Source organism: Variovorax sp. P4_B11, from assembly GCF_056402355.1.
This window is the reverse complement of the sequence record NZ_JBFUHO010000048.1, coordinates 1-55,324: the sequence shown is the minus strand read 5'-3', so window position 1 is coordinate 55,324 and position 55,324 is coordinate 1. Positions and strand designations below refer to the sequence as shown.

General features: G+C 67.6%; 50 protein-coding genes, 2 tRNA genes and 1 pseudogene. 36 read left to right on the top strand and 17 right to left on the bottom strand.

Annotated features, from left to right (window positions below):
* Positions 1–231: 231 nt before the first annotated feature.
* Both AC1DYD_RS30650 and ompR read right to left on the bottom strand, forming a co-directional pair.
* The gene (locus tag AC1DYD_RS30650) at positions 232–1,668 is read right to left on the bottom strand and encodes an ATP-binding protein (protein ID WP_478176518.1); all 1,437 of its coding nucleotides are present in this window, start codon (positions 1,666–1,668) and stop codon (positions 232–234) included.
* A 71-nt stretch (positions 1,669–1,739) separates the two neighbouring features.
* The gene (ompR, locus tag AC1DYD_RS30645; RefSeq protein ID WP_028250078.1) at positions 1,740–2,471 is read right to left on the bottom strand and encodes an osmolarity response regulator transcription factor OmpR; all 732 of its coding nucleotides are present in this window, start codon (positions 2,469–2,471) and stop codon (positions 1,740–1,742) included.
* 144 nt (positions 2,472–2,615) lie between these two features.
* Between ompR and AC1DYD_RS30640 the strand changes: the two genes are divergently transcribed.
* Together AC1DYD_RS30640 and AC1DYD_RS30635 are read left to right on the top strand one after the other, a co-directional pair.
* Positions 2,616–2,945 (top strand): hypothetical protein, encoded by a 330-nt coding sequence (locus AC1DYD_RS30640; protein WP_478176514.1) that lies wholly within the window; start codon positions 2,616–2,618, stop codon positions 2,943–2,945.
* Positions 2,946–3,010: 65 nt separating this feature from the next.
* Complete coding sequence (locus AC1DYD_RS30635) at positions 3,011–3,700, top strand: SIMPL domain-containing protein (protein WP_478176517.1); 690 nt, start codon at positions 3,011–3,013, stop codon at positions 3,698–3,700.
* 52 nt (positions 3,701–3,752) lie between these two features.
* Here AC1DYD_RS30635 and AC1DYD_RS30630 read toward each other — a convergent pair whose 3' ends face one another.
* Positions 3,753–4,523 carry a 3-hydroxybutyrate dehydrogenase gene (locus AC1DYD_RS30630; RefSeq protein ID WP_478176513.1) on the bottom strand — a complete coding sequence of 257 codons (771 nt, stop codon included), beginning with the start codon at positions 4,521–4,523 and terminating at the stop codon, positions 3,753–3,755.
* A 249-nt stretch (positions 4,524–4,772) separates the two neighbouring features.
* Between AC1DYD_RS30630 and AC1DYD_RS30625 the strand changes: the two genes are divergently transcribed.
* Both AC1DYD_RS30625 and AC1DYD_RS30620 read left to right on the top strand, forming a co-directional pair.
* Positions 4,773–6,917: a RelA/SpoT family protein gene (locus AC1DYD_RS30625; RefSeq protein WP_478176516.1), complete on the top strand. Its 2,145-nt coding sequence runs from the start codon at positions 4,773–4,775 to the stop codon at positions 6,915–6,917.
* Between the two features lie 48 nt (positions 6,918–6,965).
* Positions 6,966–7,042, top strand: a tRNA-Val gene (locus AC1DYD_RS30620).
* A gap of 167 nt (positions 7,043–7,209) precedes the next feature.
* Here AC1DYD_RS30620 and gdhA read toward each other — a convergent pair.
* Positions 7,210–8,553 carry an NADP-specific glutamate dehydrogenase gene (gdhA, locus tag AC1DYD_RS30615; protein ID WP_478176512.1) on the bottom strand — a complete coding sequence of 448 codons (1,344 nt, stop codon included), beginning with the start codon at positions 8,551–8,553 and terminating at the stop codon, positions 7,210–7,212.
* Between the two features lie 217 nt (positions 8,554–8,770).
* On the opposite strand from gdhA, the gene AC1DYD_RS30610 reads away from it, so the two are divergent.
* The 3 genes from AC1DYD_RS30610 (at position 8,771) to rimO (ending at position 11,234) form a co-directional block, all read left to right on the top strand.
* Positions 8,771–9,136: a hypothetical protein gene (locus AC1DYD_RS30610; protein ID WP_478176511.1), complete on the top strand. Its 366-nt coding sequence runs from the start codon at positions 8,771–8,773 to the stop codon at positions 9,134–9,136.
* A gap of 118 nt (positions 9,137–9,254) precedes the next feature.
* A complete protein-coding gene (gene phaR / locus AC1DYD_RS30605; protein ID WP_478176510.1) occupies positions 9,255–9,788 on the top strand; it encodes a polyhydroxyalkanoate synthesis repressor PhaR in 534 nt (177 codons plus the stop codon).
* 39 nt (positions 9,789–9,827) lie between these two features.
* On the top strand, positions 9,828–11,234 hold the full coding sequence (gene rimO / locus AC1DYD_RS30600) for a 30S ribosomal protein S12 methylthiotransferase RimO (protein WP_478176509.1): 1,407 nt from the start codon (positions 9,828–9,830) through the stop codon (positions 11,232–11,234).
* 84 nt (positions 11,235–11,318) lie between these two features.
* Here rimO and AC1DYD_RS30595 read toward each other — a convergent pair whose 3' ends face one another.
* The 3 genes from AC1DYD_RS30595 to AC1DYD_RS30585 all read right to left on the bottom strand — a co-directional run bounded on the left by AC1DYD_RS30595 (position 11,319) and on the right by AC1DYD_RS30585 (position 12,511).
* A complete protein-coding gene (locus AC1DYD_RS30595) occupies positions 11,319–11,654 on the bottom strand; it encodes a DUF1090 family protein (RefSeq protein ID WP_478176508.1) in 336 nt (111 codons plus the stop codon).
* Between the two features lie 77 nt (positions 11,655–11,731).
* Complete coding sequence (locus tag AC1DYD_RS30590) at positions 11,732–12,310, bottom strand: hypothetical protein (RefSeq protein WP_478176507.1); 579 nt, start codon at positions 12,308–12,310, stop codon at positions 11,732–11,734.
* A 116-nt stretch (positions 12,311–12,426) separates the two neighbouring features.
* Positions 12,427–12,511 (bottom strand) — tRNA-Leu (locus AC1DYD_RS30585).
* 87 nt (positions 12,512–12,598) lie between these two features.
* On the opposite strand from AC1DYD_RS30585, the gene rnr reads away from it, so the two are divergent.
* Both rnr and AC1DYD_RS30575 read left to right on the top strand, forming a co-directional pair.
* On the top strand, positions 12,599–14,866 hold the full coding sequence (gene rnr, locus AC1DYD_RS30580; RefSeq protein WP_478176506.1) for a ribonuclease R: 2,268 nt from the start codon (positions 12,599–12,601) through the stop codon (positions 14,864–14,866).
* A 17-nt stretch (positions 14,867–14,883) separates the two neighbouring features.
* Positions 14,884–15,645: an SDR family oxidoreductase gene (locus AC1DYD_RS30575; protein WP_478176505.1), complete on the top strand. Its 762-nt coding sequence runs from the start codon at positions 14,884–14,886 to the stop codon at positions 15,643–15,645.
* A 253-nt stretch (positions 15,646–15,898) separates the two neighbouring features.
* Here the strand turns inward: AC1DYD_RS30575 and AC1DYD_RS30570 are convergent, their stop codons facing one another.
* From AC1DYD_RS30570 to AC1DYD_RS30560, 3 genes are all read right to left on the bottom strand, one after another.
* Entirely contained in the window at positions 15,899–17,368 is a 1,470-nt protein-coding gene (locus AC1DYD_RS30570) for an NAD(P)H-hydrate dehydratase (RefSeq protein WP_478176504.1), read from the bottom strand.
* 8 nt (positions 17,369–17,376) lie between these two features.
* Positions 17,377–18,633: a D-amino acid dehydrogenase gene (locus AC1DYD_RS30565; protein ID WP_478176503.1), complete on the bottom strand. Its 1,257-nt coding sequence runs from the start codon at positions 18,631–18,633 to the stop codon at positions 17,377–17,379.
* Positions 18,634–18,696: 63 nt separating this feature from the next.
* On the bottom strand, positions 18,697–20,016 hold the full coding sequence (locus AC1DYD_RS30560; protein WP_478176502.1) for an amidase: 1,320 nt from the start codon (positions 20,014–20,016) through the stop codon (positions 18,697–18,699).
* Positions 20,017–20,224: 208 nt separating this feature from the next.
* Between AC1DYD_RS30560 and rpsB the strand changes: the two genes are divergently transcribed.
* The 21 genes from rpsB (at position 20,225) to AC1DYD_RS30455 (ending at position 42,439) form a co-directional block, all read left to right on the top strand.
* Complete coding sequence (gene rpsB / locus AC1DYD_RS30555) at positions 20,225–20,980, top strand: 30S ribosomal protein S2 (protein WP_478176501.1); 756 nt, start codon at positions 20,225–20,227, stop codon at positions 20,978–20,980.
* Positions 20,981–21,091: 111 nt separating this feature from the next.
* On the top strand, positions 21,092–22,015 hold the full coding sequence (gene tsf / locus AC1DYD_RS30550; RefSeq protein ID WP_478176500.1) for a translation elongation factor Ts: 924 nt from the start codon (positions 21,092–21,094) through the stop codon (positions 22,013–22,015).
* Positions 22,016–22,107: 92 nt separating this feature from the next.
* The gene (gene pyrH, locus AC1DYD_RS30545; protein ID WP_478176499.1) at positions 22,108–22,830 is read left to right on the top strand and encodes a UMP kinase; all 723 of its coding nucleotides are present in this window, start codon (positions 22,108–22,110) and stop codon (positions 22,828–22,830) included.
* Between the two features lie 13 nt (positions 22,831–22,843).
* Positions 22,844–23,404 carry a ribosome recycling factor gene (gene frr, locus AC1DYD_RS30540; RefSeq protein ID WP_478176498.1) on the top strand — a complete coding sequence of 187 codons (561 nt, stop codon included), beginning with the start codon at positions 22,844–22,846 and terminating at the stop codon, positions 23,402–23,404.
* A 224-nt stretch (positions 23,405–23,628) separates the two neighbouring features.
* Entirely contained in the window at positions 23,629–24,366 is a 738-nt protein-coding gene (uppS, locus tag AC1DYD_RS30535; RefSeq protein WP_478176497.1) for a polyprenyl diphosphate synthase, read from the top strand.
* 4 nt (positions 24,367–24,370) lie between these two features.
* Positions 24,371–25,216: a phosphatidate cytidylyltransferase gene (locus AC1DYD_RS30530; protein ID WP_478176496.1), complete on the top strand. Its 846-nt coding sequence runs from the start codon at positions 24,371–24,373 to the stop codon at positions 25,214–25,216.
* A 5-nt stretch (positions 25,217–25,221) separates the two neighbouring features.
* Complete coding sequence (gene ispC, locus AC1DYD_RS30525; protein WP_478176515.1) at positions 25,222–26,400, top strand: 1-deoxy-D-xylulose-5-phosphate reductoisomerase; 1,179 nt, start codon at positions 25,222–25,224, stop codon at positions 26,398–26,400.
* Positions 26,401–26,424: 24 nt separating this feature from the next.
* Complete coding sequence (gene rseP, locus AC1DYD_RS30520; RefSeq protein ID WP_478176495.1) at positions 26,425–27,795, top strand: RIP metalloprotease RseP; 1,371 nt, start codon at positions 26,425–26,427, stop codon at positions 27,793–27,795.
* 40 nt (positions 27,796–27,835) lie between these two features.
* The gene (gene bamA / locus AC1DYD_RS30515) at positions 27,836–30,244 is read left to right on the top strand and encodes an outer membrane protein assembly factor BamA (protein WP_478176494.1); all 2,409 of its coding nucleotides are present in this window, start codon (positions 27,836–27,838) and stop codon (positions 30,242–30,244) included.
* Positions 30,244–30,786 carry an OmpH/Skp family outer membrane protein gene (locus AC1DYD_RS30510; RefSeq protein ID WP_478176493.1) on the top strand — a complete coding sequence of 181 codons (543 nt, stop codon included), beginning with the start codon at positions 30,244–30,246 and terminating at the stop codon, positions 30,784–30,786. The genes bamA and AC1DYD_RS30510 overlap by 1 nt, the downstream gene beginning before the upstream one ends.
* A gap of 14 nt (positions 30,787–30,800) precedes the next feature.
* Positions 30,801–31,787, top strand: a complete 987-nt coding sequence (lpxD, locus tag AC1DYD_RS30505) for a UDP-3-O-(3-hydroxymyristoyl)glucosamine N-acyltransferase (protein WP_478176492.1) — start codon at positions 30,801–30,803, stop codon at positions 31,785–31,787.
* Complete coding sequence (fabZ, locus tag AC1DYD_RS30500; protein WP_478176491.1) at positions 31,784–32,230, top strand: 3-hydroxyacyl-ACP dehydratase FabZ; 447 nt, start codon at positions 31,784–31,786, stop codon at positions 32,228–32,230. Before lpxD ends, fabZ begins: the two co-directional genes overlap by 4 nt.
* Positions 32,231–32,249: 19 nt before the next feature.
* Entirely contained in the window at positions 32,250–33,038 is a 789-nt protein-coding gene (lpxA, locus tag AC1DYD_RS30495) for an acyl-ACP--UDP-N-acetylglucosamine O-acyltransferase (protein ID WP_478176490.1), read from the top strand.
* Positions 33,039–33,227: 189 nt separating this feature from the next.
* Entirely contained in the window at positions 33,228–34,349 is a 1,122-nt protein-coding gene (lpxB, locus tag AC1DYD_RS30490; RefSeq protein WP_478176489.1) for a lipid-A-disaccharide synthase, read from the top strand.
* Entirely contained in the window at positions 34,321–34,989 is a 669-nt protein-coding gene (gene rnhB, locus AC1DYD_RS30485) for a ribonuclease HII (RefSeq protein ID WP_478176488.1), read from the top strand. The genes lpxB and rnhB overlap by 29 nt, the downstream gene beginning before the upstream one ends.
* Positions 34,986–35,765 (top strand): TrmH family RNA methyltransferase, encoded by a 780-nt coding sequence (locus tag AC1DYD_RS30480; protein ID WP_478176487.1) that lies wholly within the window; start codon positions 34,986–34,988, stop codon positions 35,763–35,765. Before rnhB ends, AC1DYD_RS30480 begins: the two co-directional genes overlap by 4 nt.
* 233 nt (positions 35,766–35,998) lie before the next feature.
* Positions 35,999–37,183, top strand: coding sequence for a glutamine-hydrolyzing carbamoyl-phosphate synthase small subunit (gene carA, locus AC1DYD_RS30475; RefSeq protein WP_478176486.1), 1,185 nt, complete (start codon positions 35,999–36,001; stop codon positions 37,181–37,183).
* Positions 37,176–40,418, top strand: coding sequence for a carbamoyl-phosphate synthase large subunit (gene carB / locus AC1DYD_RS30470; RefSeq protein WP_478176485.1), 3,243 nt, complete (start codon positions 37,176–37,178; stop codon positions 40,416–40,418). The genes carA and carB overlap by 8 nt, the downstream gene beginning before the upstream one ends.
* A gap of 182 nt (positions 40,419–40,600) precedes the next feature.
* A complete protein-coding gene (locus AC1DYD_RS30465; protein ID WP_478176484.1) occupies positions 40,601–41,470 on the top strand; it encodes a Kdo hydroxylase family protein in 870 nt (289 codons plus the stop codon).
* A gap of 65 nt (positions 41,471–41,535) precedes the next feature.
* On the top strand, positions 41,536–42,012 hold the full coding sequence (greA, locus tag AC1DYD_RS30460; protein WP_478176483.1) for a transcription elongation factor GreA: 477 nt from the start codon (positions 41,536–41,538) through the stop codon (positions 42,010–42,012).
* A gap of 16 nt (positions 42,013–42,028) precedes the next feature.
* On the top strand, positions 42,029–42,439 hold the full coding sequence (locus AC1DYD_RS30455) for a DUF4149 domain-containing protein (protein WP_478176482.1): 411 nt from the start codon (positions 42,029–42,031) through the stop codon (positions 42,437–42,439).
* Between the two features lie 27 nt (positions 42,440–42,466).
* On the opposite strand, the gene AC1DYD_RS30450 is transcribed toward AC1DYD_RS30455, so the two are convergent.
* Both AC1DYD_RS30450 and AC1DYD_RS30445 read right to left on the bottom strand, forming a co-directional pair.
* Positions 42,467–43,231, bottom strand: coding sequence for a glycosyltransferase (locus tag AC1DYD_RS30450; RefSeq protein WP_478176481.1), 765 nt, complete (start codon positions 43,229–43,231; stop codon positions 42,467–42,469).
* 2 nt (positions 43,232–43,233) lie between these two features.
* Positions 43,234–43,713, bottom strand: a complete 480-nt coding sequence (locus AC1DYD_RS30445) for a YhbY family RNA-binding protein (RefSeq protein ID WP_478176480.1) — start codon at positions 43,711–43,713, stop codon at positions 43,234–43,236.
* 20 nt (positions 43,714–43,733) lie between these two features.
* Here AC1DYD_RS30445 and AC1DYD_RS30440 point away from each other — a divergent pair, with 20 nt between their 5' ends.
* The 5 genes from AC1DYD_RS30440 (at position 43,734) to AC1DYD_RS30420 (ending at position 49,218) form a co-directional block, all read left to right on the top strand.
* A complete protein-coding gene (locus AC1DYD_RS30440; RefSeq protein ID WP_478176479.1) occupies positions 43,734–44,402 on the top strand; it encodes an RlmE family RNA methyltransferase in 669 nt (222 codons plus the stop codon).
* 148 nt (positions 44,403–44,550) lie between these two features.
* Positions 44,551–46,470, top strand: a complete 1,920-nt coding sequence (gene ftsH, locus AC1DYD_RS30435) for an ATP-dependent zinc metalloprotease FtsH (protein ID WP_478176478.1) — start codon at positions 44,551–44,553, stop codon at positions 46,468–46,470.
* Between the two features lie 61 nt (positions 46,471–46,531).
* Positions 46,532–47,377, top strand: a complete 846-nt coding sequence (gene folP / locus AC1DYD_RS30430) for a dihydropteroate synthase (protein ID WP_478176477.1) — start codon at positions 46,532–46,534, stop codon at positions 47,375–47,377.
* Positions 47,378–47,384: 7 nt separating this feature from the next.
* On the top strand, positions 47,385–48,719 hold the full coding sequence (glmM, locus tag AC1DYD_RS30425) for a phosphoglucosamine mutase (RefSeq protein ID WP_478176476.1): 1,335 nt from the start codon (positions 47,385–47,387) through the stop codon (positions 48,717–48,719).
* Positions 48,720–48,729: 10 nt separating this feature from the next.
* On the top strand, positions 48,730–49,218 hold the full coding sequence (locus AC1DYD_RS30420; RefSeq protein WP_478176475.1) for a GNAT family N-acetyltransferase: 489 nt from the start codon (positions 48,730–48,732) through the stop codon (positions 49,216–49,218).
* A gap of 51 nt (positions 49,219–49,269) precedes the next feature.
* On the opposite strand, the gene AC1DYD_RS30415 is transcribed toward AC1DYD_RS30420, so the two are convergent.
* From AC1DYD_RS30415 to AC1DYD_RS30395, 5 genes are read right to left on the bottom strand one after another with little or no spacing between them, the layout of a single operon-like run.
* A complete protein-coding gene (locus AC1DYD_RS30415; RefSeq protein WP_478176474.1) occupies positions 49,270–50,544 on the bottom strand; it encodes an acyl-CoA dehydrogenase family protein in 1,275 nt (424 codons plus the stop codon).
* Positions 50,545–50,590: 46 nt separating this feature from the next.
* On the bottom strand, positions 50,591–51,679 hold the full coding sequence (locus AC1DYD_RS30410; RefSeq protein WP_478176473.1) for a phosphotransferase: 1,089 nt from the start codon (positions 51,677–51,679) through the stop codon (positions 50,591–50,593).
* A 9-nt stretch (positions 51,680–51,688) separates the two neighbouring features.
* A complete protein-coding gene (locus AC1DYD_RS30405; RefSeq protein ID WP_478176472.1) occupies positions 51,689–52,411 on the bottom strand; it encodes a Crp/Fnr family transcriptional regulator in 723 nt (240 codons plus the stop codon).
* 56 nt (positions 52,412–52,467) lie between these two features.
* On the bottom strand, positions 52,468–53,247 hold the full coding sequence (locus AC1DYD_RS30400; RefSeq protein WP_478176471.1) for an oxepin-CoA hydrolase, alternative type: 780 nt from the start codon (positions 53,245–53,247) through the stop codon (positions 52,468–52,470).
* A 10-nt stretch (positions 53,248–53,257) separates the two neighbouring features.
* On the bottom strand, positions 53,258–54,778 hold the full coding sequence (locus tag AC1DYD_RS30395) for a 3-hydroxyacyl-CoA dehydrogenase (protein WP_478176470.1): 1,521 nt from the start codon (positions 54,776–54,778) through the stop codon (positions 53,258–53,260).
* Between the two features lie 148 nt (positions 54,779–54,926).
* Between AC1DYD_RS30395 and AC1DYD_RS30390 the strand changes: the two are divergent.
* Positions 54,927–55,324, top strand: a pseudogene (locus AC1DYD_RS30390) (hypothetical protein); the annotation flags it as partial.

Here is a 55,324-nt window from a genome sequence, read left to right as displayed (position 1 = left end):
CAAGGCGCCCGCGCGCAGCAAGGCTTTSGCCTTGCAAGCGGGGGCAACGCCGCAGACGGCCCCTTGGCCCGGCAACCCGCAGGGAAGGCCTGCCAGGACGAGCCACTCGGCGTTGCACGCCTTGCATGTGCCAACGCACATGCCGCGTCGCGCGCCTTGATTGGCCCGTCCTGGCAGGCCTTCGCGACCCCGGAAATAGTGTGAACAGGCCCTGGTTGGGCCGGCAGCCTCTCAGCTCTTGTTGTTCGGCGCTGCCGCGGGCGCCGGCTTGTCCTTGGCCGCCGCGGCGTCGGGCTTGACCGAGGCCGCACGCGGCATCCGGATGTGCGCCGCCAGGCCGCGCCCCGGCGTGCTGGTGAGCGCGAAGGTGCCGCCCATGCGCTCGATGTTCTTGGTCACGATCGACAGCCCGAGGCCGGCACCGGCCGCCGAGGTGCGCGCGACGTCGCCGCGGAAGAAGGGCTTGCTCAGCTGCGACAGCATTGCCGGCGCAACGCCGGCGCCGTGGTCGCGCACCTTGATCAGCACCGCGTCGTTATGGGCTTGGGCCTGGATCGTGATGTCGGCCACGCCGGTGGAGGGCGTCTTGCCGTAGCGGCGCGCGTTCTCGACCAGGTTGGAGATCACCCGCTGCAGTTCGACCTCGTCGGCCATCACCCGCAGGTCGCCCGGCACGTCGACCGTGATCTTGATGTCCTCGTGGTCCTGGACCGCGTAGGTGCAGGCGTCGATCACGTCGCGCAGCAGCACCGGCTTGAACTCGACATGGTCGGGCCGCGCATAGTCGAGGAACTTGTCGATGATGGCGTCGAGCTGCGCGATGTCGGCCGCCATGTGGTCGCGCGCGTCCTCGTCGGCGACGCTCATCTCGGTTTCCAGGCGCAGCCGCGCCAGCGGCGTGCGCAGGTCGTGCGAGATGCCGGCCAGCATCACGGCACGGTCCTGCTCGATCTTGGCGAGCTGGTCGGCCATCCGGTTGAAGCCCACGTTGACCGCCCGGATCTCGTTGGTGCGGGCCCGCTCGTCGAGCCGGTGCGCCTCGTACTCGCCCTCGCGCACCTGCAGCGTGGCTTGCGACAGCTGCTTCAACGGCCGGTTGATCAGCCGGGTGATCAGTGCCGCGCCGGCCAGCGACAGCGCCATCGTGGTGGCCAGCCAGATCATCCAGGTGCGGCGGTCCAGGCGGCTGAAGCGGGTCGGGTCGACCAGCAGCCAGTAGGTGTCGCTCTCGATGGTGAAGCCGACCCAGAGGCCGGGCTCGTCGTTGACCCGGCTCGCCACGGTGGTGCCCTCACCGAGCCGCGCGATCAGTTCCTCGGTCACGCGCTGGTCGAGCGCGCCGCTGGTGTAGGGCGTGAAGCGGTCGCCGGGCTCGCGCGGCAGGATGCGCACGCCTTCCTGGTCGGCCAGCGTCTTGATCAGCGAGACCCGGGTGATGGCGTCGGAATAGACCAGCGCCGCTCGCGTCAGGTTCACCAGCGAAGCGATCTGGTGCGCCGTCTGGATGGCGCGTGGCTCGTACTCGAGCGCGCGGAAGGTCTGCAGCCAGGCCACCGTACAGCCGATCAGCAGCAGCACCAGCAGGAAGAAGGTGCGCCAGAAGAGGCTGAGGCCCAGGTGCAGCCGCTTCCTGCGGCGGCGCGAGATGCTCCCGAGCGGGCTCGGCAGCGTCCCCTGGGTGCTGTCCTCGAGCGGGCTGGGCTGGGTGGTCTGGGGGCCGATGCCTGCGGCCACGAGCTTCAGGTCGTGCCGTCCGGCACGAACACGTAGCCGACGCCCCAGACCGTCTGGATGTAGCGCGGCGCTGCAGCGTCGGATTCGACCAGTTTGCGCAGGCGCGAGATCTGCACGTCCAGGCTGCGGTCGAAGGGTTCGAATTCGCGGCCGCGTGCAAGTTGCGCCAGCTTTTCGCGCGACAGCGGCTGCCTCGGGTGGCGCACCAGCGCCTTCAGCATGGCGAACTCGCCGGTGGTCAGCGAGAGTTCCTCGCCGTCCTTCTTGAGCGTGCGCGAGCCGAGGTCGAAGCTGAAGGGGCCGAAATTGACGGTCTCGTTGTCGGTCGAAGGCGCACCGGGCGCCTCCAGCGGCGGGCGACGGCGCAGCACCGCGTGCACGCGGGCCAGCAGTTCGCGCGGGTTGAAGGGCTTGCCCAGGTAGTCGTCGGCGCCGACCTCGAGTCCGACGATGCGGTCGACGTCCTCGCCCTTGGCGGTCAGCATGATGATGGGCGTGCGGTCGTTGGCGGCACGCAAGCGGCGGCACACCGACAGGCCGTCCTCGCCGGGCATCATGAGGTCGAGCACGATCAGGTCGACCGTGTCGCGCAGCAGGATGCGGTTGAGCGCCTTGCCGTCTTCCGCCACGATGACCTCGAAACCTTCCTGGGTCAGGTAGCGGCGCAGCAGGTCGCGAATGCGTGCGTCGTCATCGACGATCACGATCTTGTCTGTGCGAGCGGGAGCTTGATTCATTTTCACAACGCCGAATTTGTAACAGCGCCAATTCTGAAGCCGTTGACGCGTCATTGGCCGGCTTTGGCCTAGGTGTTGACACTAAGTTACAAAACTTGCGGCCGCTATCGGGTGGGACGCCAGCGCTTGCAAGGCGATGGCACAGTGACCTCGTCGTCACTTTTTGCCGCCATGAAATCCACCTTCGTCATGTTGTCATTGCTGGCTGCCGTCGCGGGCATGTCGGCCTGGGCCGGGTCCGCCGGGATGCTGTCGGCGAACGGCGCGCCCCGCGTCGACGCCCGGGAAGCCAGCGGCGGCGGTGGCCGGCGCCTGACGCCGGCCGAGCTCGCCCAGCTGCGACAGCAGGTGCGGCAGCAGTGGGTGCCGGGGCAGGATGGCGTGCGTTCGGCAGAATCGCAGCCGGCGCAGCGCATGATGCCGGACGCGTCGTCCCGGGGCGCACTGACCGCCCCGCGCAGCCAGCGGCCCTGAGCCCCGGCCCGCGGGGGCCATTTCTTTTCTTCCGAGGATGTGCTGATTTGAACAATGCCAAATGGATGGCGGCCTGTGCCGTCTTGGTGGGCGCGGGCACTGCCGCGGCCCAGTCCGTGACCCTCGCACCGCCGCAGAACGTGCTTCAGCTGTCGGCCAACTCGACGGTCGAGGTCCAGCAGGACTTGCTGACCATGGCCCTCAGCACCACCCGGGAGGCCGCCGACGCGGCCACTGTGCAGACCCAGCTGCGGACCGCGCTCGATGCCGCGCTGGCCGAAGCGCGCAAGAGCGCCCAGCCCGGCCAGCTCGATGTGCGCACCGGCAACTTCAACCTTGCGCCGCGCTACAGCCGCGAGGGCAAGATGACCGGCTGGCGCGGCACCGCGTCGTTGGTTCTCGAAGGGCGCGACTTCCCGCGCATCACGCAGACCGCGGCCCGCATCGGCACGCTGTCCATCGCCAACATCGGCTTCGGCCTGAGCCGAGAGCAGCAGGCCAAGACCGAGACCGAGGCTCAGGCCGCGGCGATCGAGAACTTCAAGCAGCGCGCCGACGAACTGGCCAAGGGATTCGGCTTCGGCGGCTACACGCTGCGTGAAGTTTCCGTCAATGCCCACCTGGGCGGCCCGGTGCAGCCGCGCATGATGGCCATGGAGGCGATGGCGAAGTCGGCTTCCGATGCGTCGGTGCCGATCGAGGCCGGCAAGGCCAACGTGGTGGTCAACGTCTCGGGCTCGGTTCAGCTCAAATAGCAAATAGCAGGCCGGCGGCAGGGCCCGGGGTGCGCCGGGCCGGGGCTTGCTCCTACTGTGCGGTCCAGCCGCCGTCCACCTGCCAGGCCACGCCGCGCACCTGGTCGGCGGCCGGCGAGCACAGGAACACCGCCAGCCCGGCGAGTTGTTCCACAGTGGTGAATTGCAGCGAGGGCTGCTTCTCGCCCAGCAGCTCGTTCTGCGCCTGCGCCAGCGAGATGCCTTCGCGGGCCGAGCGGTCGTCGATCTGCTTCTGCACCAGTGCGGTCAGCACCCAGCCCGGGCAGATCGCATTGCTGGTGATTCCCGTGGTGGCGGTTTCGAGCGCCACCGACTTGGTGAAGCCGACGATCCCGTGCTTGGCCGCCACGTAGGCCGACTTCTGCGCCGAAGCCACCAGACCATGCGCCGATGCGATGTTGATGATGCGGCCCCAGTTGGCTTCGCGCATGGCCGGCACGGCGAGCCGGGTGGTGTGGAAGGCGCTCGTGAGGTTGATCGCGATCACCGCGTCCCAGCGCTCCACCGGGAAGTCCTCGACCTTCGCGACATGCTGAATGCCGGCATTGTTGACCAGCACGTCGACGCGGCCGAAGCGGTCGGCGGCGAACTTCATCATGTCCTCGATGTCGGCCGCGCGGCTCATGTCGGCACCGTGGTGCTCGACCTTCACGCCGAGCGAGGCGATCTCGGCCTTCGGGCCTTCCGAGTCGCCGAAGCCGTTGAGAACGATGCTGGCCCCCTGGCCGGCCAGGGCTTTTGCGATGCCGAGCCCGATGCCACTGGTGGACCCCGTGACAAGCGCGGTTTTGCCTTTGAGCATGATGACGATCTCCGAATGAATTAGGATGCAACGAGCCCATTATCTTCATCGAGATCCCGCCTTTTCCATGACCGAGCCCGCCCTCTCTCACGTCTCTCGTGAAGCTTTCGGGCCCGTGCGGCGGCAGTCTCTCATCGGGCGCAGCGATCCATGAAGCGCGAACAGTCCAACCTGCACGTGCCGGCGCCGTCCGATTCGCTGGTGGTCGACTATCCGCTGTCGGCGGCGACCGCCGAGCGCACGCCGGTGATGGCGAACATGCTGGCGCGGGCGCGCGCCTTCGCCGAGCCGCTGATCGCCGACGAGACGCTGGACACCGGCGAGAACACGCTCGCGCACGCCGATGCGGTGGCCGCCATCGTGCGTGCCATGGGCGGTTCCGAAGCCATGCAGGCGGCCAGCTACCTGGTCTATTCGTGCCAGCACCTGAACCGGCCCCAAGAGGTGATCGCCAAGGTGTTCGGCGACAACTTCGCGGCGCTGGCGGTCGAGACCACCAAGCTCGTGCACGTGCAGAAGCAGGCCCGATCGGCCACTGCCAGTGCGCACCTGGCCGATGGCGCCGGCACCCAGACCGAGAACGTGCGCAAGATGCTGCTGGCGTTCTCGCGCGACCTGCGCGTGGTGATGCTGCGGCTGGCCTCGCGGCTGCAGACCCTGCGGCACGCAGCGGCCAGCAAGCAGCCGCTGCCCGAGAACGTGGCGCGCGAGTCGCTTCAGGTGTTCGCGCCGCTGGCCAACCGGCTGGGCATCTGGCAGGTCAAGTGGGAGATCGAGGATCTGTCGTTCCGCTTCCTCGAGCCCGAGACCTACAAGCTGATCGCGCGCCTGCTCGACGAGAAGCGCATCGAGCGCGAAGGCTATGTCGAGCAGTTGCGTGCCCGGCTCGAACGCGAGCTGGCCGCCGAGGGCATCCAGGCCAAGGTGCAGGGGCGGCCGAAGAACATCTACAGCATCGTCAAGAAGATGCGCGGCAAGTCGCTCGACTTCGCGCAGGTGTTCGACATCATGGCGCTGCGCGTCGTGGTGGCCGACGTCAAGGACTGCTATGCGGCGCTGGCCTGGGTGCACTCGCACTTCCAGCCGATCGACGAGGAGTTCGACGACTACATCGCGCGGCCGAAGCCCAACGGCTACCAGTCGCTGCACACGGTGGTGCGCGACGTGGTCGACGGCCATGTCGGCAAGCCGATCGAGATCCAGATCCGCACCGAGGAAATGCACGACCATGCCGAGCACGGCGTGGCCGCGCACTGGGCCTACAAGGAGGCCGGCCACAAGGGATATGCGGGCGTCTGGGCCAGCGGCGAATACGACGCCAAGATCGCGGTGCTGCGGCAGCTGCTGGCCTGGGAGCGCGATCTCTCGGGCGGCCAGCGCGGACAGGGCCTGTTCGACGACCGCATCTACGTGCTCACGCCCGACGCCGCGATCGTCGAGCTGCCGCAGGGTGCGACCGCGGTCGACTTCGCCTACACCGTGCACACCAGCCTCGGCCACCGCTGCCGCGGTGCGCGGGTCGACGGCGCGATGGTGCCGCTCAACACGCCGCTGCAGAACGGGCAGACGGTCGAGATCATCGCGGCCAAGGAGGGCGGGCCGTCGCGCGACTGGCTCAATGCCGAACTCGGTTATCTGGCAAGCCATCGGGCGCGCGCCAAGGTGCGGGCCTGGTTCAATGCGCAGATCACGCACGAGACCGTGGCACGCGGTCGCGAAGCGGTCGAGAAGCTGCTGCAGCGCGAAGGCAAGACCGCGCTGAAGCTCGATGACCTGGCCTCGCAGCTGGGCTTCAAGTCGGCCGACAACCTGTTCGAGGTGGTCGGCAAGGACGAGTTCTCGCTGCGCAACATCGAGATGCTGCTGCGTCCGCCCGAGCCGCCCCCCGGACCGGACGACGGCGTCGTCATCAAGAAGGCGCGCGGCAGCGAGCAGTCGGGCCGCGGCGGGGTGCTGGTGGTCGGTGTCTCGTCGTTGATGACGCAGCTCGCCAAGTGCTGCAAGCCGGCTCCGCCCGACGCCATCCGTGGCTTCGTGACCAAGGGCCACGGTGTCAGCGTGCATCGTTCGGACTGCAGCAACTTTCGCACGATGGCGGCGCAGAACGGCGAGCGCGTGATCGATGTCGAGTGGGGTGCGCAGAAGGGCGGCGATGCCGGCTCGGTCTATGCGGTCGACGTCGCGGTCGAGGCCGCCGACCGGCAAGGCCTGCTGCGCGACATCTCGGATGTGCTGGCGCGCGAGAAGATGAACGTGATCGGCGTGCAGACGCAGTCGGTCAAGGGCACGGCATGGATGACCTTCACCGTGGAGATCGCCGATGTGACGCGGCTCAAGCAGGTGCTCGCCGTGGTGGCCGCGGTGTCCGGCGTGCGTTCTGCGCGACGTCGCTGAAAAGTGCCCCAATAGCCTGCTATACTTCGGCCTCTCGAATACAACCTCAGGCGCGTAGCTCAGCTGGTTAGAGCACCACCTTGACATGGTGGGGGTCGTTGGTTCGAGTCCAATCGCGCCTACCAAATTTCCCCTCTGAGAGTGACCAGCTCTCAGGCCTTCGGGGAAATTTTCCTTCCCTTCGGTTCTTCTTGTTTCTGACGCTTGTCGATCCCTGTTGCAGGGGGCCTGACATGCATCGTCGCGCGTGTCGGCACGGCCTGCCTGGCCATCGGGTTGCAGTTCTCCCGCATCAGATCACGCCTTGCGCCAGCATCGCGTCCGCCACCTTGACGAAGCCCGCGACGTTCGCGCCGTCGACGTAGCTCACGGTGCCGTCTCCACGGCGGCCGTGGCGCACGCAGTCCTCGTGGATGCTGCGCATGATCGAGCGCAGCCGGGCATCGATCTCCTCGCGCGGCCAGGAGATGCGCATCGCGTTCTGGCTCATCTCGAGGCCGGAGGTCGCGACGCCGCCGGCGTTGCTGGCCTTGCCGGGCGCGAACAGCACGCCGCGTGCTTCGAACAGCGCGATGGCGTCCATCGTGGACGGCATGTTGGCACCTTCGGCGACGCACACGACGCCGTTCTTCACCAGCATGGCCGCGTCCTCGGCATCGAGCTCGTTCTGCGTCGCGCAGGGCAGGGCGAGGTCGACCGGCACGTGCCAGGGCCGGCGTCCGGGCAGGAACTCGGCACCGACTTGCGCGGCGTAGTCGCCGACGCGGCCGTAGTGCCGGTTCTTCACCTCCATCAGCTGCGCGAGCTTGGCCGGCGTGAAGCCGCTCGGGTCGACAACGGTGCCGCTCGAGTCGGACACCGTCACGACCCGCGCGCCGAGGGACATGGCTTTCTCGATCGCGTACTGCGCCACGTTGCCCGACCCGGACACGCCGACACGCAGGCCTTCCAGCCCGAGGCCCTTCTGCCGCAGCATCTCCTCGGCGAAGTAGACCGCGCCGTAGCCGGTGGCCTCGGGACGCATCAGCGAGCCGCCGTAGCTCAGGCCCTTGCCGGTGAAGACGCAGTCGGCGCTGTTGCCGAGCTTCTTCATCATGCCGGCCATGAAACCGATCTCCCGGGCGCCGACGCCGATGTCGCCCGCGGGGACGTCCCGGTCGGCGCCGATGTGGCGGAACAGCTCGCTCACGAAGGCCTGGCAGAAGCGCATGACCTCGCCCGGGCTCCGGCCCTTGGGGTCGAAGTCGGAACCGCCCTTGCCGCCGCCCATGGGCAGGGTGGTCAGGGCGTTCTTCAGCGTCTGCTCGAAGGCCAGGAACTTCAGGATCGACAGATTGACCGAGGGATGGAAGCGCAGGCCGCCCTTGTAGGGTCCGATCGCGGCGCTGTGCTGGACGCGGTAGCCGCGGTTCACCTGGACCTCGCCGCCGTCGTCGACCCACGAGACCCTGAAGATGAGCACCCGTTCCGGTTCGATCAGCCGATCGAGCAAGCCGTGCGCGGCGTACCTGGGATGCTGCTCGATATAGGGCCACAGGCTCTTCATCACTTCGGCGATGGCCTGCAGGTATTCGGGCTGGGAGGGGTTGCGCGCTTGCGCGCCGTTCAGGAAATCTTCGAGCGACTTGTATTTCATCTTTTGGGCGTCATCCGGCCAGGGTCAGGGTGCGGCGATTCTGGGGCCGACGCGCGGCAGTGTCTGCGCGATACGTCCACCAAAATGAAGGGAATATTCCAATCCGGGAGCCTGGATGGAGCGAGGGGTCTATGGCATTCGGCGACTGGCAAGGCCGACTTCAGTTGTGGTAACTTGCCCGTCCGACGCCTTCAACAGCATCTGATTCAGGGAACCGATGAACACCCCCGCGGCCGAGACTGATTCGCTCGAAGAACTCCGCATCGCAGCACTGGTGCGCCAGGCGCCGCTCGAGTTCGCGCGGGTGGTCTACGGGCTCAATGACCGGGCCAACGGCCGTGCGGGCACCATGGCCGCAGAAGACGTGGCGCGCACGGTGCGCCAGGGTGTGCCTGTCACGCGGGAACGGGCCGAGCAGCGGGCGCGCGGCTACCTGCCGGTGGCCGGGCAGGAACACTGCCCCCGTTGCTGGGTCTTCCACGGCATCAAGAGTCCGCTGCAATACCGCGAAGCCACCGACGACCGTCCCGAATCGGGCGGCTGCAAGGTCTGCGGCGCGGAATACGCGACCACGCTCGACTAGCGGGCCTCGAATCTGCCGTGGGCATTCCCGCTCAGGGTAAACCTTGGCGCGGTGCAGCAAAGCCGCTCCCTAGAATTGCTCGCGCGCCCTGGCGCGCCCCAACAAGAAGGAGTTCCTAGTGCAGAGCAAGAAGCCCGGCGACAAGCCGGTCCAGCGGGTGATCAAGAAGTATCCGAACCGAAGGCTCTACGACACGGAAACCTCCAGCTACATCACGCTTGCCGAGGTCAAGCAACTGGTCATGAACAAGGCTTCGTTCGTGGTCCGCGATGCCAAGACCGGCGACGATCTCACGCGCAGCATCCTGCTGCAGGTCATTCTCGAGGAAGAGGCCGGCGGGGCGCCGATGTTCTCCGAGCAGGTGCTGGCGAGCATCATCCGTTTCTATGGCCAGGCGATGCAGAGCTACATGGGCCCCTACCTCGAAAAGAACATCCAGGCGATGTCCGAGGTTCAGGCCCAGCTGAGCGAAAAGGCCGAAGGCCTGACGCCCGAAATGTGGGCCAGGTTCATGGCGGTGCAATCGCCGGTGCTCCAGGGCCTCATGGGCAACTATGTCGAGCAGTCGAAGAACGTGTTCCTGCAGATGCAGGAACAGATGCAGAAGAACACCGAGCAGGTGCTTGGCGCTTTTGGCCTGAAACGTCCCTGATCGAGACCCGGCGTCCGATAGCTGGGACAATAGGGGCATATGAGCGAAGTTGCCTCCCCTGAACGAACTGCCGCGCCGCCGGCCCCCAAAGTCGGCTTCGTGAGCCTGGGCTGCCCCAAGGCCCTGACCGATTCCGAACTGATCCTCACCCAGCTGAGCGCCGAGGGCTACCAGACTTCCAAGACCTTCGAAGGCGCCGACCTGGTGATCGTCAACACCTGCGGCTTCATCGACGACGCGGTCAAGGAGAGCCTGGACACCATCGGCGAGGCGCTGGCCGAGAACGGGCGGGTGATCGTCACCGGCTGCCTGGGCGCCAAGACCGGCGAGCAGGGCGGCAACCTGGTGCGCCAGATGCATCCCAGCGTGCTGGCGGTCACCGGCCCCCATGCCACCCAGGAAGTCATGGATGCGGTGCATGCCAACCTGCCCAAGCCGCACGACCCGTTCATCGACCTGGTTCCCCAGGCCTTCGGCATCGCCGGCCTGAAGCTGACGCCGCGCCACTACGCCTACCTGAAGATCAGCGAAGGCTGCAACCACCGCTGCACCTTCTGCATCATTCCGTCGATGCGTGGCGACCTGGTGTCGCGGCCGGTCGGCGACGTGCTGTCCGAGGCCAAGGCGCTGTTCGAGGGCGGCGTGCGCGAACTGCTGGTGATCAGCCAGGACACTTCGGCCTATGGGGTCGACGTCAAGTACCGCACCGGCTTCTGGGACGGCAAGCCGGTCAAGACCCGCATGCTCGAGCTGGTGCGAACGCTGGGCGAGATCGCCGAGCCCTACGGCGCCTGGGTGCGCCTGCACTACGTGTACCCGTACCCGAGCGTCGACGAGGTCATCCCCCTGATGGCCAGCGGCCAGGTGCTGCCTTACCTCGACGTGCCGTTGCAGCACAGCCATCCGGACGTGCTCAGGCGCATGAAGCGCCCGGCCAGCGGCGAGAGGAACCTCGAGCGCATCGCGCGCTGGCGCGAGGTGTGCCCCGAACTGGTGATCCGCAGCACCTTCATCGCCGGCTTCCCGGGCGAGACCGAAGCCGAGTTCGAGCACCTGCTCGACTTCATCCGCGAGGCCGGGATCGACCGTGCCGGCTGTTTCGCCTACAGCCCGGTTCAGGGTGCCGCCGCCAATGAGATCCCGGGGATGCTGCCCGAGGCCGAGCGCGAGGCCCGCCGTGCGCGCTTCATGGAAGTCGCCGAGGCGGTCTCGATCGCCAAGCTGCGCCAGCGCATCGGCGCCACCATGCAGGTGCTGGTCGATTCGGCGCCAGCCATGGGCCGCAAGGGCGGCGTCGGCCGGACCTACGCCGATGCACCCGAGATCGACGGCACCGTGCGGCTGCTTCCGCCCGAGAAGATCAGCAAGACGTTCAAGGTCGGCGAGTTCACCCGGGCCCGCATCGTCGGTGCCGAGGGACACGACCTGATCGCGCTGCCGATCTGATCGCATCCGATGTGGGTCGCCGAAGGCCTCTGGACGGGGCCCCTCGGCACATGGCTGCCGGTTGTGTTTCCTCGCTGGGGCGGCTCAGGGCTTGGCCGCCTTGAGCTTGCGAAGCTGTGCCTCCGCGCGTTCAAGTTCGACCCGCAACTGCTGCACTTCTTGCTCCTGCCGCTTGATCTGCGTCGCCGGGTCCTTGGCGGCTATCAGGGCTTCGCAGTGGGCCTGCAGCGCGGCCAGCGACTCGGTGAGCTGGCGGCGCCGGAGCATCTGGCCCCTGGCGCGCGCCTGAGCGATGTCCTCATCGAGCGTGGCCTCCTCGGCCTTGCAGCTGGCGGTATCCGTCGGCTCGGCGGCCTGGGCGAAGGTGTGGTTTGCCGAAGCAAGGAGAACGGCGGCCAAGAGGCCCAGTTTCAAACGCATGGCAAGGCAGCCTGACAGAAGAGAGGTTGAAGAGCGTGGCGGCGATTCTGCACCGCGCGAGCGAAGGCAGCCAGGACCTAGCGGATCTCGACGGCGCTGCCATCCGTCACGTCGATGCCGGTGCGGACGATGCCGCTGCGGCTGCGATAGGCAAGGACACCGTGCCCGCGCGCATCCGCGTTGACGCCGAAGGCGCTCGAGTGTTCGCCCTTCGCGAGCTCGAGCGGGTTCCCCTCCACCGGGCGCGTGCCGCCATTGCGAGTGTCGAAGACGTGCACCAGCTGGGCCTGGCCGGTGAGGTTGACGACGGTGACTTTGAGTTGTGGCATCCAGGGGACCGAGTTGAGAGCTTCGCGGAATTCTGCCCGAGGCCGAGCGTGTTCGGGCCGTCCAAGTTTCGAGGCCGGCGCAGCACGATCCTGCGCTAGACTGCATCCGATCCGCTGGCCGATGTCCAGCGTCGACGGCCAGGCCATGCGCTTGTCTGCCAGCGGGTCACCGCACCACTTCATTCGTCGCAAACTGTCCCACCTCTCCGAATCCGTCTTGTCGGCCGCGGCGTCGAGCTTGGTCTCGATCCTTGCGCTGTTCGCATTGGCCCATGCCACCGTATGGGCAGGCGCGATCGGCGGCGGGCTGTTCGGGGGGAAGCGCACAATGGGGCGCGTGGATTTGTCTCTGGGCTCGATGGAGGCCGTGGACGTGCAATGTGTGCAGGCAACAAAAAACCCCGGTGAATCTTTGATTCGCCGGGGTCTGCTTGTATCAGTTATGGTGCCCAGAAGAGGACTCGAACCTCCACGATGTTACTCGCTAGTACCTGAAACTAGTGCGTCTACCAATTCCGCCATCTGGGCCCACATGCTGCTCGGAAGTCCTTGCAGCAGGTTTTGAATTTCAGGAACGAAGGAGATCATATCAAAAATATTGGCCATCCCAGCGGCTTGCTGGATGAAATTGAAGGTTCGGTGCAAGGACACCGCGATGGACACGGTTTCGTACAACGCGATGACGGCGAAGCCGACATCTATCTGCCCCCCAACGAGATGCGCGCGGTGCTGCACAAGGACCGCGTCAAGGCGCGCATCGTGCGCCAGGATCGACGCGGCCGTCCCGAGGGCCGCGTGGTCGAGATCCTCGAGCGGCCCGAGCAGCCGATCATCGGTCGGCTGCTGCACGAAGGCGGCGTCTGGCTGGTGGCACCGGAGGACAAGCGCTACGGGCAGGACGTCCTGATTCCCAAGGGCGCGACCGGTACCGCCAAGGTCGGGCAGGTGGTCGTGGTGCAGCTCACCGAGCCGCCCGCGCTGTTCGGCCAGCCGGTCGGCCGCGTGAAGGAAGTGCTCGGCGAGATCGACGACCCGGGCATGGAGATCGAGATCGCGGTGCGCAAGTACGGCGTGCCGCACGAGTTCTCCGAGGTGTGCCTGGCCGAAGCGAAGGCGATTCCCGACAAGGTGCGGCCGGCCGACAAGCACGGCCGCATCGACCTCACCGACGTGCCGCTGGTCACCATCGACGGCGAGGACGCACGCGACTTCGACGATGCCGTGTATTGCGAGCCCGCGAAGGTCGGCCGCGGCAAGGGCTGGCGCCTGTTGGTCGCGATCGCCGACGTCAGCGCCTATGTGCAGACCGGATCGGCCATCGACATCGATGCCTACGATCGCGCGACCAGCGTCTACTTCCCGCGCCGCGTGATTCCCATGCTGCCCGAGAAGCTGTCGAACGGCCTCTGCTCGCTGAATCCCGAGGTCGAGCGCCTGTGCATGGTGTGCGACATGCTGGTCGCGGCCGACGGCGAGATCTACGCCTACCAGTTCTATCCGGCAGTGATGTGGAGCCATGCGCGCTTCACCTACACCGAGGTGGCGGCGATCCTCGGCAACACGCGCGGCCCCGAGGCGCAGAAGCGCAAGGACCGCGTCAAGGATCTGCTGAACCTGCATGACGTCTACCGGGCGCTGCTCAAGCAGCGTTCGAAACGCGGCGCCGTCGACTTCGAGACCACCGAGACGCAGATCATCTGCGACGACGCCGGCCGGATCGAGAAGATCGTGCCGCGCACCCGCAACGAGGCGCACCGCCTGATCGAGGAGGCCATGCTGGCGGCCAACGTCTGCAGCGCCGACTTCATCGCCGAGGGCAAGCATCCCGGCCTCTACCGCGTGCACGAGGGCCCGACGCCCGAGAAGAAGGAGATCCTGCGCGGCTACCTGAAGGCCATGGGCGTGGGCCTGTCGATTACCGACGACCCGAAGCCGGGCGAGTTCCAGGCGATCGCCGAGGCGACCAAGGACCGGCCCGACTCGCAGCAGATCCACACGATGCTGCTGCGCTCGATGCAGCAGGCCATCTACACGCCGATCAACAGCGGCCACTTCGGCCTGGCCTACGAGGCCTACACGCACTTCACCAGCCCGATCCGCCGCTACCCCGACCTGCTGGTGCACCGCGTGATCAAGGCCATCCTCGGCAAGACCAAGTACCAGCTGCCGATGCTGCCGACGCCGGGCGAGGCGCATGCCAAGCTGGCGAAGCGGCTGGCCTCGCGCGTCAAGGCGCCGACCAGCAAGCCGCAGAAGGCCACGGTCGCGCCGACCAAGGAAACGCTGGCCTGGGAGGCCGCGGGCCTGCACTGCAGCGCCAACGAACGGCGCGCCGACGAGGCCAGCCGCGACGTCGAGGCCTGGCTCAAGTGCAAGTACATGCGCGAGCACCTGGGCGAGGAATATGGCGGCGTGGTCACGGCGGCGACCACCTTCGGCATCTTCGTCACGCTCGACGCGATGTATGTCGAAGGCCTGGTGCACATCACCGAGCTCGGCGGCGAGTACTTCAAGTTCGACGAGCACCGCCAGGAGCTGCGCGGCGAGCGCACCGGCATCCGCTATGCGATCGGCACCCGCGTGCGGGTGCAGGTGAGCCGGGTCGACCTCGATGGCCGCAAGATCGACTTCCGCCTGGTGCGCGAAGGCGAGGATCTGGTGCCCCGCGCCATGAAGGACAAGGGCGCTGCAGCCGCGGGCGTGCCGGTCAAGGCCTCGGCCAAGCGCTCGCGCAGCAAGGCCGAGGCACCGGTCGAGCGTGCGGAGCGCGCCGAGCGGACGGAGCGGGCCGCGGCGGCGGCGCCACAATCCGCGATGCAGGCCTTCAGGACCGCGGTCAAGAAGGCAGCCAACAAGATGAAGGGGCGCAAGCCGCGCCGTTGAAAATTAGGAGCACAGGAATGAGTGGTGAGAAGACAAGCCGTATCGCGGTCGTCACGGGCGCCGGCAGCGGCATCGGCAGGGCCGCTGCGCTGGCCTTGCTGGGCGATGGCTGGAGCGTGGCGCTGGCAGGCCGTCGACAAGAGCCCCTCGAGCAAGTCGCCAAGGAGTCGGGCGCCGGCGCGCGGGCACTGGCCGTGCCCACCGACGTGGCCGATGCGGAATCGGTGAAGGCGCTGTTCGCGGCCGCGGTCGAGCGCTTCGGCCGTGTCGACCTGCTGTTCAACAACGCCGGCGTCGGCAATCCGCCGGGCCCGTTCGAGGACTGGACGCCCGAGCAGTGGCAGGGGGTGGTCGACATCAACCTGACCGGTATGTTCTATTGCATCCAGCAGGCCTTCCGCACCATGAAGGCGCAGACGCCGCGCGGCGGCCGCATCATCAACAACGGCTCGATCTCGGCCACCGCGCCGCGGCCCAATTCGATCGCCTACACCGCGACCAAGCATGCGGTGCAGGGCCTGACCAAGACCGCCTCGCTGGACGGCCGCAAGTACGACATCGCGGTCGGCCAGGTCGATGTCGGCAATGCGATGACCGAACTGGCCGCGCGCATGACGAAGGGCGTGCCGCAGGCCAGCGGCGAGATCGCGATCGAGCCCGTGATCGACGTCGCCATCGTCGGGCAGTCGGTGCTCTACATGGCCAATCTGCCGCTGGAAGCCAACGTGCTGTTCCACACGATCATGGCGACCAAGATGCCCTTCGTCGGTCGGGGATAGCCCCCACGCTCCCCCACTGCGTGTGGGTCGCTGCCCCCCGAGGGGGCTGCAGGCCGCCTCGGGGCGGCCCGGCGGCGGCCTGGATCGCCCCCACGCTCCCCCACTGCGTGTGGGTCGCTGCCCCCCGAGGGGGCTGCAGGCCGCCTTGGGGCGGCCCGGCGGCGGCCTGGATCGCCCCCACGCTCCCCCACTGCGTGTGGGTCGCTGCCCCCCGAGGGGGCTGCAGGCCGCCTTGGGGCGGCCCGGCGGCGGCCTAGGACCCGGGACGCTGCCGGGCCAGCGCGCCGGCGGTGAGCGGGATGCCGGCGGGCCAGCGGTCCGCCAGGTCGCCATGGGCCCACACCGCCTCGCAGGCCGCCGTTTGCGCCGGCCGGCCCGTGGCCAGCGCGGCGCCGACCATGCCGGCCAGCACGTCGCCGGTGCCAGCGGTGGCGAGCCGCGCGTTGCCGCTGGGGTTGATCACGGGCAGCTCGCCCATGGCGGCGACGACCGTTCCGGAGCCCTTGAGGACCACCACCACACCGAAGCGCGCCGCCAGGCGCACGGCGGCAGCGAGCCGATCGGCCTGGACTTCGCGGGTGGTTGCCTGCAGCAGGCGCGCCGCCTCGAGGGGATGCGGCGTCAGCACGGTCGTCCGGCCGGATGGCGCCCGGGCCTGCAGCAGCGACTGCAGCCCGGTGTCGCCGGCGATCGCGTTGAGGGCATCGGCGTCCAGCACCAGGGTGCGGGCCTCCGCCAGCACGCGGGGCAGCACAGCGGCGACCGCGGTGCCGCCGCCGCAGCCGCAGACCACGGTCATCGCGCCCAGATCCAGCATCTCGGGGCGGCGGAACATCAATTCGGGCTGCACCCGATCCAGCGGCGCGACGCCGGCGTCCAGCGGGGCGACGAACACCCGTCCGGCGCCGGCCGCGAGCGCGGCCGAGGCCGCAAGCAGCGCCGCGCCCGCCATTCCGGGCGCGCCGCCGATGATGGCGACGTCGCCGTAGCTGCCCTTGTGGGAGGACTGCCGGCGGGCGGCCGCAACCGGTGCACCGGGCAGCCGCGCGGCCGGGGGCGCGGCACCGGGGTCGACGCCCAGGTCGTCGAACCAGACTTCGCCGGCGGCATCGCGGCCCTGGGCCGTGAAGAGGCCGGGCTTGAGGGTCAGCAGGCTGAGGCAGAGCCGGCGGGCATTCGTCGGCCCCGGCGAAGCCGGCGGCAGCTCGAACGACAGCGCCCCGGTGTCGGCGCCCAGCCCCGAGGGCGTGTCCACGCTCAGCAGCGGCGCCGCATCGGCGTGCATGCGTCGCAGCCAATCGAGCATGCGGCCTTCGGGTGCCCGCGTGGCGCCGATGCCGAGCAGGGCGTCGATCGCCAGGTCATGCTGCGCCGGTGGCGCGTCGGCGAAGCGGACGCCGGCGTCGCGTGCGCGCTGCAGCGACGCGCGGGCGTCGCCCGACAGCCGATCCTCCTCGCCGACCCAGGTCACGACCGGCGCGAACCCGCGCAGCTGCAACCGGGCCGCCGCCTCGAAGCCGTCGCCGCCGTTGTTGCCGGGCCCGCAGGCGATCCAGAGCGTGCGCGCCTGCGGTGCGATCGCCATCGCAAGGCGCGCGACCGCCAGGCCGGCGCGCTGCATCAGCGTGTGCGGCGGCAGGGCGGCCGCGGCCGATTGCTCGATCCGCCGCGTGGCCGCGACATCGAACAGGGCGGCGGCGGTGGCGGAGGTGATGCGTTGCATGGCGAGCCTCAATGTTGCAGCAGCCGCTCGATGCCGAGCCCTTCGAGGTCGATGCCGGCGTCGCGGCCGGCGATCAGATCGGCTACGACGCGTGCGCTGCCGCAGGACAGCGCCCAGCCGCTCGAACCATGGCCGAGGTTGAGCCAGATGCCCGGCACGCCGCTCGCGCCGAGGATCGGCGGGCCGTCCGGCAACATCGGCCGCGCGCCCTTCCATTGCTGCACGCCCGAACGCAGCGTCACGGCGCCGGGGAACCAGTCCTGCAGCACCTTGTACAGCGTCTCCAGCGAAGCCGGGTTCAGCTTGGCCTGGGAGCCCCCGAGTTCGGCGCTGCCGGCCACCCGAACGCGCAGGCCGAGCCGCGAGATCGCCACCTTGTAGCGCTCGTCCATCACGGCGCTGCGAGGCGCGTTGAGCGGCTCGCGGATCTGGGCGCTGACCGAGTGGCCGTAGACCGGCGCCAGTGGAATGCGCAGTCCCAGCGGTTGCAGCAGCGCGGCCGAGTCGACGCCGGCGCAGACCACCACGGCATCGAAGCGATGCGCCTCGGAGCCCGCGGCCAGCGACAGCGAGGTCGGTGCCGACCGGCTCAGCGGCGCCAGGTCGCAGTTGAAATGGAACTGGGCGCCGAGCGCCTCGGCCTCCCACTTGAGCAGCAGCGCGAACTGCCTGCAATTGGCGACTTCGTCGTCCGGCAGATGGATGGCGCCGGCCAGCGCCGTGTCGGTGCTGAGCGCCGGCTCGATCTTGCGGGCCTCGTCCGCGTCGAGCTCGCGGAAATTGCTGCCGGCCGCGCGCAGCACCTCGAGCCCGGCCTGCACCAGCTTCTTCTCGCGCTTGGAGCGCAGCAGCACCATGTAGCCGTCGCTGCGCTCGTACTCGAGTTCGCAGGCCTCGCTGATGGCGTGCAGCCGGCTGCGGCTGTAGAAGGCCAGGCGCTGCATCCGGGAACGGTTGGCCAGGTAGGTTTCGAGCTTGCAGGCGCGCTGCCAGCGCGCCATGAAACCGACATCGCGAGACGACAGCGGCCAGCGCAGCTTGACCGCGCCATGCGTGGACAGCAGCGAGCGCAGCACCTTGGCGCGCATGCCGGGTCCGGCCCAGGGGGTCACGTAGCCGGGCGCGACCACGCCCGCATTGGCGAAACTCGACTCCTCGGCGGCGGCACCGCGGCGCTCGAAGACCGCCACCTCATGGCCGTCGGAGGCCAGCTCCCATGCAGTGGTGACGCCGATGATCCCGGCTCCCACGATTGCGATTTTCATTCGTTACTTTGGCGGTGAAAGGTAGGGGTCGGTGCCCACGCAAGCGCACCGGCCCTGGCGACTTTATAGCGCCCGTTCGGCTTGCAGGGCGACGGCCAGCACCGCATCGTCGTGCAGCGCGGCATGCCACAGCATCAGCCCGACCGGCAGTTCGCCTTCGGCGTGGCAGGGCAGCGAGATGGCGCAGCCGTCCAGCATGTTGACTACCGAGGGGTTGCGCAGCAGCAGGGCGTTGACGCGGAAGAACTCGTCGTCGCGGGCCTCGCCCGGCGCGACGCTGGCGATCGTCGGCGCGGTGATCGGCACGGTCGGCGAAAGCACCGCGTCGAACGGCGACAGCAGCTGCTCCATGCGCCCGATCCAGTCGCGCCGGGCATGGACCAGGTCGATGTATTCGTGCGCCCGCATCGTGGCGCCCTTGAGGATGCGCTGCGCCACGCGCGGGTCGTAGCCGGCGCCGCTGCGTTCCAGCAGCAGGCGGTGCCAGGCGTAGGCCTCGGCAGCCGAGAAGCCGCCGGTGGCGTTGATCGCGGGCAGGTCGGCCAGCGGCGGCAGGTCGATCTCCTCGATACGTGCTCCGGCCTTGCCGAGTTGGCCCAGGGCCCGTTGGAAGGCCTTGGCGACCACCGGGTCGAGGTCGTCCTGGAACAGCTTCCGGACCACCGCCAATCGGTAGGCGGCCAGCGGCGCCGTGCCGGGCGTCACCCGCCGCGCCGCGAGGATCTGGTGCGCCGTGACCGCATCGCGCACCGAGCGTGTCATGGCGCAGACAGTGTCGAGCGTGGTCGACAGGGGCAGGGCGCCTTGCGCCGGCACCAGCCGCGCGGTGCTCTTGAAGCCGACGATGCCGTTCAGCGCCGCCGGGATCCGGATCGAGCCCCCGGTATCGGAGCCGAGTCCGATGAAGGCCGCGCCGCTGGCCACGGAGATCGCGGCCCCGGACGACGAGCCGCCCGGGATGCGCGGCGTGGCGGGATCGGCGAGGTTGGCCGGCGTGCCGTGGTGCGGGTTGACCCCGACGCCCGAAAAAGCGAACTCGGTCATGTTGGTGCGGCCCAGCAGGGCGCCGCCGGCCGCGCGAAGGCGTGCCACGGCGACCGCGTCGGCGCGCGCCGACGGCGCATGGGTCAGCACCACCGACCCGGCCGGCGTCGGCTGGCCCGCGATGTCGAACAGGTCCTTGGCCGAGAAGGCCAGTCCGGCGAGCGGCTGGTCGGGCCGGGCGGCGGCGGCTTCCGCGCGGGCCTCGTCCGGCATCGTGCGGGTGAAGGCGTGCGCGCAGGCCGGCGAGGCGGCGGCGGCGAGGCTCTGCGCCATTTCGGTGCGGGCGTCGGAGGTGGTCGCCAGCAGGGCGAGGCGGGTGGCGTGCAGGTCGGGTCGCATGGTCAGGGTGGCCGGTCGGAGGAGGGGGCAAGGGCGGTGCGTGCTATACTCCTTGGGTTTCGCCCAAGCGGCCACAAGCCAATTCCACATGGAAATTGGGCGAGACGCATCCGCAAACCAGCCCATTCAAGGTGTTGCAAGGCTTTCCCTCAGTGGAAAGCACGCAAAACGGGCTGGATTTTAGACCCAACCTTTGGAGTTATTCCTTATGTCGACCACCATGCGCGAAATGCTGGAAGCCGGTGTCCATTTCGGCCACCAGACCCGCTTCTGGAACCCCAAGATGGCCCCGTACATCTTCGGCCATCGCAACAAGATCCACATCATCAACCTGGAAAAGTCGCTTCCGATGTTCCAGGACGCGATGAAGTACGCCAAGCAGCTCACCGCCAACCGCGGCACCATCCTGATGGTCGGCACCAAGCGCCAGGCCCGCGAGATCGTGGCTGCCGAAGCCCGCCGCGCCGGCGTGCCCTTCGTCGACACCCGCTGGCTCGGCGGCATGCTGACCAACTTCAAGACCGTCAAGACCTCGATCAAGCGCCTGAAGGACATGAAGGCCCAGCAGGAAGCCGGCCTCGACAGCCTGAGCAAGAAGGAGCAACTGACCTTCTCGCGCGAAATCGCGAAGCTCGAAAAGGACATCGGCGGCATCCAGGACATGAACGCGCTGCCCGACGCCATCTTCGTGATCGACGTCGGCTTCCACAAGATCGCCGTGGCCGAAGCCAAGAAGCTCGGCATTCCGCTGATCGGCGTGGTCGACTCGAACCACTCGCCTGAAGGCATCGACTACGTGATCCCCGGCAACGACGACTCGTCGAAGGCTGTCACGCTGTATGCCCGCGGCATCGCCGACGCGATCATCGAAGGGCGAAACAGCGGCGTCAACGACGTCGTGAAGGCCGTGGCTGAAGGCGGTTCCGACGAATTCGTCGAAGTCGAAGAGGGCGCTTCCGCCTGATTCAAGCTCGCTCGAGCCTGAAGAAGGGGCTTTGTTGCCCCTTTTTTTTAATCTGATTTTCGCGGACGCCCGTGCGGCGGCCGCAACTGACAAACCGAACGGAGTACACACATGGCAACGATCACCGCAAGCATGGTTGGCGAACTGCGCGCAAAAACCGACGCCCCGATGATGGAATGCAAGAAGGCCCTGACCGAGGCCGACGGCAACATGGACAAGGCCGAAGAGTTGCTGCGCATCAAGCTCGGCAACAAGGCCGGCAAGGCCTCGGGCCGCATCACGGCCGAAGGCGTGGTCGCCGCGTACGTCAATGGCGATGCCGGCGCAATGATCGAGATCAACTGCGAAACCGACTTCGTCACCAAGAACGACAGCTTCCTCGCGATGGCCAATGCCGCCGCCATGCTGGTCGCCAAGAACAACCCGGCCGACCTGGCGGCGCTGGGCGCCCTGGCCTACGAGCAGGATGGTTTCGGCCCGACGCTGGAAGACGTGCGCAAGGGCCTGATCGGCAAGATCGGCGAGAACATGAGCTTCCGCCGCTTCAAGCGCTTTGCCGGCAACGGTAAGCTGGCGTCGTACCTGCACGGCACCCGGATCGGCGTGATGGTCGAGTTCGAAGGCGACGAAACCTCGGCCAAGGACGTCGCGATGCACATCGCCGCGATGAAGCCGGTCGCGATCTCGGCATCGGACGTGCCGGCCGACCTGATCGAAAAGGAACGCGCGGTTGCCGCCGGCAAGGCCGAGGAAGACCGCAAGGTCGCCGAAGCCGCCGGCAAGCAGCCGCAGCCGGCCGATATCGTTGCCAAGCGCATCGAGGGCGGCGTGCAGAAGTACCTGAAGGAAGTCTCGCTGCACAACCAGGCTTTCGTGAAGAACGACAAGCAGACCGTCGAGCAGATGCTCAAGGCCGCCAACACCTCGATCAAGGGCTTCACGCTCTACGTGGTGGGCGAAGGCATCGAGAAGAAGGTCGACGACTTCGCGGCCGAGGTGGCGGCGCAGGTCGCTGCTGCCAAGGCTGCGGCCTGAGTCACGCCGCCGGCGGCAGCGCACGTGACGCGCTGCCGCTTCTTCACAGTCACGTTTTACACTCGCACCCGCTCATCTCAAAGGAACCGCCCATGCCCGACACCCGCCCAGCCCACAAGCGAATCTTGTTGAAGCTGTCGGGCGAGGCGCTGATGGGGGACGACGCCTTCGGCATCAACCGCGCGACCATCGTGCGCATGGTGGGCGAGGTGGCCGAGGTCGTGAACATGGGCGTCGAGGTGGCGGTCGTCATCGGCGGCGGCAACATCTTTCGCGGCGTCGCCGGCGGCTCCGTGGGCATGGACCGCGCCACGGCCGACTACATGGGGATGCTGGCCACTGTCATGAACGCGCTGGCGCTGGCCGACGCCATGAACAAGCAGGGCCTGATCGCCCGCGTGATGTCGGCCATCGCGATCGAGCAGGTGGTCGAGCCCTACGTGCGTCCCAAGGCCCTGCAGTACCTCGAAGAGGGCAAGGTCGTGATCTTCGCGGCCGGCACCGGCAACCCCTTCTTCACCACCGACACGGCGGCCGCGCTGCGCGGCGCCGAGATCGGCGCCGAGCTGGTGCTGAAGGCGACCAAGGTCGATGGCGTCTACACCGCCGATCCCAAGAAGGATCCGAGCGCCACCCGCTACACCAACCTGAGCTTCGATGAAGCCATCGCACAAAACCTCGGCATCATGGACGCCACGGCCTTCGCGCTGTGCCGCGACCAGAACCTGCCGATCAAGGTGTTCTCGATCTTCAAGAACGGCGCACTCAAGCGTGTCGTGATGGGCGAGGACGAAGGCACCCTCGTGCACGCTTGAGGAGAATGAACCCATGACCATTGCAGACATCCGCAGTGCGACCGACGCCAAGATGAACCAGTCGCTCGCCGCCTTCCAGAACAACCTGACCAAGATCCGTACCGGCCGCGCCAATCCGGCCTTGCTGGATTCGGTCCATGTCGACTACTACGGCTCGTCGGTGCCGCTGTCGCAGGTGGCCAACGTCGCGCTGCTCGACTCCCGCACGATCAGCGTCCAGCCCTGGGAAAAGGGCATGGGTGCCAAGATCGAGAAGGCGATCCGCGAGAGCGACCTGGGCCTCAACCCGGCCTCGATGGGCGACCTGATCCGGGTTCCGCTGCCGCCGATGAGCGAGGAGCGCCGCAAGGAAATGACCAAGCTGGTGCGCAACGAAGGCGAGACCACCAAGATCGCGACGCGCAATCTGCGCCGCGACGCCAACGATGCGATCAAGAAGCTGGTCAAGGACAAGCTGGCCTCGGAAGACGACCAGAAGCGGGCCGAGGCCGAGATCCAGAAAGTGACCGACCGCCACATCGCGGAAATCGACCGCCTGGTGACCGCCAAAGAAGCCGAGATCATGGCTGTTTGAAATGAAACACCCCCGAAGCGCCTGCGGCGCCCCGAGTCGCTGCCAGAGGCAGCGGCTCTTCGAGTCCGTCCAAGCCTGCGCAGGCAGGCTTGGAGCCGCGGACCTCAGCCCCTCGAGGGGGCGATACCAGCGGCCCGGCAAAGCCGGTTCCGCGGTATCCCCGGCACGGGCCCGTGCCGGTTTCATGTGTCGTGGGTCACGCAATGGCGTGGTGGATCACTGAGATGAAACAGGTCGCGCCGGCGGTTCCCCATCACATCGCCATCGTCATGGACGGCAACGGCCGCTGGGCGACGCGCCGCTTCCTGCCGCGCGTCGCGGGGCACAAGCAGGGCGTCGAGTCGCTGCGGCGCTGCGTCAAAGCCTGCGTGGCCCGCAACGTCGCAGTGCTCACCGTGTTCGCCTTTTCGTCCGAGAACTGGAACCGGCCGGTCGAGGAAGTGTCGGGCCTGATGGACCTGATGGTCGGAGCACTGAGCCGCGAGGTGCCGAAGCTGAGCCAGGACGGCGTCCGGCTGCACTTCGTCGGCGAGCGCGGCGGGCTGTCCGAGAAGATGATCGCCGGCCTGGTCCAGGCCGAAACCGCGACGGCGCACAACAGCCGTCTGGTGCTCAATGTCTGCTTCAACTATGGCGGCCGTTGGGACATCGCCCGCGCTGCAGCCCAGGTGGCCGCCCGCGGCCAGCCCCTGACCGAGGCCAATCTCGACGCCGCCATGGCGCTCGCGCACGTGCCCGACCCCGATCTGTTCATCCGCACCGGCGGCGAGCAGCGGCTGTCGAATTTCCTGCTCTGGCAGAGCGCCTACGCGGAACTGTTCTTCAGCGACCGCCTGTGGCCCGAGTTCGACGAGGCAGCCCTCGACCAGGCCATCGCCGCGTTCCAGCGCCGCGAGCGCCGCTACGGCCATACGTCCGAGCAGATCGGCGCCGGCGGTCCAGGCGATCAGCGAGTCGCCTGAGCGCATGCTCAAACAACGCATCATCACTGCGGTCGTCCTGCTGGCGATCCTGCTGCCCGCGCTCTTCTATCCCTCGCACGTGCCCTTCGCCTGCGTGATGCTGGCGCTGATCGGGGCCGCGGCCTGGGAGTGGGGGCGCCTCAACGACTACGGCCCGCGCATGTCGCTGTTCCTGGGCGCCGAGATGGTGCTGCTGTGCGCGCTGTCCTGGTGGCTGGGCCTGCTGCAGAGCCCGCTGCTCGGCGTCTGGATCGTCGCCAGCGCGGCCTGGGTGCTCGGCGGTGCCGCGCTGCTGCGGGTCGCGGTGCCCGGCTGGCCGCGCGTGCCCAAGGGGCTGCGCCTGGTCGGCGGCCTGCTCGCCCTCTGGGTGGCCTGGCTGGCGGCGGTACAGGCACGCATGGTGGGCATCAATTTCCTGCTCTCGATCCTGGTGCTGGTCTGGGTCGCGGACGTCTTCGCGTATTTCACCGGCCGGGCCTTGGGGCTCAAGTTCACCCGCAACAAGCTGGCGCCGACCATCAGTCCCGGCAAGAGCTGGGAGGGTGTCTGGGGCGGCATGGCCGGCGTGGTCGTGCTGGCGCTGGCCTGGGCCTGGGGCGACTCGGCTGCCCAGGCGACGGTCGCCAGCCTCTACACGCGGCTGGCCGAACGGGGCTGGTGGCTGCTGCTGATCGGGGTGGTCTTCATGGCGGCCATGAGCGTGGTCGGCGACCTGGTCGAGTCGCTGATCAAGCGCAGCGCGGGCGCCAAGGACAGCAGTGCCCTGTTGCCCGGCCACGGCGGCGTGCTCGACCGGATCGACGCCTTGCTGCCCACGCTGCCGATCGCCATGATGCTGGCTTTCCTATGATTCCAATCAGACAACGTGTCACGGTGCTCGGTTCGACCGGCTCCGTCGGCGTCAGCACGCTCGATGTGATCGCGCGCCACCCCGAGCGCTTCGAGGTCTTCGCCCTGTCGGCAGCGACCAAGGTGGACGAACTGTTCGCGCAATGCGTGCATTTTTCGCCGCAGTTCGCCGTCATGGCGAGTGCGCCGCATGCGGCGCTTCTGGCCGACAAGTTGAAGGCGAGCGGCTTGCCGACGCGGGTGCTGAGCGGCGAGGGTGCCATCGAGGAGATCGCCTCGCACGAGCAGGCCGACGCCGTGATGGCGGCCATTGTCGGCGCCGCCGGGCTCGGCCCCTGCCTGGCGGCCGCGCGGGCCGGCAAGCGGCTGTTGCTCGCCAACAAGGAGGCGCTGGTGGTCGGTGGCGAGCTGTTCATGCACACGGTCCAGGAAGGCGGCGCGGCGCTGCTGCCGATCGACAGCGAGCATTCGGCGATCTTCCAGTGCCTGCCCGAGGATCGCCGGACCTGGGCCGAGCGCGTCGACCACGTCCTGCTGACGGCCTCCGGCGGCCCGTTCCGGCAGCGCGATCCCCGGACGCTGGCCGAGATCACGCCCGAGCAGGCCTGCGCCCATCCGAATTTCTCGATGGGGCGCAAGATTTCCGTCGACTCGGCCACCATGATGAACAAGGCCCTCGAAGTGATCGAGGCCCGCTGGCTGTTCGACCTGACGCCCGAGCAGGTCAAGGTGGTGATCCACCCGCAGCAGATCATTCACTCGATGGTTCAGTTCCAGGATTCGTCGGTGATCGCGCAGCTCGGAACGCCGGACATGCGGGTGCCGATCGCCTGTGGCCTGGCCTGGCCGGAGCGCATCGAGAGCGGCGCCGGCAGGCTGGACTTTGCCTCGCTGGCGGCCCTGACCTTCGAGGCCGCCGACGCGCTGCGTTTCCCGGGACTGCACCTGGCATGGCATGCGTTGCGGGCTGCGCCCGGGACCACTGCGGTGCTGAATGCGGCCAACGAAGTGGCGGTCGAGGCCTTCCTCGACCGGCGGCTGCGCTTCGACCGCATTCATGCGGTCAACCTGGAAACTTTGGAGCGGGTGCTGCCCTCCAACCCCTCGTCGCTCGCGGACTTGCTCGACCTGGACGCCGGCGCCCGTGCCGCGGCCCGTGCCGCGGCGCTTCGTTTCGCGGCCTGATCCCATTCAACCCCGGGGAATCCGATGCTCACAGTCGTTGCCTTCATCGTCGCGCTCGGCCTGCTGATCGCCGTGCACGAATACGGGCACTACCGGGTCGCGGTCGCTTGCGGCGTCAAGGTGCTTCGTTTCTCCGTGGGCTTCGGCAAGACGCTCTATCGCTGGCAGCCGAAGCGCCAGCATCCGGGCCAGAACACCGAATTCGTGATCGGCGCCTTCCCGATCGGCGGCTACGTCAAGATGCTCGACGAGCGCGAGGGGCCGGTGCCCCCCGAGGAGCGCCATCGCGCCTTCAATACCCAGCCCCTTCGTTCCCGCGCCGCGATCGTTGCCGCCGGCCCGATCGCCAACCTGCTGCTGGCGGTCGTGCTCTACACACTGGTCAACTGGATCGGCGTCCTGGAGCCGGCTGCGACGCTGGCCCGTCCGGTGGCGGCATCGCTGGCCGAGCAGGCGGGACTGCAGGGCGGCGAACACATCGCGCGGGCCGGCTTCGACGGACAACTGGAGGCCGTGCAGTCCTTCGAGGACCTGCGCTGGCGCATGACGCGTGGTGCCCTCGACGGCCGCGACCTGACGCTGGAGATCGCGGGCGAGGGTGGCCGGCCGGCGCGCGAACTCGTGCTGCCGCTGAGCCGCATCGAGGCCAGGGATGCGGATGCGCAGATGTTCCGCAAGATCGGCGTCATCGCACCGATGACCCGCGCCGAGATCGGCGAGGTGATGGCGGGCAGCGCCGCCGAGCGTGCCGGCCTGCGCAACGGCGACCTGGTGCGCTCGGTGGGTGCGACGCCGATCGTCGATGGCCTGCAGCTGCGCGAGGCGATCCGGGCCTCGATCGACAGCGGCCAGCCGCGCACGCAAGCCTGGCAGGTCGAGCGCGGTGGCCAGTCGATCCGCATCGATGTCACGCCAGAGGTCCGCGACGAGCCGACCGGCAAGATCGGCCGCATCGGCGCCTATGTCGGCGCCCCGCCCGAGATGGTGCTGGTGCGACTGGGCGTGGTCGACGGCATCTGGCGCGGCGTGGTCCGCACCTGGGAAGTGTCGGCACTCACCGTTCGCATGATGGGCAAGATGGTGATCGGCGAGGCCTCGCTCAAGAATCTCAGCGGGCCGCTCACGATCGCCGACTACGCCGGCAAGTCCGCCAGCCTGGGACTGACCCAGTACTTGGTGTTCCTGGCCCTGATCAGCGTGAGCCTGGGGGTCTTGAACCTCATGCCGCTGCCGGTCCTCGATGGTGGACACCTGATGTATTATCTTTGGGAGGGCCTGACCGGCAAGAGCGTCTCCGACGCCTGGATGGAAAGGTTTCAGCGCGGCGGTGTCGCGCTGCTGCTGGTCATGATGTCGATTGCACTCTTCAACGACGTCACGCGGCTCTTTGGTTAACTTTTCTGCCAGCCCTTTCCGGCCCTGGCCCAATTCACAGATGAACACAACATTCAGTCGCTTTCGCCTGCGCAGCGTTGCCGCGGTAGTGGCCAGCGCCCTGGCGGCCACGGCGGCCTGGGCGGTCGAGCCTTTCACCGTACGCGACATTCGTGTCGAAGGCCTGCAGCGGGTCGAGCCGGGAACGATCTTCGCCTCGATGCCCCTGCGCGTGGGCGACATCTACAACGACGAACGTGGTTCTGCCGCCATCCGGGCGCTGTTCGACCTGGGTCTGTTCAAGGACGTGCGCATCGACGTCAACGGCAACGTGCTGGTGGTGATCGTCGAGGAGCGGCCGACCATTGCCGATGTCGACTTCGTCGGCACCAAGGAATTCGAGAAGGCGGCGCTGCAGAAGGCTTTGCGCGAGGTCGGCCTGGCCGACGGGCGCCCCTACGACAAGGCGCTGACCGACCGTGCCGAGCAGGAGCTCAAGCGCCAGTACGTGAGCCGCAGCCTCTACAACGCGCAGGTCGTGACCACGGTCACGCCGATCGAGCGCAACCGCGTCAACCTGACCTTCACCGTCACCGAAGGCGACCCGGCGCGTATCCGCGAAGTGCACATCGCCGGCAACAAGGACTTCAGCGAGTCGACCCTGCTGAGCCTGTTCGACCAGGACGCCGGCGGCTGGCTCAGTTGGTACACCAAGTCGAACCAGTATTCGCGCGCCAAGCTCACGGCCGACCTCGAGACGCTGCGCTCGTACTACCTGTCGCGCGGCTACCTCGAGTTCCGCATCGACTCGACGCAGGTGGCGATCTCGCCCGACCGGCAAGACCTCTCGGTCACGGTCAACATCACGGAGGGCGACAAGTTCGTGGTCTCCGGCGTGAAGCTCGACGGCAACTACCTGGGCCGGGAAGAAGAATTCAAGACGCTGGTCACCATCAAGCCCGGCGAGCCCTACAACGCCGAGCAGGTGACCCAGACCACCAAGGCCTTCTCAGACTATTTCGGCTCCTTCGGCTATGCCTTCGCGCGCGTGCAGGCCACGCCCGAGATCGATCGCACGACCAACCGGGTGGCGCTGACCCTGAACGCGCAGCCGGAGCGCCGGGTCTACGTGCGGCGCGTCGCCATCGGTGGCAACAACCGCACGCGCGACGAAGTGATCCGGCGCGAGTTCCGCCAGTACGAGGCCTCCTGGTACGACGGCGACAAGATCAAGCTGTCGCGCGACCGGGTCGACCGCCTGGGCTTCTTCAAGGAAGTCACGGTCGACACGCAGGAGGTGCCGGGCGTGCCCGACCAGGTCGACCTGACGATCGAGGTGACCGAGAAGCCGACCGGCTCGCTGCAGCTGGGCGCCGGCTTCTCGAGCGCCGACAAGGTCAGCCTGACCTTCGGCATCTCGCAGGAGAACGTGTTCGGCTCGGGCAACTACCTCGGCGTGCAGGTCAACACCAGCAAGTACAACCGCACGCTGTCGCTGATCACCACCGACCCCTACTTCACGAAGGAAGGGATCTCGCGCACCTTCAGCCTCTACACCACGACCACCCAGCCCTACTACTCCAACATCGACGGCAACTACAGGCTGACCAATGAGGGCGGGGCGATCCGTTTCGGCGTGCCGTTCAGCGAGCGCGACACGGTGTTCTTCGGCGCCGGCGTGGAGCGTTATCGCTTCGACCCCGGGACCTCCATTGCCGGCTACGTGCCGAACTCCTACCAGACCTATTTCGGCTGCCTCACCGGACCGAGCAACTTCCTGCTGTTTTGCAACAACCCGAGCGTCTCGGGCATCCCGTTGACCATCGGCTGGGCCCGCGACGACCGCGACAGCGCGCTGGTGCCGACCAATGGCGTCCTGCAGCGCGCCAACCTCGAGGTCGGCGTTGGCGGGGACATGAAGTACTACAAGGCCGCCTACCAGTACCAGCAGTTCTTCCCGCTCAGCAAGCAGTACACCTTCGCGATCAATGGCGATCTGGGCTACGCCGGGGCGTACAGCGGCCAGGTCTACCCGATCTTCAAGAACTTCTACGCCGGCGGCCTGGGTTCGGTGCGCGGCTTCGAGCAGAACTCGCTCGGCCCGCGCGACATCCCGTTGCTCGGCCAGACCGTGGGCGCCGCGATCGGCGGCACCAAGAAGGCGGTCTTCAATGCCGAGCTGAGCACGCCGTTCCCGGGCGCCGGCAACGACCGGACGCTGCGTCTCTATACCTTCCTCGATGTCGGCAACGTGTTCGGCGAGCGCACGCCGTGGTCGACCGACGCGCAGTGGGATTCGATCAAGAAGCTGCGGGCTTCGGTGGGCCTGGGCATCAGCTGGGTTTCGCCGCTGGGTCCGCTGCGGATCGCCTATGCCCTCCCGGTCGTGTATCAGCAGGAAGACCTGGGCCAGCTGATCCCCCAGGATAGAATTCAGCGTTTGCAATTCCAGATCGGAACCTCCTTCTAATGACTCCATTGCTCCGTGCCGCCGGCGCGCTGCTTGTTCCTGTCTTCATGGCCGCAGGGATGCCTGCCCATGCGCAGGAAACGTTCCGCATCGGTTTCGTCAATCCGGACCGGGTGCTGCGCGAAGCGCAGCCGGCGAAAGCCGCCCAGGCCAAGCTGGAGGCCGAGTTCCTCAAGCGCGAAAAGGATCTGACGGCACAGGGCGCGGCACTCAAGGCGGCGTCCGAGCAGTTCGATCGGGAGGCGTCGACGCTGTCCGAAAGCCAGCGCTTGGTGCGCCAGAAGGCGCTGGTCGACCAGGATCGGGATTTCCAGCGCCGTCGTCGCGAATTCCAGGAAGACCTGAACGCACGCAAGAACGAAGAGCTGCAGCAGGTCTACGAGCGTGCCAACCGCGTGGTCAAGCAGGTGGCCGAGGCTGAGAAGTACGACGCCATCCTCCAGGAGGCGATCTACATCAACCCGAAGCACGACATCACCGAAAAGGTGATCAAGGCGCTCAACGCGTCGACCAACGCGTCGACCTCCCCCGGCGGCAAGTAGCGCCGTCTATCGGCGTGGCACTGCGGCTAGGCGCAATCGTTGAAGCTCTCGGAGGCGAACTCCAGGGCGATCCCGGGCTCTCGATCGAGCGGCTGGCGCCGCTGGCCACGGCGGAGGGCGACGCGATCGCCTTCCTGAGCCATCCGAAGTACCAGAAAGAGCTTGCGGCCTCGCGCGCAGGCTGCGTGATCGTGGCGCCGGCGATGCGCGAAGCGGCGGCGGCGCGCGGTGCCTTCATCGAGACGGCCGATCCCTATCTCTACTTTGCACGCCTCACCCAGCTCTGGAAGAAGGCCCATGCCCGGCCCGAGGCGGGGCGCATCCATCCCAGCGCGGTGATCGACCCCGACGCGTCGATCGATCCGAGCGCCCGCATCGGCGCCCTGTGCGTGATCGAGCGCGGCGCCCGCATCGGGGCCGACACGGTGCTGAAGTCCGGCGTGACCGTGGCCGAGGACTGCGTGATCGGCGCGCGCTGCCTGCTGCACCCGGGCGTTGTGATCGGCGCCGACGGCTTCGGCCTCGCGCCGCACGAAGGTGCCTGGGTCAAGATCGAGCAGCTCGGCGCGGTGCGTATCGGCGACGACGTCGAGATCGGCGCCAACACCTGCATCGACCGCGGCGCCCTCGAGGACACCGTGATCGAGGACGGCGTTAAGCTCGACAACCTGATCCAGATCGGCCACAACGTGCGCGTCGGCAAGCACACCGCGATGGCCGGCTGCGCCGCCGTCGCCGGCAGTGCCACCATCGGGGCCCATTGCACGATCGGCGGCCGGGCCGGCGTGCTGGGGCACCTGACCATTGCCGACCACGTGCACATCTCGGCCACCTCCCTGGTGACGCGATCCATTCTCAAGCCCGGTCACTACACCGGTGTGTTTCCCATCGACGACAATGCCGCCTGGGAAAAAAACGCTGCCACGCTCAAGCAACTGCACAGTCTGCGGGAGCGCCTCAAGGCGCTGGAAAAAATGACGATGCAGGACAAGAAATCATGACGACGCTCGATATCCATCAAATCCTCAAGCTGCTGCCTCACCGATACCCGTTCCTTCTGGTGGACCGCGTGCTCGAGATGGAGAAGGGCAAGCGCATCACGGCACTCAAGAACGTGACCATGAACGAGCCCTTCTTCAACGGCCATTTCCCGCATCGCCCGGTGATGCCCGGCGTGCTGATGCTGGAGGCGATGGCGCAGGCCGCCGCGCTGCTGTCCTTCCATTCGCTCGACATCGTTCCCGACGACAACACGGTCTACTACTTCGCGGCCATCGACGGAGCCCGCTTCAAACGGCCGGTCGAGCCCGGCGATCAGCTCACGCTCGAAGTCGAGATCGAGCGCATGAAGGCCGGCATCTCCAAGTTCAAGGGCCGTGCGCTGGTCGGCTCCGAACTGGCCTGCGAAGCGACGCTGATGTGCGCGATGCGCCAGATCAACTGACGCTGGCGTTCTTTCTCGCATGACCCTGATCCATTCGACGGCCATCGTCGACTCCCGGGCCGAACTCGACCCCACGGTCCGTGTCGGCCCCTACGCCGTGATCGGCCCGCAGGTGCGGGTCGGCGCCGGCACGACCATCGGCGCCCATTGCGTGATCGAGGGCCGGACCACGCTTGGCCGCGACAACAAGGTGTTCCAGTTCGCCTCGCTGGGCGCGATGCCGCAGGACAAGAAGTACGCCGGCGAACCGACCGAGCTGGTGATCGGCGACCGCAACACGATCCGCGAGTTCTGCACTTTCAATCTCGGGACGGTGCAGGACATCGGCACCACGCGCATCGGCGACGACAACTGGATCATGGCCTACGTGCATATCGCGCACGACTGCCAGCTCGGCAACCAGATCACGATGGCCAACAACGCCACGCTCGCGGGCCATGTCGTGGTGGGCGACTGGGCCACCATCGGCGGTCTGACCGGCGTCCTGCAGCGCATGCGCATCGGTCCCCACGCGATGGTCGGCTTCGCCAGCCACGTCGGCAAGGACGTGCCGCCCTTCATGGTGGTCGACGGCAATCCGCTGGCGGTGCGCGGCGTCAACCTGGTGGGACTGCGCCGGCGCGATTTCGGCAACGAGCGCATTGCGGCCATCCGCGAGATGCACAAGCTGATCTACCGCCAGGGCAAGACGCTCGAGGAGGCGCGGACCGCGATCACCGCGCTGGCCGCGGACACGCCCGATGCCGCTGCGGATGCGGCGCTGATGGACGCCTTCCTCGGAAGCTCGGCCAGCGGCATCGCCCGTTGACTGCATCGATGACGACACACAATTCAGTTTTCCCCCATGCTGCCGCCTGACCCGCGGCGCATGGAACCGGCGCCGCCAGATGCCAGGGATACCGCGGAACCGGCTTCGCCGGGCCGCTGGTATCGCCCCCTTGAGGGGGAGGCGCCTCAGGCGCATCGGGGGAGTTCCATTTCAGCGCGACGTTTCGCGATGGTCGCCGGCGAGGCCTCGGGCGATCTGCTGGCCGGGCTCATGCTCGATGGCCTGCAGGCCCGCTGGCCAGCGATGAAGGCGGTCGGCATCGGCGGTCCGCAGATGCTCGCGCGCGGCTTCGAAACCTGGTGGCCGCAGGAGAAGCTTGCGGTCCGCGGCTATGTCGAGGTGCTGCGCCACTACGCCGAGATCGCCGGCATCCGGCGCCAGTTGCGGGCCCGGCTGCTGCGCGAGTCGCCCGAGATCTTCATCGGCGTCGACGCCCCCGATTTCAACCTCGACCTCGAAGCCGGCTTGCGCGCCCAGGGCATCAAGACTGCGCATTTCGTCTGCCCCTCGATCTGGGCCTGGCGCCCTGAGCGGGTCCGGAAGCTCCGGGCGGCGGCCGATCACGTGCTGTGCATCTTTCCGTTCGAGCCGGCCTTGCTCGACAAGCATGGCATCGCCGCGACCTATGTCGGTCATCCGCTCGCCAAGGTGATCCCGATGACGCCCGACCGGGCGGCCGCGCGCGCCGCGCTCGGGCTCGATCCGGAGGCCCAGGTGGTCGCCATCCTGCCCGGCAGCCGGCGTTCCGAGCTGCGCTACCTGGCGGCGATGTTCTTCGCCGCGGCCGCCTTGATGCTGAAGACCCGGCCCGGGCTGCGCTTCATCTGCCCGGTGCTGCCGGTGCTCAGGGCCGAGATGGAGCAGGTGCTGCAGGCGAGCGGCATGGCCGGGCGGGTGACGCTGCTCGACGGCCAGTCCCACACCGCGCTGGCGGCCTGCGATGTCACGCTGATCGCCAGTGGCACGGCGACGCTCGAGGCGGCGCTGTTCAAGCGGCCGATGGTGATTTCCTACCGCATGAACTCGCTGACCTGGCGGCTGGTCATGCAGCGCAAGCAATTGCAGCCCTGGGTCGGCCTGCCCAACATCCTGAGCGGCGAGTTCGTGGTGCCCGAAGTGCTCCAGGACGCCGCCACCCCGCAGGCGCTGGCCGAGGCCACGCTGGCCTGGCTCGCCTCGCCGGAGAAGGTTCACGCCTTGCAACAACGTTTCAGCGCGATGCATGCAGAATTGCTGCGCGATACGCCGACACTGTGCGCCGATGCGATCCAGAAAGTTCTTGAAGGCTGAGCAGGCCAGTCTCCTGTGGGACGGCCCGGGGCTGATGGCTGGCGTCGACGAGGCGGGCCGCGGTCCGCTGGCCGGCCCGGTGGTGGCCGCGGCCGTGATCCTCGACGACCAGCGGCCGATCCGCGGCCTGGCCGATTCGAAGACCCTGACAGCGCTGCAGCGAGAGCGCCTGCACGACCAGATCCTCGCCAAGGCGCTGTGCTGCTCGGTCGCGCAGGCCAGCGTCGAGGAGATCGATACCCACAACATCCTGCAGGCGACGATGCTGGCGATGCGGCGCGCGGTCGAGGGCCTGCGGCTGAAGCCGGTCAAGGTGCTGGTCGACGGCAACCGGCTGCCGACACTCAACGTGCTGGCCGAGGCGATCGTCAAGGGCGACGCCCGGGTCAAGGCGATCTCGGCGGCGTCGATCCTGGCCAAGGTGCATCGCGACCGGCTGTGCGCGGACCTGCACGCTGAATTCCCGCACTACGGCTTTGCCGGCCACAAGGGCTACGGCACGCCCGAGCACCTCGAGGCGCTGCTGCGCCACGGGGCCTGCGTGCATCACCGGAAATCTTTCAGCCCCGTCGCCGCAGCGCTGGCGCGAACCGCGAGCGCGGCCGAGTCGGTGACCAGCCTCGGCGGAGATTCCCGGTGAGCATCGACGCGGTCAGCCACGTCACGTCGAAGGACAACCCGCTGCTCAAGGAACTGCGCAAGCTGGCGCACGACCCGGGCGCCTATCGCAAGGCCGGCCGGGTCTGGCTCGAAGGCGACCATCTGTGCCGCGCTGCGCGCGAGCGCGGCGTACGGCCAGCGGTCGCGGTGTTCGCCGAATCGCTGTGGCCGACGGCGCGCCACGAATGGGCCGATGCGGCACCGAAGACCGTGCTGCTGCCCGATGCACTGCTGGCGGCTGTCAGCGGGCTCGAATCGCCGGCGCCGATGGGCTTCGTCCTCGACCTGCCGGCGCGGCCGAAGGTCGAGCCGTCGGCGCCCACGGTGGTGCTGGACCGCCTGCAGGACGCCGGCAATGTCGGCTCGATCCTGCGCAGTGCAGCCGCTTTCGGCTTCACCCAGGTCATCGCGCTGAAGGGCACGGCGGCGCTGTGGGCGCCCAAGGTGCTGCGTGCCGGCATGGGGGCCCACTTCGGCCTGCGGCTGATCGAAGGGGTTGGTATCGAGGCGCTCGATGCGCTCGCGGTGCCCTGGATCGCCACCAGCTCGCACCGCGGCGACTGGCTGCACCGGGCCGCGCTGCCCTTTCCCTGTGCCTGGCTGATGGGGCACGAAGGGCAGGGCGTTTCGGCCGCCCTGGAGGCCAGGGCCTCGCGCCACGTCCGGATCGCCCAGCCGGGCGGCGAGGAGTCGCTGAATGTCGCCGCCGCCGCCGCCATCTGCTTGTATGCAAGTGCTGCCGGGGCGGATTCGTAGGGTTCGGCGCCGGGCCGCCCCAAGCTGAGCCGGGCCCCCTCGGGGGCAGCGACGGCACGTCGTGCAAAGCGTGAGGGCTCGGTCAAGACGGCTATAATCAAGGGCTTTCCCGCTCACACCCCGCCCACAGCGCACGCAAGCCAACTCCTCGACGAAAGTCGCAGCCCAACGGTCAGGTTCACGTTTCCTGACGACTTGGGTTCGCTTTGGGCGTCATCCATCCGGAGATCCCAGTGCTTTTGTCTCTCAAGGGAAAATTCCCGCCCGCCATCCTGGCGCTTGCAGACGGCACGGTCTTTCTCGGCAACTCGATCGGCGCCACCGGCGCCACGACCGGCGAGGTGGTGTTCAACACCGCCATGACCGGTTACCAGGAAATCCTGACCGACCCGAGCTATTGCCAGCAGATCGTGACCCTCACGTATCCGCACATCGGCAACTACGGCGTCAACGAGGAAGACATCGAGTCCGACAAGATCCATGCCGCCGGCCTGATCATCAAGGACCTGCCGCTGGTGGCGTCGAACTTCCGCCGCACCGCCACCCTGAGCGACTACCTCGTTCGCGGCAAGACGGTCGCGATCGCCGACATCGACACCCGCAAGCTGACCCGCCATCTGCGCACGAACGGCGCCCAGAACGGCTGCATCCTCGGCCTGGCCGAGGGCGAAACGGTCAGCCAGGCGCTGATCGACAAGGCCGTGGCCGCCGCCAAGGCCGTGCCCAGCATGGCCGGCCTCGACCTCGCCCGCGTGGTGTCGGTCCAGGAAACCTACGAGTGGACCCAGACCGAGTGGAAGCTCGGTTCGGGCTACGGCGTGCAGATCACGCCCAAGTTCCACGTCGTCGCCTTCGACTACGGCGTCAAGAAGAACATTTTGCGCATGATCGCCCAGCGCGGCGCGCGCATCACGGTGGTGCCGGCGCAGACCTCGGCGGCCGACGTGCTCAAGCTGCGTCCGGACGGCATCTTCCTGGCCAACGGCCCCGGCGACCCGGAGCCCTGCGACTACGCGATCGCGGCGGTCAAGGAACTGATCGAAACCGGCATCCCGACCTTCGGCATCTGCCTGGGGCACCAGATCATGGCGCTCGCATCGGGCGCCAAGACCTTCAAGATGAAGTTCGGCCACCATGGCGCCAACCATCCCGTGAAGGACCTGGACAACGGCCGCGTCAGCATCACGAGCCAGAACCACGGCTTCGCGGTCGACGAGAAGAGCCTGCCGGCCAACCTGCGCCCGACCCACATCAGCCTGTTCGACAACACGCTGCAGGGCATGGCCCGTACCGACAAGCCCGCGTTCTGCTTCCAGGGCCACCCCGAGGCCTCGCCCGGCCCGCATGACATCGGCTACCTGTTCGATCGCTTCACGGCACTCATGCAAAGTCACAAAGAAGGACAGAAGAATGCCTAAGCGCACAGATCTGAAAAGCATCCTCATCATCGGCGCCGGCCCGATCATCATCGGCCAGGCCTGCGAGTTCGACTACTCCGGCGTGCAGGCCTGCAAGGCGCTGCGCGAGGAGGGCTACAAGGTCATCCTGATCAACAGCAACCCGGCGACGATCATGACCGACCCGGCCACGGCCGACGTCATCTACATCGAGCCGATCACCTGGCAGACGGTCGAGAAGATCATCGCCAAGGAGCGTCAACTCAATCCAGGTGGTTTTGCGATCCTGCCCACCATGGGCGGCCAGACCGCGCTCAATTGCGCGCTCGACCTGTGGCACAACGGCGTGCTCGACAAGTACAAGGTCGAGCTGATCGGCGCCACGCCCGAGGCCATCGACAAGGCCGAGGACCGCCTGAAGTTCAAGGACGCGATGACCAAGATCGGCCTGGGTTCGGCGCGTTCGGGCATCGCCCATTCGCTCGACGAGGCCTGGGCCGTGCAGAAGACGGTCGGCTTCCCCGTAGTGATCCGCCCGAGCTTCACGCTCGGCGGCACCGGCGGCGGCATCGCCTACAACCCGGAAGAGTTCGAGACCATCTGCAAGCGCGGGCTCGAAGCCTCGCCGACCAACGAGCTCTTGATCGAAGAGTCGCTGCTCGGCTGGAAGGAGTACGAGATGGAGGTCGTGCGCGACAAGGCCGACAACTGCATCATCGTCTGCTCGATCGAGAACCTCGACCCGATGGGCGTGCACACCGGCGACTCGATCACCGTGGCCCCGGCCCAGACCCTGTCCGACAAGGAATACCAGATCCTGCGCAACGCCTCGCTGGCCGTGCTGCGCGAGATCGGCGTCGACACCGGCGGCTCGAACGTGCAGTTCTCGATCAATCCGAAGGACGGCCGGATGGTCGTGATCGAGATGAACCCGCGCGTCTCGCGCTCGTCCGCGCTGGCGTCGAAGGCGACCGGCTTCCCGATCGCCAAGGTCGCAGCCAAGCTGGCGGTCGGCTACACGCTCGACGAACTGCGCAACGAGATCACCGGCGGCGCCACGCCCGCGAGCTTCGAGCCCAGCATCGACTACGTGGTGACCAAGATCCCGCGCTTTGCGTTCGAGAAGTTCCCGCAGGCCGACTCGCGCCTGACGACGCAGATGAAGTCTGTCGGCGAGGTGATGGCGATGGGCCGCACTTTCCAGGAGTCGTTCCAGAAGGCCCTGCGCGGGCTGGAAGTCGGCGTCGACGGCCTCAACGAGAAGACGCAGGACCGCGAAGTGCTCGAGAAGGAGCTCGGCGAGCCCGGCCCCGACCGCATCTGGTACGTCGGCGATGCCTTCGCGATGGGCCTGAGCGTCGACGAAGTCTTCGCGCTGACCAAGATCGATCCGTGGTTCCTGGTGCAGATCGAGGAGATCGTGAAGATCGAGCTCGAACTGGAAACGAAGTCGCTGGATGACATCGACAAGGCGACTTTGCTCGCGCTGAAGAAGAAGGGCTTCTCCGACCGCCGCCTGGCGCGCCAGCTGAAGACCACCGACACCGCGATCCGCGAGAAGCGCCGCGCCCTGGGCGTGCGCCCGGTCTACAAACGGGTCGACACCTGCGCGGCCGAATTCGCCACCAACACCGCCTACATGTACTCGACCTACGAGGACGAGTGCGAGGCCGCGCCGACCACCAACAAGAAGATCATGGTGCTCGGCGGCGGGCCGAACCGCATCGGCCAGGGCATCGAGTTCGACTACTGCTGCGTGCATGCCGCGCTCGCGATGCGCGAGGACGGCTACGAGACCATCATGGTCAACTGCAACCCCGAGACCGTGTCGACCGACTACGACACCAGCGACCGCCTGTACTTCGAGCCGCTGACGCTCGAGGACGTGCTCGAGATCGTCGACAAGGAAAAGCCGACCGGCGTGATCGTGCAGTACGGCGGCCAGACGCCGCTCAAGCTCGCGCTCGACCTGGAAGCCAACGGCGTGCCGATCATCGGCACCAGCCCCGACATGATCGACGCGGCCGAAGACCGCGAGCGTTTCCAGAAGCTGCTGCACGAGCTCGGCCTGCGCCAGCCGCCGAACGCCACCGCGCGCACCGAGCCGGAGGCCCTCGAGAAGGCGGCCGCGCTGGGCTATCCACTGGTGGTGCGCCCGAGCTACGTGCTCGGCGGCCGGGCGATGGAGATCGTCCACGAGCAGCGCGACCTCGAGCGCTACATGCGCGAGGCGGTCAAGGTCAGCAACGATTCGCCGGTGCTGCTGGACCGCTTCCTCAACGACGCGGTCGAATGCGACGTCGACTGCCTGCGCGATGCCGAAGGCACCACCTTGATCGGCGGCGTGATGGAGCACATCGAGCAGGCCGGCGTGCACTCGGGCGACTCCGCCTGTTCGCTGCCGCCCTACAGCCTGAAGGCCGAGACCGTGGGCGAACTCAAGCGCCAGAGCGCCGCGATGGCCAAGGCGCTGAACGTGGTCGGCCTCATGAACGTCCAGTTCGCGATCCAGGAGAAGGACGGCAAGGACGTGATCTACGTGCTCGAGGTCAATCCGCGCGCGTCGCGCACCGTGCCTTACGTCAGCAAGGCGACCGGCATCCAGCTGGCCAAGGTGGCGGCCCGCTGCATGGCGGGCCAGTCGCTGAAGTCGCAGGGCGTGACGAAGGAAGTCACGCCGCCTTACTTCAGCGTCAAGGAAGCCGTGTTCCCGTTCGTCAAGTTCCCGGGCGTGGACACCATTCTCGGCCCTGAGATGAAGTCCACCGGCGAAGTGATGGGCGTGGGCAAGACCTTCGGCGAGGCCTTCGTGAAGTCGCAGATCGGCGCCGGCACCATCCTGCCGAAGTCCGGCAAGGTGTTCATCTCGGTCAAGAACAACGACAAGGCACGGGCCGTCGAAGTCGCCCGCGGCCTTGCCAAGCTCGGCTTCGTGCTGATCGCGACCAAGGGCACGGCGGCGGCGATCAGCGCCGCGGGCATCGCCTGCGCGGTGGTCAACAAGGTCACCGAGGGTCGTCCGCACATCGTCGACATGATCAAGAACAACGAGATTGCGCTGGTCATCAACACGGTGGAAGAGCGCCGCAACGCGATCGCCGACTCGCGCCAGATCCGCACTTCGGCGCTGCTGGCTCGCGTGACCACCTTCACGACCATCTTCGGTGCCGAAGCCGCGGTCGAGGGCATGCAGCACATGGACGAGCTCGGCGTGATCTCGATCCAGGAGATGCATGAACAATTGCTCGAACACTGAGCTCGCCCCCAGGTTGCCCGCACTTCGCGCCGGGCGCCCACCCCCGACCGGGGGCAACACCAGCGGCCCGGCGGAGCCGGTTCCGCGGTGTTCCTCGAACGGGCTTCGCCGCGCTCGCGCTTGATCTGGCGCAGGGGTCGACCGGCTCGCCAGGCACACAATACAGTCGAAGGAGACTTTGCATGGATACGCAGCTGGTCGAGCTCGACCTTGAAGATTGGAGCGCCGCCACGCCGAACGAGGCGTGGATCGCGGCGCTCGAGGCGGGCAAGGTGCTGTACTTTCCGCGGCTCGGCTTCGACCTGCTGCCGCAGGAGCAGGCCCTGTTGTCGCCCGCCGTGCTGTCGCCCGACGTGCGCAACATCAGCCTCGACGCCAGCGGACGCATCAAGGGCGTGGCCGGCGACGAAGCGCGGCAACAGGCGGTGGCGGCGATGATCGGGCGCTTCCGCACCCAGGGGCAGGGGCTGATCCACGGCCTGCTGCCGCACTACGTGCCGGCGCTCCGGATGGCGCCCACCAGCTACCGGCCGGCGCAGGTCGAGACCCGGGTCCAGTCATGGCGCGCCGACGATCGCCGGCTGCACGTCGACGCCTTTCCCTCGCGTCCCAACTACGGCGAGCGCATCCTGCGCGTGTTCACCAACGTCAATCCGCAGGGCGCGCCGCGCGTCTGGCGGGTCGGCGAGCCCTTCGAGGCGGTCGCCCGGCGTTTCCTGCCGCGGGCCAAGCCCTATTCGCGCTGGCAGGCGAAGCTGCTGCGCGCGCTGCGCGTGACCAAGTCGCTGCGCAGCGAGTACGACCACCTGATGCTGCAATTGCACGACGGCATGAAGTCCGACCTGGACTATCAGCAGAAATGCGAGCAGCAGACCGTGCCGTTCCCGGCCGGGTCGGTGTGGGTCTGCTTCTCCGACCAGACCTCGCATGCCGTGATGTCGGGCCAGTACATGCTCGAGCAGACGCTCCATCTGCCCGCCGCAAGGCAATACAATCCCCAATCCAGCCCGCTTGCGATCCTGAGCCGGCTGACCGGACGCACGCTCGTCTGAACTTTTTTTCTCCCTTCGACCGCCGAACGGCAGCGTTCGGCGGTTTCGCTTTCTGGAGCAACGAAATGGCAACCATCCCGATCACCAAGCTGGGCGCACAGAAACTGCGCGAAGAACTCCAGCGTCTGAAGACCGTCGACCGCCCGTGGGTCATCAATGCCATCGCCGAAGCGCGTGCACAGGGCGACCTGAGCGAAAACGCCGAGTACGAGGTCGCCAAGGACCGGCAGGGCTTCATCGAGGGCCGCATCCAGGACATCGAGGGCAAGCTGTCGGCGGCTCAGATCATCGACCCGAGCGAACTCGACGCGGGGGGCAAGGTGGTCTTCGGCTCGACGGTCGAACTCGAGGACGAGAAGACCGGCGAGGCCGTCAGGTACCAGATCGTCGGCGAGGACGAGGCCGACCTCAAGCTCGGGCTCGTCAACGTCTCGAGCCCGATCGCGCGGGCGCTGATCGGCAAGGAAGAGGGCGACACCGCGGAGGTGCGGGCGCCCGGTGGCGTCAAGCGCTACGAGATCGTCGCCGTCAGCTACCTCTGACCGACATCCCGCGCGCATGAAGGACCGCATCGCCCTGCTGGTCGCCGCCTTCTGGTGGGGCAGCCTCTCCACCATCGGCTTCCTGGTGGTGCCGATGCTGTTCGCCCGGCTCGGCAGTCCGGCCGTGGCTGGCAACATGGCGGGCCTGCTGTTCGCGGCCCAGACCTGGGTGGCACTGGCTTGCGGATTGGTGCTGCTGGTGCACTTCCGGGCCCAGGCCGGCGAGCGGATCGACGGGCCGGCCCGGACCGCGATCGGCTGGATCATCACCGCGCTCCTCTTGGCGCTGCTGCAGCAGTACGCGGTCGCGCCGCGGATCCTGGCGCGCGAGAACCTCAAGCTCTGGCACGCGCTCGGCAGCGCCATGTACCTGGGCCAGTGGCTCTGTGCCGGTGTCCTGCTGTGGCGGATGGGGCGCCGCTACTGATCGAGGGCAGCCTCGCCGGGGGCCTGATCAGGCCTTCCAGAAGCGCGTGATCCAGCGCGCCGGCCGGATGAACCGGAAGCGCCGGTTGCGTCGTCCGGCCAGGGCGTCGGGCGGGTTGCATTCCCCGTGGAAGACCATGATCCGCGCGCCTTGCGGCACGAAGGGCTCGCGCCAGTAATTGGTCGGCCAGGTCGGGATGCCGTGGTACTTGAAGCTCGGGCACCAGGCCTCGGGCCAGTAGGCGAGCTTGCCCTGCCGGTACATGAAGTCCGACAGGTAGGCTTGCTCGTTGCGGTATTCGGCCTGCACCTTGTCCATGTTCTGGCGGAAGTTCGCCAGCACGTCGGGATGCGCGCCGATTTCGAAGCGGTACACCGACGAGTTGCCGGTGATGCGCCGACGCCGCCAGGGCCGCTCGTAGTCGTGGATGATCAGGAACTGGCCCGGCTGCTCGAAGAAGTCGTCCAGGGGGCCCACCACCACGACGTCGAGGTCGATGAACAGCGCCGTGCCGCGCAGGCCGTACAGGTCGGCCTCGAAGGTGGTCAGCTTCTTCCAGGCCCGGTCCGGCTGCCCCGGGGCCAGCTCCAGGTCCAGCGGCGGGATCGGGAAGCAGCTGACTTCGCTGCGGATGCCCTTGGGGTCGTCGGTCAGGCAGACGAAGCTGAAGTCGCTGGTGAGATGGCGCCGAACCATCGCGTAGAGGCGGTTGACGTAGTCGGGCCCGTACTTGGTGCCCCATTTCATGCACAGGACGTGTCGCTGGGGCCTGCCCGCAGTCTGGCTCGGCATCCTCAGTCTGCCTGGTTCCGTTTCTTGGCCGAGAGCGGCCGCTTGGCCTTGGCGCGCTTGATCGTGCCGCCGGGCGTCAGCCGCTGGTTGCCGAGCACCCGCAGGGTCTTGATCTCCGGGCGCTGGCCGGCGCGCTTGCTGTACTTGATCACCTTGACGTCGCGCGGCCCGGGCATGCGGTCCTCGTCGACCGTGCGTTCCTTCTCGGGGATCGGCCGCCACAGCACCAGCAGCTTGCCGATGTGCTGGATCGGGGCGGCGTCCAGTTCGTCGGACATCGTCTTGAGCATGGCCTCGCGGGCTGCGCGGTCGTCGGAGAACACGCGCACCTTGATCAGGCCGTGGGCCTTGAGCGCGGCATCGGCCTCCTTGAGGACGGCAGGGGTCAGCCCGTCGCCGCCGATCATGACGATCGGGTCCAGATGGTGCGCTTCGGAGCGGTGCACCTTGCGCTGCGCAGGGGTAAGTTGAATGGCGGGCATCCCCGTATTATCGAGTGTCAATGAACCCCAAACCGAAAACCAAGAAGCTGAACAAGGCGTGGCTGCACGATCACCTCAACGATCCCTACGTGAAACTGGCCAACCGGGAGGGCTATCGCGCCCGTGCCGCGTACAAACTGAAGGAGATCGACGAGACGCTGGGACTCATTCGGCCGGGGCAGCTGGTGGTCGACCTCGGCTCCACGCCGGGCGCCTGGAGCCAGTACGTGAGGCGCCGGATGGCCCCTGCAGGCGCAGCATCGGGCGAGCTGGCCGGCACCATCATCGCGCTCGACATCTTGCCGATGGAGCCGATCGAGGGCGTGACCTTCCTGCAGGGCGATTTCCGCGAGGCCGATGTGCTGGCGAGGCTGGCCGTGGCCATGGACGGCCGGCTGGCCGACGTCGTGGTCTCCGACATGGCGCCCAACCTTTCGGGGATCGCCTCGGCGGACACGGCGCGCGTCGCCCACCTGGTCGAGCTGGCCATCGATTTCGCCCGCCACCACATGAAGCCCGAGGGCGCGCTGGTCGCGAAACTGTTCCACGGCAGCGGCTACGCCGAGCTGACCCGGCTCTTCAAGGACAACTTCCGCACCGTCAAGCCCATCAAACCCAAGGCTTCGCGCGACAAGTCGTCGGAGACCTTCATGGTCGGGATCGGCCTCAAAGGCCTTGATACCAATTGATACGTACCAAAAACCGCTTGTGCCCTATGGCTGCTCTGGGGAATTTACGGGTTTTCGCAGGTTGAAAAGCCTAAAATAGTCGCCAATTGCCGCCCACAGTGCGCTTTTTCGAGTCCTATTTTTTGCGCGCCCCCGACTGGAGTTTCGTTTGAACAATCAGTGGTTTTCCAAAGTTGCCGTCTGGCTTGTCATCGCGATGGTGTTGTTCACTGTGTTCAAGCAGTTCGACACCCGCGGCGCAGCCGGTGCGGGCAACATCGGCTACAGCGACTTCCTCGAGGAAGTTCGCGGCAACCGCATCAAGAGCGCGACCATCCAGGAAGGCCAGGGAGGCAGCGAGATCGTCGCCATTACCAATGACGACCGCAAGATCCGCACCACCGCCACCTACCTCGACCGTGGCCTGGTCGGCGACCTGATCGCCAACAACGTCAAGTTCGACGTCAAGCCGCGCGAGGAGGGCTCCCTCCTGATGACGCTGCTGGTCAGCTGGGGTCCGATGCTGCTGCTGATCGGCGTCTGGGTCTACTTCATGCGGCAGATGCAGGGCGGCGGCAAGGGCGGCGCCTTCAGCTTCGGCAAGAGCAAGGCGCGGATGCTCGACGAGAACACCAACCAGGTCACCTTCGCCGACGTCGCGGGTTGCGACGAGGCCAAGGAAGAAGTCAAGGAAGTGGTCGACTTCCTGAAGGATCCGGCCCGCTTCCAGAAACTCGGCGGCCGGATTCCGCGCGGCCTGCTGCTGGTCGGCCCTCCCGGCACCGGCAAGACCCTGCTGGCCAAGAGCATCGCCGGCGAGGCCAAGGTGCCGTTCTTCTCGATCTCGGGTTCCGACTTCGTCGAGATGTTCGTCGGCGTCGGCGCGGCCCGTGTGCGCGACATGTTCGAGAACGCCAAGAAGAACGCCCCCTGCATCATCTTCATCGACGAAATCGACGCCGTCGGGCGCCAGCGCGGCGCCGGCCTCGGTGGCGGCAACGACGAGCGCGAACAGACCTTGAACCAGATGCTGGTCGAGATGGACGGTTTCGAGACCAATCTCGGCGTGATCGTGGTGGCTGCGACCAACCGCCCGGACATCCTCGACGCCGCCTTGCTGCGCCCCGGCCGTTTCGACCGCCAGGTCTACGTGACGCTGCCGGACATCCGCGGCCGCGAGCAGATCCTCAACGTCCACATGCGCAAGGTGCCGCTCGGCCAGGATGTCAACGCGAGCATCATCGCCCGCGGCACGCCCGGCATGTCGGGTGCCGACCTGGCCAATCTCTGCAACGAGGCCGCGCTGATGGCCGCACGCCGCAACGCGCGCGTGGTCGAGATGCAGGACTTCGAGAAGGCCAAGGACAAGATCTTCATGGGCCCCGAGCGCAAGAGCATGGTGATGCCCGAGGAAGAGCGCCGCAACACGGCCTACCACGAGTCCGGCCATGCGCTGATCGGCAAGCTGCTGCCCAAGTGCGATCCGGTGCACAAGGTGACCATCATCCCGCGCGGCCGCGCACTCGGCGTCACCATGAGCCTGCCGGCGCAAGACCGCTACAGCTACGACCGCGAGTACATGCTGAACCAGATCAGCATGCTGTTCGGCGGCCGCATCGCCGAGGAAGTGTTCATGCACCAGATGACCACCGGCGCCAGCAACGACTTCGAGCGCGCGACCCAGATCGCCCGCGACATGGTGATGCGCTACGGCATGACCGAATCGCTGGGCCCGATGGTCTATGCCGAGAACGAAGGCGAGGTGTTCCTGGGCCGCTCGGTCACCAAGACCACCAACATGAGCGAGTCGACCATGCAGAAGGTCGATGCCGAAGTCCGCCGCATCATCGACGAGCAGTACGCCCTGGCGCGCCGCCTGATCGAGGAGAACAGCGACAAGATGCACGCCATGGCCAAGGCCCTGCTCGAATGGGAAACCATCGACGCCGAGCAGCTCGACGACATCATGGCCGGCCGTGCACCGCGTCCGCCGAAGGACTGGACCCCGCGCATCCCGCCGTCGAACAGCGGCGGCGGCAGTGGCGGCACGCCGGCGGTGACCCCCGATCCGGCACCGACTGCCGCCTGAGCATGATGCTCTGGCAATCGACGGGGCCTCTGGCCCCGTTTTTCATGGTCGGGCACCGCGCATGACTGTTTCAGTGTGGCGCACGGCGCGCTTCGCCATCGACCTCGCGCGACCCCAGGTGATGGGCATCGTCAACGTCACGCCCGACTCGTTCTCCGACGGCGGGGCGCATGCATCGACAGCGGGCGCGGTCGCGCATTGCGTGCGGCTGGTCGAGGAGGGCGCGGACATCCTGGACATCGGCGGCGAGTCGACGCGGCCCGGCAGTCCGGCCGTGCCGCTCGACGCCGAACTCGCGCGCGTGCTGCCGGTGGTGCGCGAGGCGGTCGCGCTGGGGGTGCCGATCTCGGTCGATACCTACAAGCCGGAGGTGATGCGCGCCGTGCTGGACCTGGGTGCCGACATCGTCAACGACGTCTGGGCACTGCGGCAGCCCGGCGCGATGCAGGCGGTGGCGGCGCACCCTGCCTGCGGGATCTGCCTGATGCACATGCACCGCGATCCGCAGACGATGCAGGCGGCGCCGATGGAGGGCGACGTGGTGCCCGTCGTGCGCAGCTTCCTCGAGCGGCAGGCGCAGGCGCTGGCCGGACTCGGGGTCGACGCGTCGCGCATCGTGCTCGACCCGGGCATCGGTTTCGGCAAGACCGTCGAACAGAATTTCGCGCTGCTGGCGCGCCAGCGGGAATTGCTTGCAGGCGGCTGGCCGGTGCTGGCAGGCTGGTCGCGAAAGTCCTCGCTCGGCACCGTCACCGGCATTGCCGCTGCCGGCGAACGCATGGTTCCCAGCGTGGCCGCGGTGGTGCTGGCGGTCGAACGGGGCGCCGCCATCGTCCGCGTGCACGATGTGCGCGAGACCGTCGCCGCGCTCGCCGTGTGGCGGGCGATGACGCAGCAACAAGGATAGAAAAGCAATGACAAGAAGATATTTCGGTACCGACGGCATTCGCGGCACGGTGGGCCAGCCGCCGATCACCCCGGACTTCGTGCTGCGGCTCGCGCATGCGGTCGGTCGCGTGCTCAAGAAGACCGAGGCACGACCGACCGTGCTGATCGGCAAGGACACCCGCATCTCGGGCTACATGCTCGAATCGGCACTCGAATCCGGCTTCAATTCGGCCGGCGTCGATGTCGTGCTGCTCGGACCCCTGCCGACGCCCGGCGTCGCCTATCTGACGCGCGCGCAGCGCGCCAGCCTGGGCGTGGTGATCAGCGCCAGCCACAACGCCTTTCCCGACAACGGCATCAAGTTCTTCAGCGCCCAGGGCACCAAGCTCAGCGACGACTGGGAGCTGGCGGTCGAGGCGGCCCTCGAGGAAGCCCCGGTCTGGGCCGACTCGGCGCAACTCGGCAAGGCGCGCCGGCTCAACGATGCGCCGGGGCGCTACACGGAGTTCTGCAAGAGCACCTTCGCCAACGACCTCACGCTGCGCGGCATGAAGCTGGTGGTCGACGCCGCCCACGGCGCTGCCTACCAGGTGGCGCCGCAGGTCTTCCATGAGCTGGGTGCCGACGTGGTCAGCATCGGCTGCGCGCCCGACGGGCTCAACATCAACAAGGGCGTCGGGGCCACCCATCCCGGGGCCTTGATTGCCGCGGTCCGCGCCCATGCCGCCGACTACGGCATCGCGCTCGACGGCGACGCCGACCGTCTGCAGCTGGTGGATGCCGATGGGCGCCTCTTCAACGGCGACGAGTTGCTCTACCTGATCGTGATGGAGCGCGTCGCGCGCGGCGACAAGCCGGCCGGCGTGGTCGGCACCCTGATGACCAACAAGGCGATCGAGATGGCCTTGAAGGGGCAGGGCATCGAGCTGGTGCGCGCCAAGGTCGGCGACCGCTATGTGCTCGAAGAACTCGAAAAGCGCCGCTGGCTGCTCGGCGGCGAGGGTTCGGGCCACCTGCTGGCGCTCGATCGCCACACCACCGGCGACGGCATCGTGAGCGCGCTCCAGGTGCTGCAGGCCTGCGTGCGCAGCGGGCGGCGCGTGGGCGAACTGCTGGCCGGCGTGAGCCTCTTCCCTCAGACGCTCATCAATGTCCGCCTGGCCGAGGGGCAGGACTGGAAAGCCAACAAGGCGCTGGCCGCCGAGAGCGAGCGCGCCGAGCGAGAGCTCGGCGACAGCGGACGGGTGCTGATCCGTGCCAGCGGCACCGAGCCGCTGCTGCGCGTGATGGTCGAGGCGCGCGATGCGGTGCAGGCCGAGGCCTGTGCGCGCCGCATCGCGGAGACGGTGAAGCTCGCCTAGAGCGCCGGCCATGGGCAACGCGATCGACATCGTGATGGCCGACTATCGCGACCCTGCGCACGCGCGAGCGGTCGTGAACCTGCTCGACGCCTATGCGCGGGATCCTGCGGGCGGCGGCGAGCCGCTGGCGCCGGAGGTGCTCGCCGGCTTGCCGGAGGCGCTCGCGGCGCGGCCCCAGGCCTTCAGCGTGCTGGCCTACGCAGGCGAGCAGCCGATCGGGCTGGTCAATTGCATCGAGGGCTTCTCGACCTTCGCTTGCCGACCGCTGGTCAACGTGCACGACGTGGTCGTGCTGGCCAGCCACCGCGGCCAGCGGGTGGCGCAACGCATGCTGGAACGGGTCGCGGCCGAGGCGCGCGCCCGCGGCGCCTGCAAGCTCACGCTGGAAGTGCTGTCGGGTAATCCGAGCGCGCTGCGCGCCTACGAGCGCGAGGGCTTCCAGCGCTACCAACTCGACCCCGCCTTCGGCACCGCGCTTTTCCTCCAGAAGAAGCTGTGAAAAAGCCGCCGGCACCCGAGGGTGCGCGGCGGCTCGATTCAATGGGTTCGATCAGAACCGGGTCACGGGCATGGCGTCGTCCCCGGGCTTGGCCGGTGCGTACTTGCCCAGCTCCCACTTGGCGATCGCGTTGCGGTGCACTTCGTCCGGGCCGTCGGCGAAGCGCAGCGTGCGGGCGCCGGCGTAGGCATAGGCGAGCGGGAAGTCGTCGCACATGCCGCCGCCGCCGTGCACCTGCATCGCCCAGTCGATCACCTGGCAGGCCATGTTCGGCGCCACGACCTTGATCATCGCGATCTCGGTCTTTGCGACCTTGTTGCCGGCCACGTCCATCAGCCAGGCCGCCTTGAGCGTCAGCAGGCGCGCCATGTCGATCTTGCAGCGGGCTTCGGCGATGCGCTCCTGCGTCACGGTCTGCGAGGCGACGGTCTTGCCGAAGGCCACGCGCGAGCTGGCACGCTTGCACATCAATTCGAGCGCGCGCTCGGCCAGGCCGATCAGGCGCATGCAGTGGTGGATGCGTCCCGGGCCGAGGCGGCCCTGGGCGATCTCGAAGCCGCGGCCCTCGCCGAGCAGGATGTTGCCGACCGGCACGCGCACGTTCTCGAACAGCATCTCGACGTGGCCGTGCGGTGCGTCGTCATAGCCCATCACGTTGAGCGGACGCAGGATCTTGATGCCCTTGGCATCGGCCGGCACGATCACCATGCTCTGCTGCGAATGCTTGGGCGCGTCGGGTTCCGACTTGCCCATCGTGATGAAGACCTTGCAGCGCGGGTCGGCAGCGCCCGAGATCCACCACTTGCGGCCGTTGATGACGTACTCGTCGCCCTGGCGCTCGATGCGGGTCGAGATGTTGGTGGCGTCGCTCGATGCGACGTCGGGTTCGGTCATCGCGAAGGCGGAGCGGATCTCGCCTTCGAGCAGCGGCTTGAGCCAGCGTGCCTTGATCTCTTCGGAGCCATAGCGCGCGATGGTTTCCATATTGCCGGTGTCGGGCGCCGAGCAGTTGAAGGCTTCGCTGGCCCATGGCACCCGGCCCATGATCTCGGCCAGCGGCGCGTATTCCTGGTTGGTCAGGCCGGCGCCGGCGTAGCCCGAGGCGGCGGCGCTGTCGACCGGCAGGAACAGGTTCCACAACCCCTGCGCCTTGGCCTTGGCCTTGACCTTCTCGACCGTTTCGAGCGCACTCCAGCGCTTGCCGGCCGCCGTGTTGGCCGCCAGCTCGGCTGCGTACGCGGGCTCCGCGGGGTAGATGTGCTCGTCCATGAAAGCGCTGACGCGCTCTTGCAGCTCTTTGGTCTTGGCCGAGTATTCGAAGTCCATGTCGTCTCCAGGTGGGTAATCGTTCAGGCGGCCCCTGCCGCCCCCGTCATGCTTTCTTGGCGAATTGCCAGGCCATTTCGGCCATCGGTCGCGCGCCGCGGCCCGATGCCACGGCTTGTTCGCTCGATGCGGTTCCGGCCTCGACCCGCTTGGCGATCCCTTGCAGGATCGCGGCGATGCGGAACATGTTGTAGGCCAGGTAGAAATTCCAGTCCGGTGCCAGCGCCTCGGGCGTCGTGAGCCCGGTGCGGTCGCAGTAGCGGCGGATGTATTCGCTTTCGGTCGGGATGCCCAGGCTCTTCAGGTCGAGGCCGCCGACCCCGCGCGACATCGCGTGGGGTATGTGCCAGGCCATGCAGTGGTAGCTGAAGTCGGCCAGCGGATGGCCGAGCGTCGACAGTTCCCAGTCGAGCACCGCGATCGCGCGCGGCTCGGTGGCGTGGAACATCAGGTTGTCGAGCCGGAAGTCGCCGTGCACGATCGAGCTCATCGATTCGTCGCGGGCGCTGGCCGGGATGTGGGCCGGCAGCCATTCCATGAGCCGATCCATCTCGGGGATCGGCTGCGTGACCGAGGCCATGTACTGCTTGCTCCAGCGCCCGATCTGGCGCTCGAAGTAGTTGCCGGGCTTTCCGTAGTCGGCCAGGCCGCGCTCGGCAAACCTGACCGTGTGCAGCGCCGCGATGACACGGTTCATCTCGTCGTAGATGGCCGTGCGGGTGGCGTTGTCCATGCCGGGCAGCGATTGATCCCACAGGATGCGGCCGGCCATGAACTCCATCACGTAGAAGGCGCGCCCGATGATGGATTCGTCCTCGCACAGGCAGTACATCCGCGGCACCGGCACGTCGGTGCCCGCGAGCCCGCTCATGACCTTGAACTCGCGCTCGACCGCGTGGGCCGACGGCAGCAGTTTGGCCACCGGACCCGGCTTGGCGCGCATCACGTAGCTTTGCGATGGGGTGACGAGCTTGTAGGTCGGATTCGACTGCCCGCCCTTGAACATCTCGATCGTGAGCGGCCCCTTGAAGCCGTCGAGGTTCTTCTGCAGCCAGGCGGTGAGTGCGTCGATGTCGACGAGGTGCTGCTGCGAGACGGCACGCGTGCCGACGAAATTGTCGAAGTCCTGGGTCATGTCTCTTCTTTATTGGTCATCGGCTTCGGAGATCCGCATCAGCGCGGCGCGGTCGAGCACCACCAGCCCGCCCGATTCGATGCGGATCGCTTCCTCGCGCTCCATCGCCTTGAGCTCCTGGTTGACGCGCTGGCGCGAGGCGCCCAGCAACTGGGCGAGCTCCTCCTGGGCCAGGTGCAGGCCGATGCGCATCTGGCTGCCGTCCGCCAGGTTCGGCACCCCGTAGCTGCGCACCAGATGGATCAGCTGCTTGGCCAGCCGTGCGCGCAAGGGCAGCGTATTGAGGTCTTCGACCAGCCCGAACAGCTGCCGGATGCGGCGCGCCTGCAGCCGCATCAGCGCTTCGTAGAGCTCGACGTGGTTCGACAGGATCTTCTGGAAGTCGGCCCGCGCCACGCACAGGATCGTCGTGTCGCCATGCGCATAGGCATCGTGCGTGCGCCGGTCGCCGTCGAAGATCGCCACGTCGCCGAACCAGATGCCCGGCTCGACGTACGTGAGCGTCACCTGCTTGCCCGAGACTGCCGTCGAGCTCACGCGCACCGCGCCCTTCGCGCAGGCGATCCACTGTTCGGGCGGATCGCCGCGCGCGGCGATCAGCTCGCCGTCCTTGTAGCGTTTGACGAATGCACATCGGAGGATGTCGTGGCGAAGAGAAGGTGAAAGGGAAGAGAACCAGCGACCACTGTTGATCGCTTCACGTTCTTCGATGGTAAGAATGGGGTCGTCCATGGACTGTCCTGTCGGTGACTGAAAGGCTAGGGGTTGTCACGGGAGCGACGCGCCCGTCATTCGTAGCGGGGCGTCTCCTTGGCGAGGAAGGCGGCGATGCCGATGCCCGCGTTGGGGTGGTGCAGGTTGCGCACGAAGTGGTCGCGCTCCTGCGACAGCTGCGACACCAGCGTCGCGCCGCGGGCGTCGCTGAGCAATTCCTTGATGCTGGCCAGCGCATTCGGCGCCCGGGCATTGAGCTTGGCGGCCAGCGCCAGCGCGGCGGCCAGCGCCTGGCCGTTCTCGGTCAGCTGGTTGACCAGCCCGAGCTGATGCAGGCGCGCCGGTTCCAGCCGCTCGCCCTGCATCAGCCATTCGCTCGCGAGCTGGCGCGGCAAGGCCCGCGCCAGGTGCCAGCTCAGGCCGCCGTCCGGCGACAGGCCGACGTTGCTGTACGACGCCGCGAACACCGCATCGCGCGCCGACACCACGAAGTCGCAGGCCAGTGCCAGAGAAAAGCCGGCGCCGGCCGCCGCGCCCTCGACCGCCGCGATGATCGGCTTCGGGAAGGTGCGGATCGAGTCGATCCAGGTATGGAGCGCCTCGATGCTCTCGGCCTGCACCGAGGGCTCGCGGTCGCGGTTGGCCGACAGCCGCTGCAGCGAGCCGCCGGCGCAGAACCACTTGCCTTCGCCGACGATCACGACGCTCTTGATCTCCTGGCTGCTCTCGGCGCCGTTCAGCGCCTCGATGCCGGCGGCGTACATCTCGGGGCCCAGCGCATTGCGCATCGAGGGGTTGGACAGGGTCAGCACCATGGTGCCCCCTTCGCTGGTGCTTTTGAGTTCTGCGGTCATGGTGCTTGGCTTACTCTTCGAGGTGGGTGAGGCTCAGGCCGAGGGCGCCGCGGCGGCGCAGCCACGGACTCGGGCGATAGCGCGGATCGCCGTAGACGGTCTGCAGGTTGAACAGGACTTCCAGCATGTTGGTCGGGCCGTAGAGGTCGCCCATGGCCAGCGGCCCCTGCGGGTAGCCGAGCCCGAGCCGGACCGCGAGCTCGAGATCGGCCGGCGAGCAAACGCCCTGCTGGCACATGTCGGAGGCGATGTTCACGACGGTCGCCACCACGCGCTGGGTGACGAAGCCGCCGCTGTCGCGGATCACGCTGACCGCTTTGCCGTCGCCGGCAAAGAGGGCGTGCGCCGCGTCGCGCATGTCGCGCCGGGTGGCCGGGTTGGTCGCCAGCACGCGGCGCTTGGTGGCCGCGTCGTCCACCATCAGGTCGATGCCGACCGTGCGGGTGGCGTCGAGGCGCTCGACCGCGGCCACGGTGGTGACGTCGAAGCCGAGGGGCGCGACCAGGATCAGCGCCGTGGCGGAAGGCTCGGCACCGCTTTCGAGCTGCGCGCCCAGCCCATGCACCAGTCGCAGCAGTTCGGGACGACGGGCCGCGCGCGGCGAGACCCAGACCGGCGGCAAGGCGTCGACCTTCGGCACCGGCGGCTCGGCCGGCTTCTGCATCTCGCCATCGGGATAGCGATAGAAGCCTTCGCCGGTCTTGCGGCCCAGCGCGCCTGCGGCCAGGCGCTGTGCCGTGATGACGCTGGGACGGAAGCGCGGCTCCTCGTAGTACTGGTGGTAGATCGACTCCATCACCGGATGGGAGACATCGAGGGCGGTCAGGTCGAGCAGTTCGAAGGGGCCGAGGCGAAAACCCGCCTGGTCGCGCAGGATGCGGTCGATCGTGGCGAAGTCGGCCACGCCCTCGCCGGCGATGCGCAGCGCCTCGGTGCCGTAGCCGCGACCGGCGTGGTTGACGATGAAGCCGGGCGTGTCCTTGGCCTGCACCGCACTGTGGCCCATCTGCTCGGCGTAGGCGGCCAGTTGACGGCAGTGCTCGGGCTCGGTCTTGAAGCCGGCCACCACCTCGACCACCTTCATCAGCGGCACCGGATTGAAGAAGTGGAAGCCGGCCATCCGCCCCGGGTGCTTCAAGGCGGCCGCGATCGCGGTCACCGACAGCGAAGAGGTGTTGGTGGCCAGCGTGGCCGACGACGAGACCACGGTCTCGAGTTGCCGGAACAGCTGGCGCTTGACCTCCAGGTCCTCGACCACGGCTTCGATCACCAGGTCGCAGGCGGCGAGCGCCTGCACCGAGTCGACGGCCAGCACGCGCGCAGCCAGGGCGTCGCGCTGGGCCGCGTCGAGCTTGCCCTTGTCGAGTTGCTTCTGCCACTGCGCGAGCAGGGCCTCGCGCCCGCGTGCCGCGGCGCCTTCGAAGCTGTCGAGCAGCAGCACCCGACTCCCGGCTTGCGCCGCGATCTGGGCGATGCCTCGCCCCATGGCACCGGCACCGATGACGCCGATGTTGGAAAATTTCACGGTCATTTGATAATTGTCTCTCTATGAATGTTCGCCCCTGACCCTCGTGTCAGAATGTGTCAACTTTCGATTGCTATTGCGGCAGCCCATTTTGCAATTCCCACGACGCGCGGCGAGCCTGCTCATTTTCGGCCTCGCCCTTGAATCATCCGCCTTGACGATCGGACGGCCCCAAGGCGCCGTCTGGATCGGCAAGCCGTTGGACGTGGTGATTCCGCTTTCGGTCGACGCGGCGGAGGGCGGCGAATCCTTGTGTCTGCACGCCGACGTGCTGCAGGGCGACACCGCGATCTCCGACCGGCGCGTGACCGTATCGCTCGAGACCGGGTCGACGGGATCCCGCGCCCGTGTCCGTTCGACAGTGCCGATCGAGGAGCCGGTGGTGACGCTGACCCTCAGGGCCGGCTGCGACCTGAAGTCCATTCGCAACTACGTGCTGCTGGCCGATGTGCCGGTCGATGCCGCGCTGCCCGCGGCGGCGGCACCCGCGGCCCGCCAGATGCCCGAGTTCGCGCCAGCGCCGCGGCCAGCCGCACGCCCCGTCTCTCGCGC

Coding starts and splice junctions, on each gene's coding strand:
- ompR (WP_028250078.1), bottom strand. CDS start 2,471: ATGAATCAAGCTCCCGCTCGCACAGACAAGATCGTGATCGTCGATGAC.
- AC1DYD_RS30635 (WP_478176517.1), top strand. CDS start 3,011: ATGGCGGCCTGTGCCGTCTTGGTGGGCGCGGGCACTGCCGCGGCCCAG.
- AC1DYD_RS30630 (WP_478176513.1), bottom strand. CDS start 4,523: ATGCTCAAAGGCAAAACCGCGCTTGTCACGGGGTCCACCAGTGGCATC.
- AC1DYD_RS30625 (WP_478176516.1), top strand. CDS start 4,773: ATGGCGAACATGCTGGCGCGGGCGCGCGCCTTCGCCGAGCCGCTGATC.
- gdhA (WP_478176512.1), bottom strand. CDS start 8,553: ATGAAATACAAGTCGCTCGAAGATTTCCTGAACGGCGCGCAAGCGCGC.
- AC1DYD_RS30610 (WP_478176511.1), top strand. CDS start 8,771: ATGAACACCCCCGCGGCCGAGACTGATTCGCTCGAAGAACTCCGCATC.
- rimO (WP_478176509.1), top strand. CDS start 9,828: ATGAGCGAAGTTGCCTCCCCTGAACGAACTGCCGCGCCGCCGGCCCCC.
- AC1DYD_RS30595 (WP_478176508.1), bottom strand. CDS start 11,654: ATGCGTTTGAAACTGGGCCTCTTGGCCGCCGTTCTCCTTGCTTCGGCA.
- AC1DYD_RS30575 (WP_478176505.1), top strand. CDS start 14,884: ATGAGTGGTGAGAAGACAAGCCGTATCGCGGTCGTCACGGGCGCCGGC.
- AC1DYD_RS30570 (WP_478176504.1), bottom strand. CDS start 17,368: ATGCAACGCATCACCTCCGCCACCGCCGCCGCCCTGTTCGATGTCGCG.
- AC1DYD_RS30565 (WP_478176503.1), bottom strand. CDS start 18,633: ATGAAAATCGCAATCGTGGGAGCCGGGATCATCGGCGTCACCACTGCA.
- AC1DYD_RS30560 (WP_478176502.1), bottom strand. CDS start 20,016: ATGCGACCCGACCTGCACGCCACCCGCCTCGCCCTGCTGGCGACCACC.
- rpsB (WP_478176501.1), top strand. CDS start 20,225: ATGTCGACCACCATGCGCGAAATGCTGGAAGCCGGTGTCCATTTCGGC.
- tsf (WP_478176500.1), top strand. CDS start 21,092: ATGGCAACGATCACCGCAAGCATGGTTGGCGAACTGCGCGCAAAAACC.
- pyrH (WP_478176499.1), top strand. CDS start 22,108: ATGCCCGACACCCGCCCAGCCCACAAGCGAATCTTGTTGAAGCTGTCG.
- frr (WP_478176498.1), top strand. CDS start 22,844: ATGACCATTGCAGACATCCGCAGTGCGACCGACGCCAAGATGAACCAG.
- uppS (WP_478176497.1), top strand. CDS start 23,629: ATGAAACAGGTCGCGCCGGCGGTTCCCCATCACATCGCCATCGTCATG.
- AC1DYD_RS30530 (WP_478176496.1), top strand. CDS start 24,371: ATGCTCAAACAACGCATCATCACTGCGGTCGTCCTGCTGGCGATCCTG.
- rseP (WP_478176495.1), top strand. CDS start 26,425: ATGCTCACAGTCGTTGCCTTCATCGTCGCGCTCGGCCTGCTGATCGCC.
- bamA (WP_478176494.1), top strand. CDS start 27,836: ATGAACACAACATTCAGTCGCTTTCGCCTGCGCAGCGTTGCCGCGGTA.
- AC1DYD_RS30510 (WP_478176493.1), top strand. CDS start 30,244: ATGACTCCATTGCTCCGTGCCGCCGGCGCGCTGCTTGTTCCTGTCTTC.
- fabZ (WP_478176491.1), top strand. CDS start 31,784: ATGACGACGCTCGATATCCATCAAATCCTCAAGCTGCTGCCTCACCGA.
- lpxA (WP_478176490.1), top strand. CDS start 32,250: ATGACCCTGATCCATTCGACGGCCATCGTCGACTCCCGGGCCGAACTC.
- lpxB (WP_478176489.1), top strand. CDS start 33,228: ATGGTCGCCGGCGAGGCCTCGGGCGATCTGCTGGCCGGGCTCATGCTC.
- rnhB (WP_478176488.1), top strand. CDS start 34,321: ATGCGATCCAGAAAGTTCTTGAAGGCTGAGCAGGCCAGTCTCCTGTGG.
- carB (WP_478176485.1), top strand. CDS start 37,176: ATGCCTAAGCGCACAGATCTGAAAAGCATCCTCATCATCGGCGCCGGC.
- AC1DYD_RS30465 (WP_478176484.1), top strand. CDS start 40,601: ATGGATACGCAGCTGGTCGAGCTCGACCTTGAAGATTGGAGCGCCGCC.
- greA (WP_478176483.1), top strand. CDS start 41,536: ATGGCAACCATCCCGATCACCAAGCTGGGCGCACAGAAACTGCGCGAA.
- AC1DYD_RS30455 (WP_478176482.1), top strand. CDS start 42,029: ATGAAGGACCGCATCGCCCTGCTGGTCGCCGCCTTCTGGTGGGGCAGC.
- AC1DYD_RS30450 (WP_478176481.1), bottom strand. CDS start 43,231: ATGCCGAGCCAGACTGCGGGCAGGCCCCAGCGACACGTCCTGTGCATG.
- AC1DYD_RS30445 (WP_478176480.1), bottom strand. CDS start 43,713: ATGCCCGCCATTCAACTTACCCCTGCGCAGCGCAAGGTGCACCGCTCC.
- AC1DYD_RS30440 (WP_478176479.1), top strand. CDS start 43,734: ATGAACCCCAAACCGAAAACCAAGAAGCTGAACAAGGCGTGGCTGCAC.
- folP (WP_478176477.1), top strand. CDS start 46,532: ATGACTGTTTCAGTGTGGCGCACGGCGCGCTTCGCCATCGACCTCGCG.
- glmM (WP_478176476.1), top strand. CDS start 47,385: ATGACAAGAAGATATTTCGGTACCGACGGCATTCGCGGCACGGTGGGC.
- AC1DYD_RS30420 (WP_478176475.1), top strand. CDS start 48,730: ATGGGCAACGCGATCGACATCGTGATGGCCGACTATCGCGACCCTGCG.
- AC1DYD_RS30415 (WP_478176474.1), bottom strand. CDS start 50,544: ATGGACTTCGAATACTCGGCCAAGACCAAAGAGCTGCAAGAGCGCGTC.
- AC1DYD_RS30410 (WP_478176473.1), bottom strand. CDS start 51,679: ATGACCCAGGACTTCGACAATTTCGTCGGCACGCGTGCCGTCTCGCAG.
- AC1DYD_RS30405 (WP_478176472.1), bottom strand. CDS start 52,411: ATGGACGACCCCATTCTTACCATCGAAGAACGTGAAGCGATCAACAGT.
- AC1DYD_RS30400 (WP_478176471.1), bottom strand. CDS start 53,247: ATGACCGCAGAACTCAAAAGCACCAGCGAAGGGGGCACCATGGTGCTG.
- AC1DYD_RS30395 (WP_478176470.1), bottom strand. CDS start 54,778: ATGACCGTGAAATTTTCCAACATCGGCGTCATCGGTGCCGGTGCCATG.